At 67.8% G+C, this 57,489-nt stretch carries 47 protein-coding genes (1 of these 47 cut by a window edge); 27 read left to right on the top strand and 20 right to left on the bottom strand.

What is annotated here, in order from left to right; genetic code table 11:
• Positions 1–1,101, bottom strand: partial view of an elongation factor G gene (gene fusA / locus DBV14_RS06085; protein WP_124458295.1) — the 5' portion only. Its footprint begins 960 nt before the window's first position; the window shows 1,101 of its 2,061 coding nt (coding positions 1–1,101); it begins with the start codon at positions 1,099–1,101; its stop codon lies off the left edge, out of view.
• Positions 1,102–1,243: 142 nt separating this feature from the next.
• Positions 1,244–2,458, bottom strand: coding sequence for an L-dopachrome tautomerase-related protein (locus DBV14_RS06080; RefSeq protein WP_124458294.1), 1,215 nt, complete (start codon positions 2,456–2,458; stop codon positions 1,244–1,246).
• 141 nt (positions 2,459–2,599) lie between these two features.
• Here DBV14_RS06080 and DBV14_RS06075 point away from each other — a divergent pair, with 141 nt between their 5' ends.
• On the top strand, positions 2,600–3,508 hold the full coding sequence (locus tag DBV14_RS06075; protein WP_124458293.1) for a LysR family transcriptional regulator: 909 nt from the start codon (positions 2,600–2,602) through the stop codon (positions 3,506–3,508).
• A 25-nt stretch (positions 3,509–3,533) separates the two neighbouring features.
• Here DBV14_RS06075 and DBV14_RS06070 read toward each other — a convergent pair whose 3' ends face one another.
• From DBV14_RS06070 to DBV14_RS06045, 6 genes are all read right to left on the bottom strand, one after another.
• Positions 3,534–4,289 (bottom strand): Crp/Fnr family transcriptional regulator, encoded by a 756-nt coding sequence (locus DBV14_RS06070; RefSeq protein WP_124458292.1) that lies wholly within the window; start codon positions 4,287–4,289, stop codon positions 3,534–3,536.
• Between the two features lie 29 nt (positions 4,290–4,318).
• A complete protein-coding gene (locus tag DBV14_RS06065; protein ID WP_260396833.1) occupies positions 4,319–4,855 on the bottom strand; it encodes an outer membrane protein assembly factor BamE in 537 nt (178 codons plus the stop codon).
• Between the two features lie 56 nt (positions 4,856–4,911).
• Positions 4,912–12,492, bottom strand: a complete 7,581-nt coding sequence (locus tag DBV14_RS06060) for an ESPR-type extended signal peptide-containing protein (RefSeq protein ID WP_124458291.1) — start codon at positions 12,490–12,492, stop codon at positions 4,912–4,914.
• Between the two features lie 133 nt (positions 12,493–12,625).
• Entirely contained in the window at positions 12,626–13,426 is an 801-nt protein-coding gene (locus DBV14_RS06055; RefSeq protein ID WP_185545937.1) for a winged helix-turn-helix domain-containing protein, read from the bottom strand.
• A 435-nt stretch (positions 13,427–13,861) separates the two neighbouring features.
• Positions 13,862–14,581, bottom strand: a complete 720-nt coding sequence (locus DBV14_RS06050) for a Crp/Fnr family transcriptional regulator (protein ID WP_124458289.1) — start codon at positions 14,579–14,581, stop codon at positions 13,862–13,864.
• Positions 14,581–15,330 carry a Crp/Fnr family transcriptional regulator gene (locus DBV14_RS06045; RefSeq protein ID WP_124458288.1) on the bottom strand — a complete coding sequence of 250 codons (750 nt, stop codon included), beginning with the start codon at positions 15,328–15,330 and terminating at the stop codon, positions 14,581–14,583. The genes DBV14_RS06050 and DBV14_RS06045 overlap by 1 nt, the downstream gene beginning before the upstream one ends.
• 322 nt (positions 15,331–15,652) lie before the next feature.
• On the opposite strand from DBV14_RS06045, the gene DBV14_RS06040 reads away from it, so the two are divergent.
• From DBV14_RS06040 to DBV14_RS06010, 7 genes are read left to right on the top strand one after another with little or no spacing between them, the layout of a single operon-like run.
• Positions 15,653–16,864, top strand: coding sequence for a PLP-dependent aminotransferase family protein (locus tag DBV14_RS06040; RefSeq protein ID WP_124458287.1), 1,212 nt, complete (start codon positions 15,653–15,655; stop codon positions 16,862–16,864).
• Positions 16,861–17,832: a Bug family tripartite tricarboxylate transporter substrate binding protein gene (locus DBV14_RS06035; protein ID WP_185545936.1), complete on the top strand. Its 972-nt coding sequence runs from the start codon at positions 16,861–16,863 to the stop codon at positions 17,830–17,832. Before DBV14_RS06040 ends, DBV14_RS06035 begins: the two co-directional genes overlap by 4 nt.
• A 23-nt stretch (positions 17,833–17,855) precedes the next feature.
• On the top strand, positions 17,856–18,767 hold the full coding sequence (locus tag DBV14_RS06030) for an amidohydrolase (RefSeq protein WP_124458286.1): 912 nt from the start codon (positions 17,856–17,858) through the stop codon (positions 18,765–18,767).
• Positions 18,768–18,802: 35 nt separating this feature from the next.
• Positions 18,803–19,243, top strand: coding sequence for a nuclear transport factor 2 family protein (locus DBV14_RS06025; RefSeq protein WP_124458285.1), 441 nt, complete (start codon positions 18,803–18,805; stop codon positions 19,241–19,243).
• 31 nt (positions 19,244–19,274) lie between these two features.
• On the top strand, positions 19,275–19,904 hold the full coding sequence (locus tag DBV14_RS06020; RefSeq protein WP_124458284.1) for a flavin reductase family protein: 630 nt from the start codon (positions 19,275–19,277) through the stop codon (positions 19,902–19,904).
• 24 nt (positions 19,905–19,928) lie between these two features.
• A complete protein-coding gene (locus tag DBV14_RS06015; RefSeq protein WP_124458283.1) occupies positions 19,929–20,762 on the top strand; it encodes a hypothetical protein in 834 nt (277 codons plus the stop codon).
• A 48-nt stretch (positions 20,763–20,810) separates the two neighbouring features.
• Complete coding sequence (locus DBV14_RS06010) at positions 20,811–21,578, top strand: DNA-binding transcriptional regulator (RefSeq protein ID WP_124458282.1); 768 nt, start codon at positions 20,811–20,813, stop codon at positions 21,576–21,578.
• On the opposite strand, the gene DBV14_RS06005 is transcribed toward DBV14_RS06010, so the two are convergent.
• The 4 genes from DBV14_RS06005 to DBV14_RS05990 are packed head-to-tail and all read right to left on the bottom strand — an operon-like array spanning position 21,565 to position 24,900.
• Entirely contained in the window at positions 21,565–22,329 is a 765-nt protein-coding gene (locus tag DBV14_RS06005) for an HpcH/HpaI aldolase/citrate lyase family protein (protein ID WP_124458281.1), read from the bottom strand. The two genes, DBV14_RS06010 and DBV14_RS06005, sit on opposite strands and share 14 nt — an antisense overlap.
• A gap of 20 nt (positions 22,330–22,349) precedes the next feature.
• The gene (locus tag DBV14_RS06000) at positions 22,350–23,381 is read right to left on the bottom strand and encodes a tripartite tricarboxylate transporter substrate binding protein (protein WP_124458280.1); all 1,032 of its coding nucleotides are present in this window, start codon (positions 23,379–23,381) and stop codon (positions 22,350–22,352) included.
• Between the two features lie 22 nt (positions 23,382–23,403).
• On the bottom strand, positions 23,404–24,021 hold the full coding sequence (locus DBV14_RS05995; protein ID WP_124458279.1) for a fumarate hydratase C-terminal domain-containing protein: 618 nt from the start codon (positions 24,019–24,021) through the stop codon (positions 23,404–23,406).
• Positions 24,022–24,027: 6 nt separating this feature from the next.
• Positions 24,028–24,900, bottom strand: coding sequence for a fumarate hydratase (locus DBV14_RS05990; RefSeq protein ID WP_124458278.1), 873 nt, complete (start codon positions 24,898–24,900; stop codon positions 24,028–24,030).
• Positions 24,901–25,072: 172 nt separating this feature from the next.
• Between DBV14_RS05990 and DBV14_RS05985 the strand changes: the two genes are divergently transcribed.
• Together DBV14_RS05985 and DBV14_RS05980 are read left to right on the top strand one after the other, a co-directional pair.
• On the top strand, positions 25,073–26,308 hold the full coding sequence (locus DBV14_RS05985) for a porin (RefSeq protein ID WP_124458277.1): 1,236 nt from the start codon (positions 25,073–25,075) through the stop codon (positions 26,306–26,308).
• Positions 26,298–27,341, top strand: coding sequence for a ketopantoate reductase family protein (locus DBV14_RS05980; protein WP_124458276.1), 1,044 nt, complete (start codon positions 26,298–26,300; stop codon positions 27,339–27,341). Before DBV14_RS05985 ends, DBV14_RS05980 begins: the two co-directional genes overlap by 11 nt.
• A 197-nt stretch (positions 27,342–27,538) precedes the next feature.
• On the opposite strand, the gene DBV14_RS05975 is transcribed toward DBV14_RS05980, so the two are convergent.
• Positions 27,539–28,612 carry an AraC family transcriptional regulator gene (locus DBV14_RS05975; RefSeq protein ID WP_124458275.1) on the bottom strand — a complete coding sequence of 358 codons (1,074 nt, stop codon included), beginning with the start codon at positions 28,610–28,612 and terminating at the stop codon, positions 27,539–27,541.
• 213 nt (positions 28,613–28,825) lie between these two features.
• Between DBV14_RS05975 and DBV14_RS05970 the strand changes: the two genes are divergently transcribed.
• The 9 genes from DBV14_RS05970 (at position 28,826) to DBV14_RS05930 (ending at position 37,907) form a co-directional block, all read left to right on the top strand.
• Positions 28,826–29,674 (top strand): TauD/TfdA family dioxygenase, encoded by an 849-nt coding sequence (locus DBV14_RS05970; RefSeq protein WP_124458274.1) that lies wholly within the window; start codon positions 28,826–28,828, stop codon positions 29,672–29,674.
• A gap of 49 nt (positions 29,675–29,723) precedes the next feature.
• Entirely contained in the window at positions 29,724–30,782 is a 1,059-nt protein-coding gene (locus DBV14_RS05965) for a 3-keto-5-aminohexanoate cleavage protein (protein WP_124458273.1), read from the top strand.
• A gap of 82 nt (positions 30,783–30,864) precedes the next feature.
• On the top strand, positions 30,865–31,809 hold the full coding sequence (locus DBV14_RS05960) for a tripartite tricarboxylate transporter substrate binding protein (RefSeq protein ID WP_260396836.1): 945 nt from the start codon (positions 30,865–30,867) through the stop codon (positions 31,807–31,809).
• A gap of 27 nt (positions 31,810–31,836) precedes the next feature.
• A complete protein-coding gene (locus DBV14_RS05955) occupies positions 31,837–32,493 on the top strand; it encodes an alpha/beta hydrolase (RefSeq protein ID WP_124458271.1) in 657 nt (218 codons plus the stop codon).
• Positions 32,468–33,439, top strand: coding sequence for a quinone oxidoreductase (locus tag DBV14_RS05950; RefSeq protein WP_124458270.1), 972 nt, complete (start codon positions 32,468–32,470; stop codon positions 33,437–33,439). The genes DBV14_RS05955 and DBV14_RS05950 overlap by 26 nt, the downstream gene beginning before the upstream one ends.
• A 124-nt stretch (positions 33,440–33,563) precedes the next feature.
• On the top strand, positions 33,564–34,790 hold the full coding sequence (locus DBV14_RS05945) for a porin (RefSeq protein WP_185545935.1): 1,227 nt from the start codon (positions 33,564–33,566) through the stop codon (positions 34,788–34,790).
• Positions 34,791–34,938: 148 nt separating this feature from the next.
• On the top strand, positions 34,939–35,907 hold the full coding sequence (locus DBV14_RS05940; protein ID WP_124458268.1) for a tripartite tricarboxylate transporter substrate binding protein: 969 nt from the start codon (positions 34,939–34,941) through the stop codon (positions 35,905–35,907).
• Between the two features lie 34 nt (positions 35,908–35,941).
• Positions 35,942–36,784 carry a TauD/TfdA family dioxygenase gene (locus tag DBV14_RS05935; protein WP_124458267.1) on the top strand — a complete coding sequence of 281 codons (843 nt, stop codon included), beginning with the start codon at positions 35,942–35,944 and terminating at the stop codon, positions 36,782–36,784.
• Between the two features lie 64 nt (positions 36,785–36,848).
• Complete coding sequence (locus tag DBV14_RS05930) at positions 36,849–37,907, top strand: 3-keto-5-aminohexanoate cleavage protein (RefSeq protein ID WP_124458266.1); 1,059 nt, start codon at positions 36,849–36,851, stop codon at positions 37,905–37,907.
• 62 nt (positions 37,908–37,969) lie between these two features.
• Here the strand turns inward: DBV14_RS05930 and DBV14_RS05925 are convergent, their stop codons facing one another.
• Both DBV14_RS05925 and DBV14_RS05920 read right to left on the bottom strand, forming a co-directional pair.
• Positions 37,970–38,995, bottom strand: coding sequence for an AraC family transcriptional regulator (locus DBV14_RS05925; RefSeq protein ID WP_124458265.1), 1,026 nt, complete (start codon positions 38,993–38,995; stop codon positions 37,970–37,972).
• Between the two features lie 137 nt (positions 38,996–39,132).
• A complete protein-coding gene (locus DBV14_RS05920) occupies positions 39,133–39,891 on the bottom strand; it encodes a helix-turn-helix domain-containing protein (RefSeq protein ID WP_124458264.1) in 759 nt (252 codons plus the stop codon).
• Between the two features lie 52 nt (positions 39,892–39,943).
• On the opposite strand from DBV14_RS05920, the gene DBV14_RS05915 reads away from it, so the two are divergent.
• Positions 39,944–40,366, top strand: a complete 423-nt coding sequence (locus DBV14_RS05915) for a VOC family protein (RefSeq protein WP_124458263.1) — start codon at positions 39,944–39,946, stop codon at positions 40,364–40,366.
• A 125-nt stretch (positions 40,367–40,491) separates the two neighbouring features.
• Here DBV14_RS05915 and DBV14_RS05910 read toward each other — a convergent pair whose 3' ends face one another.
• Together DBV14_RS05910 and fadB are read right to left on the bottom strand one after the other, a co-directional pair.
• Entirely contained in the window at positions 40,492–41,274 is a 783-nt protein-coding gene (locus DBV14_RS05910; protein WP_124458262.1) for an SDR family NAD(P)-dependent oxidoreductase, read from the bottom strand.
• Positions 41,275–41,322: 48 nt separating this feature from the next.
• On the bottom strand, positions 41,323–43,491 hold the full coding sequence (gene fadB, locus DBV14_RS05905) for a fatty acid oxidation complex subunit alpha FadB (RefSeq protein ID WP_124458261.1): 2,169 nt from the start codon (positions 43,489–43,491) through the stop codon (positions 41,323–41,325).
• 180 nt (positions 43,492–43,671) lie between these two features.
• On the opposite strand from fadB, the gene DBV14_RS05900 reads away from it, so the two are divergent.
• Positions 43,672–46,371 carry a LuxR C-terminal-related transcriptional regulator gene (locus tag DBV14_RS05900; protein ID WP_124458260.1) on the top strand — a complete coding sequence of 900 codons (2,700 nt, stop codon included), beginning with the start codon at positions 43,672–43,674 and terminating at the stop codon, positions 46,369–46,371.
• Here the strand turns inward: DBV14_RS05900 and DBV14_RS05895 are convergent, their stop codons facing one another.
• Together DBV14_RS05895 and DBV14_RS05890 are read right to left on the bottom strand one after the other, a co-directional pair.
• Positions 46,372–47,205, bottom strand: a complete 834-nt coding sequence (locus DBV14_RS05895) for a crotonase/enoyl-CoA hydratase family protein (RefSeq protein ID WP_124458259.1) — start codon at positions 47,203–47,205, stop codon at positions 46,372–46,374.
• Positions 47,198–48,100 (bottom strand): SDR family oxidoreductase, encoded by a 903-nt coding sequence (locus tag DBV14_RS05890; RefSeq protein ID WP_124458258.1) that lies wholly within the window; start codon positions 48,098–48,100, stop codon positions 47,198–47,200. Before DBV14_RS05890 ends, DBV14_RS05895 begins: the two co-directional genes overlap by 8 nt.
• A gap of 316 nt (positions 48,101–48,416) precedes the next feature.
• Between DBV14_RS05890 and DBV14_RS05885 the strand changes: the two genes are divergently transcribed.
• Genes DBV14_RS05885 through DBV14_RS05865 form a run of 5 tightly spaced genes read left to right on the top strand, consistent with a single transcriptional unit; the run spans position 48,417 to position 54,840 of the window.
• Complete coding sequence (locus DBV14_RS05885; protein ID WP_124458257.1) at positions 48,417–49,631, top strand: acetyl-CoA C-acetyltransferase; 1,215 nt, start codon at positions 48,417–48,419, stop codon at positions 49,629–49,631.
• A 37-nt stretch (positions 49,632–49,668) separates the two neighbouring features.
• Positions 49,669–50,760, top strand: a complete 1,092-nt coding sequence (locus DBV14_RS05880) for a CaiB/BaiF CoA-transferase family protein (RefSeq protein WP_124458256.1) — start codon at positions 49,669–49,671, stop codon at positions 50,758–50,760.
• A 30-nt stretch (positions 50,761–50,790) separates the two neighbouring features.
• On the top strand, positions 50,791–51,939 hold the full coding sequence (locus tag DBV14_RS05875) for an acyl-CoA dehydrogenase family protein (protein WP_124458255.1): 1,149 nt from the start codon (positions 50,791–50,793) through the stop codon (positions 51,937–51,939).
• A 59-nt stretch (positions 51,940–51,998) separates the two neighbouring features.
• A complete protein-coding gene (locus DBV14_RS05870) occupies positions 51,999–53,558 on the top strand; it encodes a long-chain-fatty-acid--CoA ligase (protein ID WP_124458313.1) in 1,560 nt (519 codons plus the stop codon).
• 34 nt (positions 53,559–53,592) lie between these two features.
• Positions 53,593–54,840 carry a lipase family protein gene (locus DBV14_RS05865; protein ID WP_124458254.1) on the top strand — a complete coding sequence of 416 codons (1,248 nt, stop codon included), beginning with the start codon at positions 53,593–53,595 and terminating at the stop codon, positions 54,838–54,840.
• A 42-nt stretch (positions 54,841–54,882) separates the two neighbouring features.
• On the opposite strand, the gene glmS is transcribed toward DBV14_RS05865, so the two are convergent.
• A complete protein-coding gene (glmS, locus tag DBV14_RS05860; protein WP_124458253.1) occupies positions 54,883–56,763 on the bottom strand; it encodes a glutamine--fructose-6-phosphate transaminase (isomerizing) in 1,881 nt (626 codons plus the stop codon).
• Positions 56,764–56,900: 137 nt separating this feature from the next.
• Here glmS and DBV14_RS05855 point away from each other — a divergent pair, with 137 nt between their 5' ends.
• Entirely contained in the window at positions 56,901–57,383 is a 483-nt protein-coding gene (locus tag DBV14_RS05855; RefSeq protein ID WP_124458252.1) for an Lrp/AsnC family transcriptional regulator, read from the top strand.
• The last annotated feature ends 106 nt before the right edge of the window (positions 57,384–57,489 follow it).

Here is a 57,489-nt window from a genome sequence, read left to right as displayed (position 1 = left end):
GACCTTGGCCACCGCCACGATGTCGCCCGGCACGGCGCGCGACACCTCCACATGGTCCTTGCCCTGAAGCATGAACAGGTGGCCCACCTTGAAGGGCTTGCGGCCGTCGCCCACGAAGAGCTGGCTGTCGGGCACGACCGTGCCCTGGTGCACGCGGAAGATGCCGAGCTTTCCGACATAGGGGTCGCTCGTGACCTTGAACACATGCGCCAGCACATGCAGCGACGGGTCGGGCGTGGCCTTCATGGGCCTGGCCTGCGCGCCCTCGCCGACGATGAAGTCAGGCGGGTTGGCCTCGGTCGGGTCGGGCAGCAGCTTGACGATCACGTCCAGCAACTCGGCCACGCCCGCACCGCTGCGCGACGAAACAAAGCACACCGGGATCAGGTGGCCTTCGCGCAGCGCCTGCTCGAGCGGCGCGTGCAGCTCGGCCGCGTCCACGTCGCCCTCTTCGAGGTAGCGGTCGACGAAGGCCGCGTCGACCTCGACCACCTGCTCCACCAGCGCACGGTGCGCCGCTTCGACGGGGCCGAAGTCGGACTGCCCGAAGCGGTTGAAGAAGCAGTCCACCACCTGCCTGCCGACCCCGTCGGGCAAATTCAGCGGCAGGCATTCGCGGCCGAAGGTGGCCTGGATGTCGGCCAGCAGGCCCGCCAGCGAGACGCCCTGCGAGTCGATCTTGTTGACGATGATCATGCGGGCGAGGTGGCGCGAGGCCGCGTACTCCATCATGCGCACCGTCATCGGCTCGATGCCGGTGGCGGCGTTGATGACCACCGCCGCCGTCTCGACCGCCTCCAGCGCGGGCAGGCTCTGGCCCATGAAGTCGGCGCCGCCGGGCGTGTCGATCAGGTGGATGCGCGTGCCGTTGTGCGTGAGGTGCATCAGCGACACGTTGAGCGAGTGCTGCATGCGGCGCTCGAGCGGGTCGTGGTCGCTGACGGTGTTGCCGCGCTCGACGCTGCCGCGCGCTCCGATGGCGCCGGCCTTGTGCAACAGGGCCTCGGCAAGGGTGGTCTTGCCGCTGGCCGCGGCGCCGACGAGCGCCAGCGTTCGCACAGCTTCCATTTCGGCCGCGAGGCCGTTCGATCGGCTTGGCATGGCATGGGCTCCTTGACGCCCGCAAGGCCGGCCCCCGGCGGCCCGCAAGGGCTCGGGTGCTGCGCGCGGACGCCGGGCCAGCGTACGGGATTGACCGGCCCGATGCAAGCGCGCGCGCGTTTGCACCGGCCGCGCCGTGAAGTCAGCGGGCCTGTTGCCTTGCCCCGCCGATCGGCAGGCGCCACAGTTCGTAGCGCTCGTTCCCACGGCCGACCGAGCCCGCGAAGTGATCGTTCAAGGCACTCGACGTAAAGACCAGGTCGCCACCGGGAAGCATCGCGGGCGTATCGGGCCAGCGCACGCCTTCGTCGGACGTAAGCAGCGACATCGCCTTCGTGCGGGGGTCGTACTTCACGATGCCGTTGCGCGTGACGTCGGTGATGTACAGCCCGCCCTTCGCATCGGTCACGATGCCGTCGGTGTTGCCGCCCACGGCGCCGAGGTCGCGGATTGCCGCGGCAATCCGCGCGTCGCCCGCATCGGGCCGGCGCAGCATCGCCGTCGGGACCGAGCGGGCGCGCGTGCCCGTGGTCACCGTCCAGTACAGCGTGCCGCCGTCGGGCGACAGCGCAATGCCGTTGATGCCCAGCAGCAGCGGATTGCCGGGCCACACCTCGGCGCCGTGCGAGACGACCTTCACGCCGGCTTCGACCTGAAGCGCAGGGTGCCTGTCGAGCACACGGCGGGCCTTGCCCGACGCGAAATCGACAACGATCAGGCCCACCATGTTGTCGGGTGCGCTGCGCATGCCGCTGTCGGCGATGTACGCCACGCGGCGGCGCTCGTCCACGGCAATGTCGTTCAGGAAGCTGCCCTTGCGGTCGGCCACGCCGTCGAGCGCAATGCGCTTGACGGTCCGGCCCGTTGCCAGGTCGAGCACCAGCACCTTCTGCGCACCGGCCGGCGCTTCGGACTCGCCGGCCACGAAGCCCATGTCGAGCGCCCACAGCCAGCCGTTCTTGCGATCGACGTGAAAGCCGAGCACGTTGCGCAGGCCATGCCCGGGCGCGGCGTTCAGCGCGTTGCCTTGCACCGAAGGAAACGCCGTCAGCCGGGCCGGGCCGGTGCGGGCAGCTATGTCCAACCTGCTGAGGGTTGCCGGTGCATCGGCCGACACCAGCCGCGGCGTGCTCACGTAGGCCGCGCCCTTTGCATCGAAGTGCAACCCGGCGATGGGCGCGTTCACCGAGCCGGCGAACGGTGCGGGGTCCGCACCGTCGATGGACGGCTCCCAGCTCACGCCGGCATAGCTGCGCCAGCGTTCGAGCGGCAGGTTGTCCGCGGCACTGGCGGCGTGGGGGATGGCGATGAATGCCGCCAACGCAAGCGTGGCGATCTGAAGCGGGCGATGGATCATGGCGAGAGTTTTCGGCGCGTTGCAGTAGCAGTGGTTGGTGGTCTGGAAACGGGCTGGTTCGCCCGACGACTCGAATGTATTGACCGCTTCTCCGGCGATAAACTGGCCTCCAGGGAAAACATTTGTTCTTCAGGAGACAGGATGAGCCGGAGATTCGATCACCTGGGCGATGTGGAGACCTTCGTGACGGTGGTCGAAAAGGGCTCCCTGACGGCCGGCGCCGTGGCCCTGGCGACCACGCCCTCGGTGCTCAGCCGCGCCATCACGCGGCTGGAAACCCGGCTGGGCGTGCAACTGCTGCGCCGCACCACGCGGCGCCTGAGCCTGACCGAGCAGGGCCAGCTGTACCTGGCGCAGTCGCGCGCGGCCTTTGCGCTGATCGACGACGCCGAGCGCGCAATGCAAGGGCAGCAAGACGGCGAGCTCACGGGCAGCGTGCGCATGAGCGTGCCCACCACCTACGCGCACCACCGGCTGCCGGCGCTGCTGCAGCGGTTTGCCGCGCACTGCCCGCAGGTGCGTGTGGAGCTCAACATCACGAACCGCAACGTCGACCTGGTGGCCGAGGGCTACGACCTGGCGATCCGGCTGGGCCAATTGCCCGACAGCGGCCTCGTTGCTCGCAAGCTCGAAGATGCGCCGATGTGCCTGATCGCGGCGCCCGGCTACATCGCACGCGCGGGTGCGCCGGAGCGCATCGATGCGCTGGCACGGCACGCCTGCCTGCCCTTCGTGATGCCCAGCACCGGCCGCGTGTCGCCATGGATCCTGCGCGACGAAGGGCGCGATGTGGACTGGACGCCGCAAGGCTGCCTGCAGGTGTCGGACGACGTGCTGGGCGTGGTCTCGCTGGCCCTGAGCGGGCTCGGCATCTGCCAGACCTACGACTTCATTGCGCATGATCTCGTCGCGCAGGGGCGCGCGGTCGAGGTGCTGCCGCAAGCGCGCGGACGCTCTCGGCCGTTCTCGGTGATCTACGCGCCGCACCGGCGGCTGTCGTCGGCTTCGCGGGCGTTGATCGACTTCCTGACGGCCGGGGAACGAGCCTGAGCCTGTTGCGGCGGCGAAGCGCGCCTCAGGCGCCGACCTCGCTCATGCGTTGCCCCAGCTTGCGCAGCGCGGGCAGGTCGAGAACCATCACGCCGTTGTACTCGGCGCGGACCAGTGCCATGTCTTCGAGCGTTCGCATCTCCTTGTTGATGCTCCTGCGTGTCACCTGCAGCATCGCGGCCAGGTCGTCTTGCGAAAGCCGCAGGCGCAGCCGGCGCGTTCCGTCTTCCACGCCGTAGATCCGCGCGAGCCCCCCGATGGCGGCCGCGAGGCGCTGGCGTGTGTTGCCCGTGAGCTGGTCCAGCACCGTCGTGAAGATCTGGCGATGCTGCCTCGACAGCGCGCGGGCCATGTTCTTCCACAGCAGCACTTCGGAACCCAGCGTACGAAAGACGACGGGCGCCGGCAGGTGAATCACGACCGCATCGCCATGCGCGCGGTAGCTGTGCAACGGTTCGTCGTTCGGATTCAGTCCGCGCGAAATTCCGGCGACGAATCCGGGTCCGAGAATGGCGATGGGCGCATGCGAACCGCAGGGCTTGACGCGCTCCACCATGAGGTGGCCCGCCACCACGATCAGTATCTCGGGCTCGCTGCCGGCTTCGCTGTGGACCAGGTCGGCACGCACGTGGCGGCGCAGCCTCGACGCAGGCAGCAGGCGCTCCAGAAGCTCCTGCGGCCAGGATGAAAAGACTTCCGACAAGGCAAAGCCTTGCCGGATCAGCGCTGGTTCTCCGGGCTTGCTGTCCGGCGGATCCGGCAAGGCCTTCTCGTTGCCCATCAAGTCAGTTTTCCGCCAGACGCGAACGCCTATGACTCTCCCGCAACTTCAATCTCCAAGCGGCGATGGGGCTGCAGGTCTTGCGCCAATGCCGGCGGAGCCGCCACCGCGGGCGCATGCAGAAACGCGACGCAGCTTGCGGGCTTCCAGTGGAAGGTGCGCGCCTGGATGGCCTTGTCGAAGAGCACCTTGTACTGGCAAGTGGTCACGCCGGTGCTGCTGCTGGTGCCGGGGATGGCGCGGAACTGGAAGATGTAGTCCCACTCGCGCACCGCGCCAATGCCTTCCGCGAAATGCGGCGCGCCCAGCAGGTCGTACAGCTGGCTCTTCGTCACGCCGGCACCGACTTGCCGCAGGTTGTCGACATTGGGAAAGATGCCATCTTTCACCGACGCGCCCGATGACTCGGGAAAGACGATATCGGTTGCAGTCCCTTCGTCGGTGACGCCTCTGCTCACGGTCGAGGTTCCACAGCCTGCGAGCAGTGCCACCGCGCTGAATGCCACAACCACCACCGCCATCGCGGTCAGCGCCCCTCGCGCCGTGGCGCGATTCTTCTTGTTCATGTTCATCTCTGTACGGTTTCTGATTTCTTCATTGCGTCGTGCGTCGTGCATGCCGATCAATCCCAGACACCGCTGATGCCGGCGCGCACGCCGACGGTGCCGGCCGATGTCGCGGTCACCCCGCCGCTCACGCTCCATCGGCCGCTTTCAGCCGTCTTGCGCAGCGATGCGCCCACCGCCGTCTGCCCCTGGTAGTGGCCCATGCCGGCCGCGTACGAGACCTTGCCCGGTACATAGGGCGCGTTCTCGAGCGCCATCGCAGCCGCTGTGCCGGCATACGATTTCTTCTCGATGTCCCGCATCGCGTTGCCGAGCTGGTTGAAGCGTGCGTCCGTGTAGTTCATCGACGCGGCGGCGGCACTGTTGAGCTGGTTCAGGTTGACCGCATCGGTCCCCTGCACGCCCGGTGCCACGTTGGAAATGCGCGTGCCGTCCGGTGCCTGTCCGTTGCCCATCGTGATCTGTCCATGGTTGACGCTGCCGTCGGCGTGGGTGTCGTACTGCACGCTGCCGGCCTTGACCGCACTGGCCGAGGCCTTCAGTTGCGCCACGTTGGCTGCGTCGCTGTCGGCCGTGCCCGCGGCCACGCCGGTGACCTGGCGGAACTGGCCGTTGCCCGCATCGCCCACCGACACGGCACCCTGCGTACTCGTTGTTGCCCGCACGGCCGAAGCCTGCTGCGCGCCCGCGCCTTCCGGCACATGGCCGGCCACGCCCGCCGCGGTCGAGGCGACCGAGCCCGCGCCCAGTGCGACGCCGCCCGTCTGCTGCACCACCGCCTTGAAGCCGATGGCCGTGCCGCTGGCCGACGTGGCCTGCGCGCCCGAGCCCACGGCCACGGACGACGCACCGTTGGCCACCGCCTGCGGCCCCACGGCCACCGCGTCGGTGCCGCCCGCCGTTGCATCGGGCAGTGCCGAATTGGCGCGGAAGTACTTCATGCCGCCGCCGTTGATCGCGTTGTTCACCGTGGTGAGGTTGTCGTTCACCGAGCCCAGCGCGCCGCCCACGTTGTCGTAGGTGTTGCCCTGAACGTTGTAGCCCGGCGCCTTGCCTTCGTTCAGGTTCGCGCCGCCGCCCAGGTAGTTCGACACCGCCGTGTGGGTCGCATTGAGCTGCGCACCGTTGACGGCATCCGTCGACTTGTCGTTCACCGCGCCTTGCGCCACGTTGCCGAGCCGGGTGCCACCGGTCTTTCCGCCGTCCGTGGAGGTTGCGCCGCCCATCGTCACCGCGCCCTTGTCGGCACCGTCGTACTGCACCGAGTTGTTCGCCTTGCTCGCCACTTCCTGCAGTTGGCCGAAGTTGACGGCATCGCCGGCGCCCGTGCCGTTGGCCACGTTGGTCACGCGCTGCGCCGCGCCGGGGTTGGCGGCCGTTCCGTCCTTGCCCACCAGCACCAGCTCGTTGGCGTTGTCGGTGCGCTGAAGCGGACCGACCTTGCCGTCGTTCACGCTCGTGCTCAGGTTCTTCAGGTCGTTGCCCAGGTGGGTGACGTTCTGGTTGGTCGCGAACAGCTGGCCGCCGTTGACCGCGTCCTTCGAGCCTTCGGCCAGGTTGCCGTCCGCGACGTTGCCCAGCTTCACGGGGCCGGTCGATGGCGTCTTGCCGTCCGCGCCCATGCCGCCCAGCGTGATGCCGGCCTTTCCTGGCGCGCCGTCCGCGCCCTTGTCGTACTGCACAGAGTTGTCCGCCTTCGTGCCGACCGCCGCAACCGCTTCATTGACCGCGTGCAGCTGGCTGCCGTTGACCGCATCGGTCGACGTGCTGGACAGCTCGCCGTTCTTCACGTTGGTCAGCTGTTGCGCGGCGCCTGGGGCCGCGCCCGTGGCACCCGGTGCGACCAATGCAAGCTGGTCGTCCTTGCCGGTTCGCTGGACCGGACCGACCGCGCCGTTGGAGACCACGGTGCCGAGGTTGTCGAGCGCCCCCTGCACCGTCGTCGCGCTGCCGCCACCGACCGTGGTGAAGGCCGACGGGGTGTAGACGCCGCCGACATAGGTGCCGCCGAGCACGTTGGCGATGCCGGAGCCCAGCGTGTTCAGCTGGCCGCCGTTGATGGCGTCCTTCGAGCCGGCGGCCACGTTGCCGTCGGCCACGTTGGCCAGCTTGACGGGTGCCGTTGCCGGTGTGCCATCGGCATTGAGGCCGCCGAGCGTGATGCTCTCCTTGCTTGGTGCGCCGTCCTTCGCGTCGTACTGCACGGCGTTGTCGGCCTTGGCTTCAACTGCCTTGACCTGCGCCACGTTGGCGGCATCCGTGTCGTTCGTTCCTGCGCCCACGTTGGTGACCGGCTTGCCGCCTGCGTCGATGCCTGCCGTGGTCACGCTCGGGCCTGCCTTGCCATCTGCGCCGGTGGTCGTCAGGCCGTTGGCGCCCAGCGTTGCGCTGGCACCAGGATTGCCCGGTGCTCCATTGGTTGCAGTCACCGACTCGAAGGTCGGTGTCTTCGACACGTCTACCTTGATCTGGTTGCCAGTGCGAATGACCGTGGTGTTGCTGCCGTTGATGAAATCAACTGCACCACCCGGCGCAATGTTCAGGGGCGAGGATTCGCCATTCGCACTGAGGTTCCAGCCCTTGTTGGCCGTCGCACTCACCGTGTCGAGCTGGCCGCGGTTGACTGCGTCGTTCGGCGCCGTGCCATCCGCGACGTTGCTCAGTACTTGTGCATTGCCCGGCGCATCACCAGTCGCGCCCGGTGCCACCAGCGTCAATTGGTTGGTCTTGCCAGGGATTGCTTGCACCGGACCGATGGCGCCGTTGCGAATGCTGTCCCCCAGGTTGGTGACGTTCTGGTTCGTGGTGTTCAACTGGCCGCCGTTGACGGCGTCCTTCGAACCCGCAGCCACGTTGCCGTCGGCCACGTTGGCCAGCTTCACCGGCGCCGTTGCGGGCGTGCCGTCCGCGTTGAGGCCGCCCAGCGTGATGCTGTCCTTGCCCGGTGCGCCGTCCTTCGCGTCGTACTGCACGGCGTTGTCGGCCTTGGCTTCTACTGCCTTGACCTGCGCCACGTTGGCTGCATCGGTGTCGTTCGTTCCCGCACCCACGTTGCCGATCGGCTTGCCACCGGCATCGATGCCGGCCGTGGTCACGCTCGGGCCTGCCTTGCCGTCCGCACCGTTCGTCGTCAGGCCGTTGGCGCCCAGCGTTGCGCTAGCGCCAGGGTTGCCCGGCGTGCCGGTCGTTGCAGTCACCGACTCGAAGGTCGGTGTCTTCGACACGTCTACCTTGATCTGGTTGCCAGTGCGAATGACCGCGGTGTTGCTGCCGTTGATGAAGTCGACTGCACCGCCTGGGGCGATGTTCAGTGGCGAGGCCTCACCATTGGCACTCAAGTTCCAGCCCTTGTTGACCGTCGCACTCACCGTGTCGAGCTGGCCGCGATTGACCGCGTCGTTCGGTGCCGTGCCGTCCGCGACGTTGCTCAACACCTGTGCATTGCCCGGGGCATCACCGGTCGCGCCCGGTGCCACCAGGGTCAATTGGTTGGTCTTGCCAGGAACGGCTTGCACCGGACCGATAGAGCCGTTGCGAATGCTGTCCCCCAGGTTGGTGACGTTCTGGTTCGTGATGTTCAACTGGCCGCCGTTGACCGCGTCCTTCGAGCCCGCAGCCACGTTGCCGTCGGCCACATTGGCCAGCTTCACGGGGGCGGTTGCGGGTGTGCCGTCGGCATTCAGTCCACCGAGCGTGATGCTCTCCTTGCCCGGCGCGCCGTCCTTCGCGTCGTACTGCACCGCGTTACCGGCCTTGGCCTGCGCCGCCTTCACCTGCGCGACGTTAGCCGCGTCCGTGTCTTTCTCGCCCGGACCCACGTTGGTGATCGGCTTGCCGCCCGCATCGATGCCGGTCGTGGTCACGCTTGGACCTGCCTTGCCGTCCGCGCCGATGGTCGTCAGGCCGTTGGCGCCCAGCGTTGCGCTGGCACCAGGGTTGCCCGGTGTTCCGTTGGTTGCGGTCACCGACTCAAATGTCGGCGTCTTCGACACGTCCACCTTGATCTGGTTGCCAGCACGCGAGACTGTCGTGTTGCTGCCGTTGACGAAATCAACCGCACCGCCCGGCGCGATGTTCAGCGGCGACGCTTCACCGTTGGCGCTCAAGTTCCAGCCTTTGTTCGCCGTCGCACTCACCGTGTCGAGCTGGCCGCGATTGACCGCGTCATTCGGTGCCGTGCCGTTGGCCACGTTGCTCAGCACCTGTGCATTGCCAGGTGCGGCACTGGTCGCGCCCGGTGCTACTAGCGTCAATTGGTCGGTCTTGCCAGGAACAGCTTGCACCGGTCCGATGGCGCCGTTGCGAATGCTGTCGCCCAGGTTGGTGACGTTCTGGTTCGTGGTGTTCAACTGGCCGCCGTTGACTGCGTCCTTCGAACCCGCAGCCACGTTGCCGTCAGCCACATTGGCCAGCTTCACGGGTGCCGTTGCCGGTGTGCCGTCGGCATTGAGCCCGCCCAGCGTCACGCCGCTCTTGCCTGGCGTACCGTCCGCGTTCTTGTCGTACTGCACGGCGTTTCCGGCCTTGGCCTCCGCCGCCTTCACCTGCGCCACATTGGCGGCATCCGTATCGTTCGTTCCCGCACCTACATTGGTGATCGGCTTGCCACCGGCATCGATGCCGGCCGTGGTCACGCTCGGGCCTGCCTTGCCGTCCGCACCGGTCGTCGTCAGGCCGTTGGTTCCCAGCGTCGCGCTGGTGCTGCCAGGCGCGCCCGTCGTCGCGGTCACCGACTCGAAGGTCGGTGTCTTCGAAACATCTACCTTGATCTGGTTGCCAGTGCGAATGACTGTGGTGTTGCTGCCGTTGATGAAGTCAACCGCACCGCCCGGTGCGATGTTCAGCGGCGAGGCTTCACCGTTGGCGCTCAGGTTCCAGCCCTTGTTGGCTGTCTCGCTCACCGCGTTCAACTGGCCACCGTTGACAGCATCTTTGGAGCCAGCAGCCACATTACCGTCAGCGACGTTGCCCAGCTTCACGGGTGCTGTTGCAGGCGTGCCGTCGGCGTTCTTGCCGCCCAGCGTCACGCGGCTCTTGTCGGGCGTGCCGTCCGCGTTCTTGTCGTACTGCACGGCACTGCCGGCCAGTGCGTCGAGTTGGCCGACGTTGGCTGCATCGGTCGGTGCCTTTCCAGCGGCCACGTTGCCGAGTACCTGCGCATTGCCAGGCGCGGCACCGGTCGCGCCCGGTGCCACCAGCGTCAACTGGTCGGTCTTGCCAGGTACGGCTTGCACCGGACCGATCACGCCGTTGCGAATGCTGTCCCCCAGATTGGTGACGTTCTGGTTCGTGGTGTTCAGCTGGCCGCCGTTGACGGCGTCCTTCGAACCCGCTGCCACGTTGCCATCGGCCACATTGGCCAGCTTCACGGGTGCCGTTGCCGGTGTGCCGTCGGCATTGAGCCCGCCCAGCGTCACGCCGCTCTTGCCCGGCGTGCCATCGGCGTTCTTGTCGTACTGCACGGCGTTTCCGGCCTTGGCCTCCGCCGCCTTCACCTGCGCCACATTGGCGGCATCCGTATCGTTCGTTCCCGCACCTACATTGGTGATCGGCTTGCCACCGGCATCGATGCCGGCCGTGGTCACGCTCGGGCCGGCCTTGCCATCCGCACCGGTGGTCGTCAGGCCGTTCGCACCCAGCGTCGCGCTGGCACCAGGGTTTCCCGGCGTGCCATTGGTTGCAGTCACCGACTCGAATGTCGGTGTCTTCGACACGTCCACCTTGATCTGCTTGCCGGTGCGAGTGACCGTGGTGTTGCTGCCGTTGACGAAGTCGACGGTGTCGCCCGGGGCGATCTTCTGCGCGGCGGCGCCTTCGCCGTTGGCGCTGAGGTTCCAGCCCTTGTTGGCAATTTCGCTCACCGCACTCAGTTGGCCGCCGTTGACGGCGTCCTTCGAACCCGCAGCCACGTTGCCGTCGGCCACGTTGCCCAGCTTCACGGGTGCCGTGGCCGGCGTGCCGCCGAGGGTCACGCCGCCCTTGTTCAGGGTGCCGTCCGCGTTCTTGTCGTACTGCACCGCCGCAGTGGAGGCCGCCTGCAGTTGGCTGACGTTGACCGCATCGGTGCCGGCACCGCCAGCCGCCACGTTGGTGAGGCGGCGTTCGCTGCCGTCGGCGCCCACGGAAACCTCGCCGGCCGGCGTGGCGCCCGCAATGGTGGCGCCCTTGAAAGGCGTGTGGGCCGCGGTGGACTGCAGGGCGGCCAGCGTGGCCGAGGTCTTGCTCGACGAGCCCAGCGCGACGCTGTCGTCATAGAGCGCGCTGGCATCGGCACCCAGTGCCGTGGCATGGGTACCGGCGGCATTGGCCTGATGGCCCATCGCCATCGAATTGAGTCCCTTCGCCTTGCTGGCGTCGCCCACGGCAATGGCGTTCGCATCCGATGCAGCGGCGTTGGTGCCTATGCCGATGGCATTTTTTTCCGACGCTGTTGCGCCATCGCCCTGCGCGATGCCGAAGGCGCCTTTCGTCGTCGCTCCGCGGCCGAGGGCAATGCCCGAAGTGGCCGCTGAAGCAACGCTGGACTGGCCGCCGATGGCAATCGAACCGACCTCCAGCGCGGCAGCCCCCCCGTCGGCATTCGCGCCGATTGCGACCGCTCCGCTAGCGGCTGCGCTCGTTTTCCAGCCGTAAGCCACGGCACGGTCTCCCGCCGAGCTCGCTCCAGCGCCGATGGCAACGCCTCGATCTCCGCTGACGGCTGCAAGCACGCCCATTGCCACACCTCTGGTCCCGCCATCGACACCACTCTTCGCGTCGCCGCCGAAGGCGATGGAACCATAGGAAAGGGCCTGCGCGCCGACGCCGAACGCGGTGCCATAGTTCGTCGCTTTCGACTTGTTGCCGAATGCCGTCGAAGGCGCCAGGCTCGAGCTGTCGCCACTGGCATAGGCATTGGTGCCGAAAGCCATGTCGTTGCCGAAGACGGCGGTGGCGCCCGTGCCGAAGGCCAGGGCACTCTGCCCTGTCGCCTGGGACATTCCACCCACCGCGATGCTGTAGGGCCCCGTAGCCTTGGCGCCTGCATTTGCAACGTTCGCTGTCGCTGCTCCGCCGGCATCGGCGCCAATGGCGACAGAGCCGGAACCGCTCGCTATGGCGTCCGTGCCGATTGCCACCGCATTCACGGCGGTGGCATTCGAGTTGTGCCCCACGGCGACGGACCGATCGGCCGAAGCGACCGCTGCATTGTTGTTGTCGCTGTTGCCTGTGCCGTTGCCGCCACCGATGGCCACCGAAGACTCGCCGGTTGCCTTTGTTCCGCTGCCAAGCGCCGCCGCCCCGCTGCCGCCCCCCGAAACTCCAGCCGTGGCGTTGACACCCACGGCAACGCCCGAAACCGCGGGTGCGGTGGCGCTGGTGCCGACTGCAATGGCGTTGGTCCCGGTTGCACTCGCATTGGTCGACGATCCGGACGGGCTCACGGTGATCGCACCCGTACCCGGCGTTCCCACTGCTTCAAAGTCTCCCGCCGCAAAGGCTTCGCAGGAAAGCCCTGCTACGCCAGCCAGAACGACGAGTGCCGCAGCAACAGCGGCGCCCGAACGGCTGCGCTTGCCGCGCCCCTTGGTGACTTCAGAAGCGGCGACCCATGCGCCGAGCGATTCGTTCCAGATGGATTTGTAGGACGTGTTCATTGGATTGGCAGCCGTGCTGCGAAAAGAAGAAGAGGAAGAAGAAAAAAGGAAAGAGAAAAGCGAGCGAGCAGGCGCACAGCGGCCGCCCCCGTGGACACGGGGTGCCTGGTGCAGACGCGAGAACCTCGGGAGCTCAGTGCGGCGAAGCGCTCGCCTGGCCGAGGGCAGGGGAAGAGTTCGCCGCCCAACCGACGGGCATCCGGTCGGCGGTGACGAACCCGGGCACGGGCGCTTTCAGCGGCGCTACCGCCAGAAGCTGGTAGCCGCGCCCATAGACCGACTTCAGCGCGAAGCCGTTCTCAGGAAAGAGTTCGAGCTTCCTGCGGACATTGGCCACGCACACATCGAGCGTTCTCACGCCCTTCGAAGGAAACGGCGTGGTCCACAGCAAGGCCCAGAGCCGGTTGCGCTCCAGCACGCTGCCGGTGTTGCGAAACAACTCGAGTGCCAATTTGAATTGCCGGGGTTGCAAATTGATTTCACGCCCCCGATGAGAAACCACGCACAGGCCTTCGTGGAATTTGTAATTCCCGAATACCAATCCCTTTGCCTTGACCAATTGATCCTGGCACTGCGCACCGTGATGCAACAGCTTGAGAATTCGCTGCCGCAACTCGATTTCCGGGCAATTCAAGAACGTGAAATCGAACAATGGAGAAACGGGAAAATCGTGCGCCCATGTGTGGGCCTGCTTGAAGCCCGATTTACCGGCGAGCACAAGGGCCGGTATGCCGAACACGCCGCACACCGTCACCAGTTGGCGCCACGTCGAAGCGCCGTCTTCGACGATCAGCAAGAGATCGAACCTCCTGCCACTGCACAGCAAGGCCAGCAGCTCGGACGAATCTTCGAACAGCACGGGCGTGCAGCCAGCGTGCTCCAGCCGGCGGCGCAGTTGGACGCGCTGGGTGGCAAGCCCGTCGATCAGTGCCACATGGTGCGGCGCCCGTTTCCCGTTCATTTTCAGTCTCGAAAGCAGCCAGGACGATTCAGCTTGGCTTGTTGATCAATTACTCATCAAAGATGAATTCGTATCGCGAAAAAGCAGAGAACTACTTATTTCGCAAGCCAACTGTAAATATGACCTTGCTTGCCCAGAGACCGCTCACACCTTCAAAAGTAATGTTCTTCTCATTTCGACCGGCGGGCACTGGGGAAGCGCGACAAACGTCACATTCCCGATACAGGCAGAGCCGCTTTTCATGCGCTTTGAAAGTAATCTTTTTCTCATTTCAACGCTCGCCCACGCGAGCGCCGCCTGTCTTGGCTGGGCCAATACAAGCGCGCGGCACGAGGCCGCAGTCAATGGAAATGCGAGGGTCGCAATGGCCGAATCAGCTCATGCCGATTGCCTTGCAGGCTCTGCGCATCAGGAATCGGAGTGCAGGCTGCGCAGTGCCGGCAGGTCGAGCACGGTCACGGCGTTGTATTCCGAGCGCACCAGCCCCTTGGCTTCGAGCACGCGCATCTCGCCGTTGATGGACCGGCGGCTCACTTGCAGCATTGCAGCCAGGTCGTCCTGGGAAAGACGAAGGCGCACATTGCGGGTGTCGTCGTCCACGCCATAGATGCGCGCAAGCCTGGAGATCGTCGCGGCAAGCCGCCTGCGGGTGTTGCCGCTCTGAAAGTCCAGCAGCGTGCTGGCAATCGAGCGATGCTGTTTCACGACCACCTTGGCCATCGCCTTCCAGAGGAACGGCGTCGTATCGAGCCTGTCGAGCACCAGGCGTGCCGACAGATGCAACACCACCGCACTGTCGTGCGCCTCGTACGCATAGAACGCATGCTTCTCGTTGTCGAGCGGTGCCTGGATGCTGGCCACATAGCCGGGGTTGAAAATGAAAACCGGCACGCGGGAATCATCTGGATAAAGCCGGCTTGCCAGCATGTGCCCCGAAAGCACGAGCAGGACTTCAGGCTCGCCGACGTCTTCGCGCTTGACCATTTCTCCGCGCTCGTAGCGGCCCAGCCGCGCAGTGGGCAGCAGGCTCTCGATGGCCGAGGGCGACCAGCCCGCAAAACTCTCCGCGGCCAACAGTTCGCTTCTGATGAACGCGGTGTCCGCCGCTTGCGGATCGAACGGCTGCATCACGCCTGCTCCTCGTCCTGCCCAAGCTCCTCGACGGAGCCGGCCAGCTTGCGCAGCGAAGGCAGGTCGAGAACGATCAATGTCCCGTACTCGGCACGAATCAGGCCTTGCTCTTCGAACATGCGTATCTCCCTGTTGAGGGCACCGCGCGACACCTGCAGCATGGCGGCCAGGTCGTCCTGGGAAAGACGCAGCCGAAGACTCATCTGCCGGCTGTCGACGCCGTAGATCTGCGCGAGCCGGTCGATGGTGGCCGCGAGCCGCCTGCGCAGGTTGCCGGCGAGCTGGTCCACCACCGTGGTGAGCATCTGGCGGTGTTGCTTCAGGAGCATGTGCGCCATGGTTTTCCAGAGAAAGGCTTCGGAGTCGAGCGTCTGGAAGACGATGCGCGCGGGAACGTGGACGACCACCGCATCGTCGTTGGCGCGGTAGTCATACAGCGCCTCGTCGTCGGGATTCATTCCACGCGGTATGCCGATGACAAGGCCCGGCCCCAGAACGGAGATGGATGCGCGGGAGCCGTCGATGTTCACCCGGCTGACCATCAGGTGGCCGGACACCACCGTCAATATCTCCGGCTCCGCCTCTGCCTCGCTGTGCACCAGGGCGCCTCGCGGATGGCGCCCCAGGCGCGACATCGGCAGCAACCTGTCCAGGAGCGGGGCCGGCCAGGACGCAAAGGCCTCGGTCAAACCCAGCGCCTGCCGGATCAATGCCACATCGGCAGCGCTGCTTGCTGGCACGTTCATGAAGGCCTTGTGTGTGCGCGAACCAACTCCCCGACGACCGCTTCTTCTATTTCTGCCCGACGGCGAATGATTGCAGAAATCTCCGCGGCAGGTCTCGGGCGGCTGCATGAACCAGCTTCCCTGCCGGCCCGCGCCATGAACAGTCGATGCTCGAAGCCGGGCTCGAGGCCAACTTTTCTGCAGGTGAAAACTTCGAAATTTCCGATTGCGGCAGCCGGGGGCCGATGAAAAGATGCCGCCTCTCGTGGAAGTTGTCCCGGGCCCGGCCCGCCGTGCGACGACTCCGACGCTTCTTTTTTCGCCTGTCGCAACCCACCGCCGCATGAGTTCTTCGCTCCCCTTCCAACTGGCTCGACGCGCCCAGCGCATCCAGCCGTCGATCATTCGCGAGATCCTCAATCTCGCGGCCCGCCCGAACGTGATCTCGCTCGCGGGCGGCCTTCCGTCGCCGGACGCGTTCCCGCTGGAGAAGGTCCGCGAGGCGACGAACCACGTGCTGCGGCAGACGCCGCGCGAAGCATTGCAGTACGCATCGACCGAAGGCTTTGCGCCCTTGCGCGAATGGGTGGCGCAAGACCTGGCGGCACAGGGCCTGCGCATCGGCGCGGGCGACGTGCTGATCACCAGCGGATCGCAGCAGGGCCTGGACCTCGTCGGCAAGGTGCTGCTCGACCCGGGCAGCGTGGTGGCGGTCGAGTCGCCGACCTATGTAGGCGCACTGCAGGCCTTCAACCCGTACGAGGCCGACTACCTGAGCATCGCCAACGACGACGAAGGCCCGCTGCCCGATGCGCTGGCACAGGCCGGTGGCGCGCGCTTCCTGTACCTGGTGCCGAACTTCCAGAACCCCACCGGCCGCACCATCGGCGCGGCGCGGCGCGAGCAACTGACCGCGCAGGCACGCCGCATGGGCCTGCCGCTGGTGGAAGACAACCCCTACGGCGACCTGTGGTTCGACGCGCCCGCGCCGGCATCGCTGGCCTCGCACTGGCCCGAGGGCAGCGTGTACCTGGGCTCGTTCTCGAAGGTGCTGGCGCCGGGCCTTCGCCTGGGCTACGTGGTGGCGCCGCCTTCGCTGATGCCCAAGCTGGTCCAGGCCAAGCAGGCGGCCGACCTGCACACGCCGATCTTCAACCAGCAGGTGGTCTACCAGGTCGTGCGCGACGGGTTCCTGGCGGAGCACGTGCCGCTGGTTCGCGAGCGCTATCGCGGCCACCGCGACGCCATGCAGGCCGCGTTGCTGCGCCACATGCCGCAAGGCTGCCGCTGGAGCGTGCCGGCCGGCGGCATGTTCTTCTGGCTCGCGCTGCCCGAAGGCATCGATGCCATGGCCATGCTGGCGCACGCCGTTGAGCTTGGCGTGGCCTACGTGCCGGGCTTCGCGTTCTTCGCGGACCGCTCGCGCCACAACCTGTTGCGCCTGTCCTTCGTGACAGCGCCGCCCGCCCAGATCGACCGGGGCATCGAACTGCTGGCCCAGGCACTGGACACGGCGCCCGGCTGGCCGACCACAAGACAAGGAGCCCTTCAATGATCAAACGTCGCCACTTCTCGATGTCGCTCGCACTCGCGGCGGCAGCCTCGCCCATGCCGTCGGTGTGGGCGCAGGACACCACGCCCACGCGCATCCTGGTGGGCTTTCCGCCTGGCGGCGGCGTGGACGCGGTGGCCCGCCTGCTGGCGGACAAGCTGCGGGTTTCGCTGAACACCAACGTGCTGGTGGAGAACCGGCCCGGCGCGGCTGGGCGCATCGCGTTGAGCGAGCTGCGGCGCTCGCGGCCCGACGGGCGCACGCTGGCCATTGCCCCGGGCGGTGCGCTGACCATCCTGCCCTGGCTCTATCCCACCAGCCTGGGCTACGACCCGGTGAAAGACTTCACGCCGGTGTCGCGCCTGACCACGCTGGACCTGGCCGTGTCCGTCGGGCCGGCGGTGCCGCCGGGCGACGTGAAGGCGATGTTCGCGTGGATGAAGGCGCACCCCGCGCAGGCCACGTATGCGACGTCGGGCGCGGGCTCGGTGCCCCACTTCGCCGGCCTGGTGATCGCGCAGGCGACCGGCGTTCCGCTGCTCCATGTGCCGTACCGCGGCGGCGCACCCGCCATCCAGGACCTGATCGGCGGCCAGGTGCCGCTGATGATCGACAGCCCGGCCGAAGTGGTGGAGATGCACCGCAACGGCAAGCTGCGCGTGCTTGCCGTGACCGGTGCCCGCCGCACGCCCGCCCTGCCCGAAGTGCCGACGCTGCGCGAGTCCGGCATCGACGTGGTGGTCGACAATTTCTTCGGCCTCTACGGACCGGCCAACATGCCGGGCGCCGTGACGGACCGCATCGACAAGGCCGTGGCGCAGGCACTGGCCACACAGGACGTGCGCGACAAGCTCCTGAACCTGGCGATGGTGGCCGACCACGGCGGCTCGCAGCTCCTGGCGAGCACGCAGGCGTCCCAGTACAAGCGCTGGGAAGAGCCCATCAAGCGCTCCGGCTTCAAGGCCGAATGAACAGACAAGAGACGACACCAACCATGACAGACAGCACCCTCGGCACGCCCGCCCCCCTCAAGGTCAATCCCCCGCCGCACCCGAACCCCAGCCGGCCCACCTACCGGCTGCCGCCCGGCGCCTGCGACGCGCACTGCCACGTGTTCGGGCCGGGCGCGCGTTTTCCGTATTCGCCCAAGCGCACCTACGAACCGACGGACGCACCGGCGGCGCAATTGCGCGCGCTGCATGCGCTGCTCGGCATCGAGCGCGTGGTGCTGGTGCAGGCCAGCATCCACGGCCACGACAACAGCGCGATGCTGGACGCCATTGCGCAGTCGCCCGACACCTACCGCGGCGTTGCAATGGTCCCCGCGTCGATCGACGACGCCGGGCTGCGCGCGCTGCACGAAGGCGGCGTGCGCTCGCTGCGCTTCAACTTCGTGCGGCGGCTGGGCGGCGCGCCGGACCTGGACGCCATCCGCAGCCTGGCCCATCGCGTGAAGACGCTGGGCTGGCACCTGGTGCTGCACTTCGACCCGCAAGACCTGCCGGTGTACCGCCAGTTTCTGGACGAGCTGCCGCTGCCCTACGTGATCGACCACATGGGCCGCGTGCTGGCCGAAAGCGGCCCGCAGCAGGAGCCCTTCGACGCGCTGCTCGACCTCATGAAGGACGAGCGCTGCTGGGTCAAGGTGAGCGGCGCGGAGCGCACGTCGCATCTGCTGTCTTCCGGCCCTGGCCTGCCCTTCGAAGATGCCGTGCCCTTCGCGCGCCGGCTGGTCGAGGCCGCGCCCGACCGCGTGCTGTGGGGCACCGACTGGCCCCACCCCAGCGTGCGCGAGATGCCCGACGACGGCAAGCTGGTCGACCTGCTGCCGCTTTTTTCCGACGACCCCGCCGTGCTGCACAAGCTGCTGGTCGACAACCCCACGCGCCTCTACTGGCAAGACTGAACCGAACCGAACTGAACCGGCATGGAGCCGCACGCATGAACCACATCGAAAAACTCGCGCTTCGCCAGGCGCTCGAGGCACTGGCCGTCGACTACTGGTACGAGGTCGACTTCAACTGGGGGCAGGACGCCCACGCCTACTACACCGAGGACGCGGTGTTCACCACCAGCCAGAAGTCACGCACCGGCCGCGCCGCCATTGCCGACTTCTACAACGCACGGCAGGCGCGCGGCGCGCGCACCTCGCTGCACGTGGTGCAGAACTTTCGCGCGGTGCCGGTGTCGCCGGAGCGCGTGGACTGCAACTACGTGATGAGCCTCTACGCCGCCGACGGCGAAGGCGTGCTGCCATCGAGGCCCGCGATCATGATCGCCGACGTGCGCGAAACGGTGGTGCGCCAGCCCGACGGCAGCTGGCTCTACGCGCTGCGCACGCTGCGCCCGCTGTTCCGGGACGACACGCCCACCACGGGCTGAAGCCAGCGATCGCACGAAAGAAGAAGCCCTCATGCTGTTCATCGACCCCGAAAACACACCCGATTTCAAGCGCACGCTTTTCAATGCCATCGTGGCGCCACGGCCCATCGGCTGGATCAGCACGATGAGCCCCGAAGGCCGGGTCAACCTGGCGCCGTTCTCGCACTTCAACCTGGTTTCCACCGCGCCGCCGGTGGTCATCTTTTCCTGCAACGCGCCGGCCGACCGACACGAAAAAGACACCATCACCAACGTGCGCGCGACCGGCGAATTCGTCACCAACCTGGTGACCTGGGACTTGCGCGACGCCATGAACATCAGCTCGCTCGACGCGCCCTACGGCACCGACGAGTTCGAGCTTGCCGGCCTGCAGAAAGCGCCGAGCCAGAAGGTGCGGCCGCCGCGCGTGGCGCGTTCGCCGGCGAGCATGGAATGCAAGCTGCTGCGCATCGTCGAGATCGAGCCGCAGGGGCCGGGCGACACGTTCAGCAACGTGGTGTTCGGGCGCGTGGTCGGCATTCACCTCGACCCGGAATTCGTCGAGCCGAACGGGCGCTTCGACGTGGCGCGCACGCTGCCGCTCACGCGGCTGGGCGGCAACCAGTACGCATCGGTCGGCCCGCTGGTGGAGCTCTCGCGGCCGAGCCCGCGGCGCGACTGACGACAAGACAACGAAAGGAACACGATGACGAACACAACGATTGAAACCGGCGTGCGCAGCGCCGCCGTCCACGAGCTTCCACCGGGTTCGGTGGCGCGCGGACAGAACTTCTGGGTCCAGTGGATCGAGGGCGAGGCCCCGGTCGAGGCCACCAGCCCGCACGAGATGCTGCTGCTGCTGCCCGACGGCGGCGCCACCGTGCATGCCGGCGCCGAAGTGCGCGAGGTGCCGGGCCGCAGCGTCTGCGTGCTGCCGGCCGGCCCTGTGACGGTGCGCCTCGCGGGTTCGGAAAAAGGCACGGGCCGCGCCGCGCTGGTCGCCTCCTCGCGCCCCGACCTGGCGCCGGGCGTGGCGCGCAACCAGGCCGACTACGCCGTGCCCGACGCGCGCGTGCGCCCGGTCGGCGAGCACTACCAGCGCCGTACGCCGTCCGGCGCGATCCAGGTCATGGAGGTCGATGCGATCCAGCCCCCGGCCGACAAACCGCGGCTGAAGATGTTCCAGACCGACACCCTGAGCATCAACTGGGTCGAGTACCAGGGCCCGCGCGACCGCACGCAACTGAGCCCGCACAACCACGCCGACTTCGAGCAGGGCTCGCTGGCCATGGCGGGCGACTTCGTGCACCACCTGCGCGTCAACTGGGGCGGCAACGCCGACCAGTGGCGCGACGACGAACACCTGCATGCCCCCTCGCCTTCGATGATCACGGTGCCGGTGCTGCTGGTGCACACCACCGAAGGCGTGGGCCCGGGAAGCCACCTGCTGATCGACGTGTTCTCGCCACCGCGGCACGACTTCATCGACAAGGGCTGGGTCGCCAACGCGGGCGACTACGAACGCCGCACGGCCGGCTGACGGACACCGCGGTACATGACTGCAGGCGCGGCCTAAACTGCGCCCTCCATGGCATCCTTCACTCCCATCCGCGCCGTCGAGCGCGCCATCGACGTACTGGCCGCGCTCAACCGATCCCCCGTCTGCACGCTCGACACGCTGTACCGCCAGACGGGCATTCCCAAGCCCACGCTGGTCCGCCTTCTCGAAACGCTGGAGGGCAAGGGGCTGGTGACGCGGGCACCGCAGTACGGCGCCTACGGCCTGACCTCGGGCGTGCGGCAACTTTCGTCGGGCTACCACGGCGAGCCGCGCCTGGTCGAAGCCTCCAGGCGCCCCATGGACGAGCTGACGCGCAAGTTCAAGTGGCCCATCGCCCTGGCCGTGCCCGACTACGACGCGGTGGTGATCCGCTACAGCACCATTCCCAGCTCGCCGCTGTCGCTGCTGCACTCCAGCATCAACATGCGCCTGAGCCTCATGACGCGCGCACTCGGTCGTGTGTACCTCGCGGCCTGCACGGCGCAGGAGTGCCGCGCGCTGCTCGACATCCTCAAGGCCTCGGGCGACCCGGAAGACGCCGTGGCCGGGCAGCCGCGCGTCGTGCAGGCGATGCTGCGGCAGATCCGCCAGCAGGGCTATGCCTTGCGCGTGCCGGGCGTCAAGCCGGTCTCGAACACGCTGGCCGTGCCCATCTTCGAAGGGCGCAGGGCCGTGGCCAGCGCCGGGCTTACATGGATCGCCTCCGCGATCAGCGAAGAACAGGCGGTAAAGAAATTCCTGCCGCCGATGCAGGAGATGGCCCAGCGCATCGGGGAGCGGCTCAGCGCGCTCTAGCTGCCTTGGGCGGTCCGGCAAAGGCCTGCACGGCCTGCCGCAGCAGGGTCTGGTCGGAAGAAACGACGAACCAGTTGGCACCCTCGGCCATGAACTGCTCGCGCTCGGACGTACCGCCCACGTGCATGCCCGCCAGCTTGCCGGCCCGCGTGGCCGCCTGCAGCGCCACGCGCGTGGCCTGCAGAACCTCGGGCGCGCGCGGATCGTCCAGCCCCATCGACAGCGCCAGGTCGGCGCGGCCCACGAACAGGCCGGCCACGCCCGGCACGTCGGCAATCGCCTGCGCCTCATCGACCGCCTGCGCGCTCTCGATCTGGCAGACGATCTGCGCCTGGTCGCCAAGCTGCAGCGCCTGCGCCATGCCCATGCTCGCGTAGCCGGCAAAGCGCGGGCCGCCCGAGTAGCCGCGCCGCCCGCCCCGGTAGCGCGCCATGGCCACCACTTCGCGCGCCTGTTCGGCGGTGTCGACGTGCGGCACCAGCAGGCCGGCGGCGCCGATGTCGAGGCACGAAAGGATCACCGCGGGGTTGATCTCGGGGATGCGGATGAACATCGGAATGCGCGCGGCGCGGCCGGCCATCACCATCAGGTCGAGCAGGGAGCGGTCGAAGGGCGCGTGCTCGGCGTCGACCACGACGAAGTCGAGCCCCGTGGTGCCGAGCACCTCGACCGTCTGCGGCGAGCCGGTCTTGACGAAGGTGCCGAGCTGCGCGGCGGTGGTGGTGCTGGTGTTGCTGCTGTCGTTGCTCATGGGCGTGCGCCTGCCTTTCTTCAGTCGAGCTTGATCTGCGCGGTCTTGATCACGCGCTGCCACTTCTGGCCGTCGGCCTCGATGCGCTTGCGCAGCAGCTCGGGCGCTCCGCTCGCGACCACGCCGCCGTATTGCTGCAGCTTGCTCTTGCCTTGCGGCGATTCGAGCAGCCGGTTGATCTCGGCATTGAGCCGCTGCACCATCGGTGCCGGCATGCCGGCAGGGCCGACCACCGCGAACCACACGGTGGCCGTCTGGTCGATGCCCTGCTCCTTCGCGGTCGGCACGTCGGGCAGGCCGGGGAAGCGCGTGGCGGAAGTGACCGCCAGCCCGCGCAGCTTGCCCGCCTGGATGTTCGGGATGAAGGTGGAGACCGGTGCCGATATCGCCTGCACCACGCCACCCAGCAGATCGGTGAGCGCGGGCGTGTCGCCGCGGTACGGCACGTCCTGCAGGCGCACGCCGGCGGTCTGCGACAGGTCGGCCAGGGCCAGGTGGCCGATGGTGCCGTTGCCCGGCGTGGCGACCGAGAACGCGGAGGGCTTGGCTTTTGCCGCCTCGATGAACTCCTTGAGGTTGCGTACCTTCAGCTGCTCGGGGTTGCTGACGAAGACCATCGGGATCTCGCACACCAGCGCGATGGGTGCCAGGTCCTTGTCGCCGTCGAAGGGCATCGACTTGTAGAGGAACTTGTTGTTCACCAGCGGGCCCGAGGTAACCAGGCCGATGGTGTAGCCGTCGGGCGCTGCCTTGGCCACGGCGTCGGTGCCGATGTTGCCGGCCGCGCCGGCGCGGTTGTCGACGATGACGGGCGCGCCCAGGCGCTCGCCGAGGCCTTGCGCCAGGTAGCGCGCCACCATGTCGGTGCTGCCGCCCGCCGGGAAGGGAACCACCATGCGGATCGGCCGGTTCGGCCACGCGCCGTTGGCGGCCCATGCGGCCACCGGCGCAAGGCTCGCGGCCACACCCGCGCCAACCGCGCCAACCGCGCCAACCGCGCTCACTGCGCCGATGGCGCCCAGGCTCGCGCCGAGCCAATGTCTCCTGTTCATTCTTGAAGTCTCCTGAGGTTTTCTAAAGGGATGCCTTGCGGGCCGTTTCCAGGCGCTGCAGCAACTGCGGCATGCGCGCTTGCGCCTGGTCACGCAGCTGGTCGTAGAGGCTGTTGCCGTGCGCGTCGATGGCCACCGTGGCGGGGCCGAGCGACGCGACGTTCAACGTGAGCAGCCGGAACTGCGAGATGTATTCGTTCCAGTGGGAAGACACCACGCGGCGCAGTCCGCGCGACAGCAGCGGCGCGCCGCCGCCGAGGAACGACAGGTACACGCAGCCGGTGTCGCGCAGCGCCTGCACGCAGGCCGCGTCGAGCCCGCCCTTGCCGCCGGTCAGCCGCAGGTCGAGGCCGCGCACCAGCGACGGCATCCACGCGTTGTAGCGCGTGCTGGTGCTCGGGTTCATGTAGAGCGGCACGGGGCCGTCGGCGGTTTCTTTCACGAAGGTGCTCAGGTGAAAGAAGGCGCCGCCGCGCAGGTCGACCGGCAGCGCCTGGCCGTCGGCCACCGCCTGCGCCATGCGCTGGTGCGTGGGCAGGCCGATGCTGACGGTGATGTCGCCGTCCAGCGTGACCATGTCGCCGACCGCGAGTTCGCGCACCTTGTCGCGCGAGAGGGGAAGTTCGAGCTTGTGGAGCATCGCGGCCTACCAGTTCAGGTCTTCGACGCGGCCGTCGTTGTAGATGCGCGCGGCGGTGCGGCGATTGATCCAGCAGTTGAAGCACACCGCGACCGGCACGAAGCCGTGGCTCGCGGCGTAGTCGATGTGCACCGCCATCGCGCTGGCGTCGCCGCCGGTGCCCATGGGGCCGAAGCCCATGGCGTTGATGGCGTCCAGCAGGCGCTTTTCCATGGCCGCGAGGATCGGCTCGGGGTTGGTGCGGCCGAAGGGGCGCAGCACCGACTCCTTGGCCAGCCGGGCCGCGTAGTCGAAGGTGCCGCCGATGCCCACGCCCACCACGATGGGCAGGCAGGGTTGCGAGCCCGCGCGCAGCACGGTGTCGAGCACGAACTTCTCGATCTGCTCCAGCGTCGGGTACACGAAGGCATCGATGGCCTCCCACCGGCCGGTGCCCATGGCCTTGGGCGCGCAGACGATCTCCACGTAGTCGGCGTCGTCGATCACGTCGAAGCTCAGCAGCGGCATGTCCTTGCCCGCGTAGCTGCGCGCATGCGTGAGCGGGTTGGTCACCATCTTGAGGATCGGCGGGTCGATGTGCTGCACCAGGTCGGCAAAGCCGCGCGCAATGGCCTCGCGCACCGGGCCTTCGAACTGCACGCGCGTGCCGATCTTGATGCTGTAGGTGGGAATGCCGACGTCGGTGCACACCAGCTCATTGCCCTGCTGCGCGGCGTCCGCGCTCTGCAGCATGATCTTCAGCGTGTGCTTGCCGGTGGTGCCGGTCTCGGTGGCTTCCGCGCGCTGCAGAACGGCACGCGTGTCGTCGGGAATTTTTTTCAGGGAGCGCTCGTAGAGCTGCGCCGTCACTCGTTGGAGAGTGGCACTGTCGATGGCCATGTTTACGTGGGATCCGCTTGTCTCGATGGCCCGTACGATGCGCTGTCGCGGGCAAGTGTTCAAGCGCATTCTTTGAAGTTTTCACCAGTAGAAAAGTCTGAATCTTTCGTTTGCGGCGATGCCGTAGCTCCTCCAACAATGCGCTCCCCAACGTTCATGGAGGAGACAAGCAATGAGGATTTTCGCGATAGGCCTTGCAGCGACCGGTCTTGCCGGCGCGGCGTTCGCCCAATCTTCGGTCACGCTGTTCGGCGTGGTCGATGCCGGCATCAGCGGCTATTCGAACAAGTCGGCGGACCCGAAGTCGGCCACGCCGGCCAACCCGTTCTACCGCAACCAGGGCAGCCGCACCGTCAGCCAGCGGGCGTTGTCGGCTTCGGGCCTCGCGTCCAGCCGCGTCGGCTTTCGCGGCACCGAGGACCTGGGCGGCGGGCTTGCCGCGAGCTTCTGGCTCGAGTCGTCGATCACGAACGATTCGGGGCAGGAAGGCATTCAGGGTTTCGCGCGCCGCTCGACGGTCAGCCTGTCGGGCAGCTTCGGCGAGATCCGCCTGGGCCGGGACATCAACGCGACCTTCACGAACGACTTCGTGTTCGATCCGCTCGGCGTCAACGGCGTGGGCACCAACCTGATCTATCGCGCCGGCACGGCCATGAGCAAAATGGGCGTGCCGCAACCGGCGCAATTGCCCGGCCTGCCGCCCGTGTCCGCCGTGCTGACCAATGCCTATGCGCGCAGCAGCAACATGGTGTCGTACTTCCTGCCGGCCAACCTGGGCGGCTTCTACGGGCAGGTGCAGTACGCCTTCAATGAAAAGACCCGCACCTCGCCCGGTGCCCTGACGCCCGCGGCCACCGACACGCGCTCGGGCCGTTTCATCGGCGGACGATTCGGCTACGACCAGGGGTCGCTGAACGTGGCGCTGGCCGCCAGCCGCAACACGCTGCTGAGCGACTACCTCGCGGGCACCACGCTGCGGCAAGACACCATCAACCTCGGTGCCGCGTACGACCTGGGCGCGGCAAAGCTGTTCGGCGAGGTGTCGCGCATCAAGAACCGGACGATCGTCAGCGGCCTTGCCGCCAGCACCTCGTCCGACGTCGACCTCACGGGCCTGATGTTCGGCGTCAACGTGCCGGTAGGGCCCGGCGTGATCCGGGCGTCGTACGCGAAGGTGAAGTACGACTACAACCGTCCGTTCAGCACCACGCCGGACCCGAAGGCAAGCCAGCTCGCGTTGAGCTACGTGCACAACCTGTCGAAGCGCACCGCGCTGTATGCGAGCGTTGCGCGCATCGAGAACAAGAACGGCGCGGCGCTGTCCGTCGGTGGCCCGGGCTTCGTGACGGGCGCGTTTTCTCCGAAGCGCTCGAGCGGCTACGACCTGGGGCTTCGGCATGCCTTCTGAGTCCGTGCGTTCCCCCTCGAGCACGCAGCCCCTGCGGCGCATCGCGGTCATCGGCGCGGGGGCCATCGGCGGCCACTTCGCGGCGCGGCTCGCACAGGCCGGGCACTCGGTCACCGTGCTCGACCGCGGCGCCACGCTGGACGCGATTCAAAAGCATGGCCTGCGCTACACGAGCGGCCCGCAGCCGCAACAGAGCATTGCCGTTCGCGCCGCGGCATCGCCGCTCGACATGGAGCCGCCCGAACTCGTAGTGCTGGCGCTCAAGTCGCACGTGCTGCCGGGCGTGGTGCCCACGCTGTCGCCGCTGTTGCACGAGGGCGCCACCGTGCTGCCGATCGGCAACGGCTTGCCGTGGTGGTACTTCCTGGTGCCCGGCCAGCCGCTGTCGGGCCTGCGCCTGCGCAGCGTCGACCCTGAAGGCGCCATCGAAAAAACCATCGGCGTGCAACAGGTGCTCGGCGGCAGCGTGATGGCGTCCTGCCATTGCCCGGAGCCGGGCTCGGTGGTGCACAGCTCGGGCGGGCGCGTGGTGATCGGGGAGCCCGTCGGTGGGCCCAGCGCACGCGCGCAGCATTGGGCCGGCGTGCTGGCCGATGCCGGGCTTGGCGCGGTCGCGAGCGAGGACATCCGCAGCGAGCTCTGGCTCAAGCTGCTGGGCAACGCCTGCGCCAATCCGCTGAGCCTGCTGACCGGCGCGACGACCGACCGCATGCTGGACGATGGCCCGATGCGGCAGCTGTTCGAACGGATGATGAGCGAGTGCATCGCGCTCGGCCGAAGCCTGGGCCTGACGGTCCAGACCGACACCGCGCAGCGCATGGCGCAGACGCGCAAGCTCGGCGCGATCAAGACCTCGATGCTGCAGGACATGGAAGCCGGGCGCAGCGTGGAACTCGACGCGATTCTCGGTGCCGCGCTCGAAAGCGCGGCGGCGCTGCAGCAGCCGGTGCCTCAGCTGGAGAGCGCCTTCGCGCTGGCCTGCATGCGTGCGCAGCAGGCCGGGTTGTATGCAGCCAGAAGCGCGGGCCCCTGACCATCGATTGCGGCGCAGCCTGGTCGTCGCCGGGCTGCGATCAACGGACGACAAGCCCCGAACGACATGGGGCTTGAAGCGGGCAGCCGTTGCGAGCCGACTCGCCCTGGCGGAGTGCCTCCCGCAAAACCCGAGTAGTACGCTGCGCGACACGGGGTATTAGGGGCACAGCGCTGTTCCTCACGGCTTTCAGGCTTTCAGGTTTTCAGTCGCCTGTTTCTTGAAACCGATCCCTTTGCGTCTCTTCCAGCGCGTGGACGCACGCTGGGTGCAGCGCGCTCCAGCACCTGTTCGCGCCACGCTTCCGGTGAACAGCCGAACTGGGCGCCGAACCAGCGGGTGAACGCGCTGTGCGTGCTGTAGCCCAGCAGCGCGGCCACCTCGCCCAGGCTGTAGCGGCTGTTGGCCACGTAGCGGCGGGCAAGCTCCTGCCGGACGTCGTTGATCAGCTGCTTGAACGTCAGGTCGCGTGCACCGAGCTCGCGCTGCAGGGTGCGCATGCTCGTCCCCAGGCCCTGGGCCACGGCCTTGCAGGTGGCGCGCCCGGCCGGCAGCATGAGGTAGATGGCCTTGCGCACCTCCTGGTCGATCGAGCGTTGGCGATCGTCGGGGAGGGTCGCAATCAACTTGCGGGCGTAGGCGGCCAGCACGGGGTCGGCGCCCGGATTGGGCACGTCGAGATCCGCCGCCCGGCACACCAGGCCGTTGAAGGTGCCATTGAACTCGATGCGGCATTTGAAGAACCGGCGATGAAAGGCCTGGTTGGCGGGAGGCTCGTGGGCGAAGCTCACGCTGGCGGGCTGCCAGCGGTCCCCTAGAAGCGCCTCGCACATCCGGTAGAGCACGCCGATCGCCAGTTCGATGGACTGCCGTGCGGGTTCGGAGACCGCCAGCTCCTCGCGCAGAAGAACGAGGTTGTCGACGTCCTCCACCTGGATTGCCAGCCTCTCGTTGAGCAGGTGCAGATGATCGATCAGCGTGAGCAACACCTGCCGCAGCGTTGGCTGGTGCATGAGCAGCAGGCTGACCATTCCGAAGTTCGACAGCTGGCGCCGCGCGGCGATGCGCAGCCCGAAAGATTCGCAATCCGTCTTGCGCGCCGCTTCTTCGAGCAGGCGGGCCACGCGGTCGGCTTCGATCAGCTGGTCGGGCTCGCGCAGCAGTTGCGCGCGCAACCCGGCCCTGCGCAATGCGGCGCCCGGGTCGTAGCCGAGTTCCTGCGCGACTTCCGCGAAGTTGGTAAGTGCCGCCGCGCGCACCAGAGCCGTCATGCCGGGCCTTTCACAAGTGCTCGAGTGCTGGCGATTCTGGCATCAAATGCAAAGCGAATGGCACGAAATGCAAAGCACCGCGAGACTCGCGCTCCTACAGTTCGTCTCACGCCCTTGCCCAGGAGCAAGGGCAGGCAAGACAAAAAAAGCACGACGACAAGAGCTTCCGCGGACCCGGCCGCGGATTGCCGCCGGCCCACATGGAGACAAGACATGCGGATCGAACCTTTGACCTGTGTCATCGGCGCCCAGATCACCGGCGTCAGCCTGGCCGATGCGGCGCGCGACGACGGCCTGTTCGCGGAAATCAAGGCGCTGCTGCTGCGGCACAAGGTGCTGTTCCTGCGCGACCAGAACATCAGCCGGGCACAGCACGTGGCCTTCGCCCGGCGCTTCGGCGAACTGGAAGACCACCCGGTCGCAGGCAGCGACCCGGAGCACCCGGGCCTGGTGCGCATCTACAAGACGCCCGACGCGCCCAACGACCGCTACGAGAACAGCTGGCACACCGACGCCACCTGGCGCGAGGCGCCCCCGATGGGCTGCGTGCTGCGGTGCGTCGAATGCCCGCCCGTGGGCGGCGACACCATGTGGGCCAACATGGCGGTGGCCTACGAGCGGCTGCCCGAGCACGTGAAGGAACTGATCGCGCCGCTGCGCGCCCGGCACAGCATCGAATGCACCTTCGGCGCGGCGATGCCGATCGAGAAGCGCCTCGCGCTCAAGGCCCAGTACCCGGATGCGGAGCACCCCGTGGTGCGCACCCATCCCGAGACCGGCGAGCGGGTGCTGTTCGTCAACGGATTCACCACGCACTTCACGAACTTCCACACGCCCGCCAACGTGCGGTACGGCCAGGACTTCACGCAGGGTGCGTCTTCGCTGCTGCAGTACCTCATCAGCCAGGCGGCCATTCCCGAGTACCAGGTGCGCTGGCGCTGGCAGCCCGACAGCGTGGCAATCTGGGACAACCGCGCCACGCAGCACTACGCGGTGATGGACTACCCGCCGTGCCACCGAAAGATGGAGCGCGCCGGCATCGTCGGCACGCCGACCTTCTGACCCTTTCCACCTTCTTCCGCTTGTCTTCCGCATTTCCCTGGAGCTCCCGATGAACTTCCTCGACGGTCACCTGTTCCCCGAAAACCAGCAGCCGCTGATCATCACCGCCGCCCCCTACGCGCCCTCGTGGCTGCCTTCGGACTTCCCCGGCGAGATCGCCGTGACGATGGAAGAGCAGATCCAGAAGGCAGTGGACTGCTACAACGCCGGCGCCACCGTGCTGCACCTGCATGTGCGCGAACTCGACGGCAAGGGCAGCAAGCGGCTGTCGAAATTCAACGAGCTGATCGCCGGCGTGCGGGCGCGCGTGCCCGAGATGATCATCCAGGTGGGCGGCTCGATCAGCTTCGCGCCCGAAACCGACGGCGCCGCGGCCAAGTGGCTCTCGGACGACACGCGCCACATGCTGGCCGAGCTCGACCCCAAGCCCGACCAGGTGACGGTGACCATCAACACCTCGCAGATGAACATCCTGGAGCAGTTCGATGTGCGGGACATCCGCGGCACGTCGATGGAAGATCCCGCCGTCTTCAACGCCTACAAGGAGATGACGGTGCCCGCGCAACCCGGCTGGGCCGAGGAGCACATCCGCCGGCTCACGGCCGCGGGCATCCAGAGTGCCTTCCAGTGCTACAACATCAACAGCTTCGAGTCGGTCGAGCGGTTGATGCGCAGGGGCATCTACAAGGGGCCACTGGTCATGAACTGGGTGGCCATCGGAGGCGGCATGGACGCGCCGAACATCTACAACCTGGCCAACTTCGTGCGCGCGGTGCCCGACGGCGCAGTGCTCACGGTCGAAAGCTCGGTACTCAACGTGCTGCCCGTGAACATGATGGGCATCGCCATGGGCCTGCACGTGCGCTGCGGCACCGAGGACAACCTGTGGAACCAGTCGCGCACGGCCAAGATCGGCACGGCGGCGCAGATCGAGCAGCTGGTGCGCATCTCGCGCGAGTTCGGTCGTCCGATTGCAACCGCGCAGCAGGCGCGCGAGATCTCGAAGATCGGCGTGTTCTACGACACGGTGGAAGAAACGCTGCTGGCCAACGGCTTCGCGCCCAACCGCAACGGCGGCCAGCAGGGCTTCCTGCGCAAGGCGGCCTGATCCGCGCGACCCCGGTTCTTTCTCTCCCGCACCATCCTCTCGCATCGGAGCAGCCATGCCGCGTCTCTCTCGCCTTGCCACCATGCTGGTCGCCGCCGCGGCCGCGCTGGGTTCGCCGTGGGCATCCGCCTATACGGACAAGCCCGTGAAGATGATCGTCCCCGCGCCGCCGGGCGGGACCATCGACGTGCTCGCGCGCATCGTGAGCGACCAGCTCTCGCGCGACATCGGCCAGCCCGTGGTGGTCGAGAACAAGCCGGGCGCCGGCGGCGCGATCGCCGTCAAGTACCTGCTGTCGCAGCCCGCCGATGGCCAGACGCTGATGATGACCGCCAGCAACGTGCTCACCGAGGTGCCGCACGTGCTCAAGGGAGGCTTCGATCCGCTGAAGGACGTGAAGCCCGTTTCGCTGATCGCGCGCTCGTCGATGCTCCTGATTGCGTCCCCGCAGTTTCCCGCCAAGGATGCGAAGGAGGCCATCGCCTACGTGAAGGCCCACCCGGGCCAGGTTTCCTATGCCTCCTACAGCGCGGGCACGGCGTCGCAATATGCAGGCGCCATCCTGAACAAGGCGGCGGGACTGGACATGCAGCATGTCCCCTACCCGGGCTCGGCCCCCGCGCTGGCGCAGGTGATGGGCGGGCAGGTTCCGCTCATGTTCGACGGCTCGGTCACTTCCAAGCCGCTGATCGCCGCCGGCAAGGTGCGGCTGCTGGCGGTGGGCGCCAAGGCCCGCCTGCCGGAATTTCCCGGCGTGCCCACGCTCACGGAGCTGGGCTATCCGGCGGTGGACTTCAGCAACTGGACCGGCGTGATCGCCTCGTCGCAGATGCCCGCGCCCCTGGTCGAGAAGATTCACGCGGTGCTGCAGAAGGTCGCGGCCAACCCGGCGGTGCGCGCGAGCGTGTCCCACGCCGGCTTCGAGCCGATGGCGGAACGCACGCCCGCGCAGGCGCAAGGCGAGTTGCGGGAAGAGTTCACCCGCAATGCCGAGATCGTCAAGACCTACGACATCAAGCTGAACTGAGCGCGGCATCGCAGCGGGAACATCGACGTGAGCCACCAGCGGCATCCACCCACCGTGCTGATCGTGCCGGGGCTGCGCGACCATGTCGCCGCGCATTGGCAGACATTGCTGGCCGGACGCCTCGCGCGCGTGCGCAGCGTGCCGCCGATGGGCCGCGAAAATCTCGACTGCGCGGTGCGTGTCGAGGCGATCGAACGCGAGGCGCGTGCCATCGACGGGCCACTGGTGGTCGTGGCGCACAGCGGCGGTGTCGTCATGCTGGCGCACTGGGCGCAGCGCACGCGCCGGACGGTGCGCGGCGCGCTGCTGGCCACGCCGCCGGACTTCGATGCGCCGATGCCGGAGGGCTACCCGACCGTACAGGCGCTGCGCGACGGAGGCTGGCTGCCGGTGCCCATGCAGCCGCTGCCTTTTCCCAGCATCGTCGCCGCCAGCCGCAACGATCCGCTGGCCCGCTTCGAGCAGGTCGAGGCCATGGCGCGGCAATGGGGCAGCCGGCTGGTCGACCTTGGCGCCGTCGGCCACCTCAATCCCGCCTCGGGCTACGGCGAATGGCCGCGGGCCGAGGCTTTCATCACCGAACTGGCCACGGCCACGGACGAAGCCGGGACGCCCCCGGAACCCCGTGCCGGCCAACAGAAAACACAGGAGAAATCACATGGTCAAGGCCATCCGCTTCCATGAGACAGGCGGCCCCGAAGTACTGAAGCTCGAGGACGTCGAGGTCGCCGAGCCCGCCCCCGGCCAGGCCCGCGTGCGCCACAGCTTCATCGCGGTCAACTTCATCGACATCTACTTCCGCACCGGCCGCTATCCGCTGGCGCTGCCCAACGGACTGGGGTCCGACGCGGTCGGCGTGGTGGAAGCGGTCGGGCCGGGCGTGACGGACATCAGGCCCGGCGACCGCGTCGGCTATTTGCTCGGGCCGCAGGGCGCCTACGCGCAGGCCCGCGTGATGCCGGCCGACGTGCTGATCCCGCTGCCCGAGGGCATCTCCGACCGCACCGCCGCCACGCTGATGATGAAGGGCATGACGGCGCAGTACCTGTTCCGCCAGGTCTATCCGCTGAAGGGCGGAGAGACCATCCTGTACCACGCGGCCGCCGGCGGCGTGGGGCTGATCGCCTGCCAGTGGGCGCGCGCGCTGGGCGTGACGATGATCGGCACCGTGAGCAGCGACGAGAAGGCGGCACTCGCGCGCGCCAACGGCTGCGCGCACACCATCGTGACTTCGCGCGAGAACATCGCCCAGCGCGTGCGCGAGATCACCGAAGGCCGGGGCGTGCCGGTGGTCTACGACTCGGTGGGCAAGGACACGCTGATGGATTCGCTCGACAGCCTGCAGCCGCGCGGCACGCTGGTCAGCAACGGCACCTCGTCGGGCTCCGTGGTGGTGGACTCGCAGCTGCTCGCGGCCAAGGGCTCCCTCTGGATGACGCGGCCGGCGATGGTGCACTACATCCATCCGCGCGCCCACATGCTCGAGATGGCGCGGGAGCTGTTCGACCACGTGCTGGCCGGACGCATCGTCAGCGAGCCGCAGCAGAGCTTCGCGCTCGCCGATGCGGCGCAGGCGCACCACGCGCTCGAGTCCCGCAAGACGACCGGATCGACCGTCCTGATTCCCTGATCCGCTCAAGCCCCCGATCCCCGAAGTCCCCCGAAGTCCCCCGATGCCCCGGTGCCCTCGATGCACCGGGGCGCTTTACCGCGCCCGTCGCGATCCACCTGGTCCACGTGAGGAGAACATGTCCATGAAAAGAACAATGCTGGCGTTGTCCGTGCTCGCCGCTTCCGGCGGTGCCGCCGCGCAATCGTCGCTCACCGTATTCGGCGTCATCGACGCCGGCATCAGCCACTACAGCACCAAGAGCCGGTCGTGGGGCCCCACGCTGCCCCGGCAGGTGACGCAGAGCCAGACGGTGCTGTCGCCATCGGGCTATGCATCGAGCCGGCTGGGCTTTCGCGGAACGGAAGACCTGGGCGGCGGACTGTCGGCAGGCTTCTGGCTGGAAGCGCCGCTGTCCAACGACACGGGTGGCGGCATCGTGAATTTCGGCCGCCGCTCCACGCTCAGCCTCTCGGGGCCTTTCGGCGAGCTGCGCCTCGGCCGCGACTACACCGCATCGTTCTGGAACGACGCCGTGTTCGACCCCTTCTCCGTCAACGGCGTGGGCACCAACCTGGTCGCGGTGGTCAACAGCAACATCGCCGCTTCGCGGGCGCTGGCCACCGGGGGCCTGCTCAACGGCGGGCTCTCCGCGGGCACCGACAGCTACCTGCGCACCAGCAATGCGGTCAGCTACTTTTTGCCGCCGGGGCTCGGCGGCTTCTACGGCCAGGTGCAGTACGCCTTCCACGAGAACGTGAAGACGAGCGGCACGGCCGACAGCCCGTCCGGGCGCGGCCGCTATGCCGGCGCGCGCGTGGGATGGGCCAGTGGCCCGGCCGACGTGGCACTGGCCTACGGCGAGAGCACGCTCGTCAGCGCCGCGCCCGCCGGCGAGAAGATCAAGAGCCTGAACCTCGGCGGCTCCTACGACTTCGGCACGGTGAAGGTCTTCGGCGAGTGGTCGAGCGTGCGCGACGCACGCGACAACGCCGGGCTGTTCGGCACGCGCGTGACCGACCGCTACGACGGCTTCGTCGCCGGCGTGAACATGCCGGTGGGGCCGGGCGTGATTCGCGCGTCGTTCGCGCGCGTGAACTTCAGGAACGGCAACGGCCTGCCGGACGGCGACGCCTCGGTCGACAAGCTGGCGCTGGGCTACGTGCACAACCTGTCCAGGCGCACCGCGCTGTACGCGACGGTGGCACGCATCGGCATCCGCAACGGCCACAACAACCCGACGGTGATGGGCGTCACGCCGCTGGTGCTGAGCCTGCCGGCGATCTTTCCGCAGGCCGCCTACGTCACCAACGGCGGCATGGAGCCGCGCCGCGCGATGGGCTACGACGTGGGCATCCGCCACGCCTTCTGATTGCCTCGGCGAGACAGGCAGGAGTGCGTTGCGGCGATGTCCCGTACAGGCAAATCGATGTCCCGGATAAGCAAGTAACGAAGGCGCGATGCGCCGGATACTGGCTCCGTCGGCCCTCGGGCCGCGTCACAAGAACCGGAGACAAAAGATGAAACTGCAGCAACTCTTGCGCGCCCTGGTGGCGCTGATCGGATGGTCGATGGCGTTCAGCGTCTGGGCGCTGGGCGAGCGGCCCGTGAGGCTCGTCGTGCCTGCGCCCGCGGGCGGAACCATGGACATCGTCGCGCGCGTCCTCGGGCAGCAGATGGCCATCGACATCGGCCGGCCCGTGATCGTCGAGAACCGGCCCGGCGCCGGCGGCGCGATCGGGCTGCAGGCCATGCTGCAGGCGCCCGCCGACGGCAACACCCTCGTGATGGCGGCGAGCAACGTGCTGGCGGAAACGCCGCAGGTAATGAAGATGCCGTTCGATCCGCTCAAGGACCTGGTGCCCATCGCGTCGGTGGCGCGCTCGGGCGTGGTGCTGGTCACCGCCGCCAGCTATCCGGCCAAGGACTTCCAGGGCCTGATCGCCGAGCTGAAGGCGCGCAAGGGCAAGACCAGCTTCGCCAGCTACAGCCCCGGCACGGTGTCGCAGTACGCCGGGCTGATCCTCAGCGACCGCGCCGGGCTGGACATGCAGCACGTCGGCTATCCCGGCTCGCCGCCCGCGCTGCAGGACCTGCTCGGCGGCCAGGTCGACGTCATGTTCGACGGCATGCTGACCTCTATGCCGCTGATCAAGGCCGGCAAGCTGCGCCCGTATGCCTTCAGCGGCAAGGCCCGCTCGCGCTACCTGCCCGACGTGCCGACGACGACCGAGCTCGGCTACCCGGACCTGCAGTTCCGGGGCTGGGTCGGCTTCATCGGCTCGAGCAAGCTGCCGCCCGACGTGCTGGCCAGGCTGCACGCCGCGATCGAAAAGGCCGCGCAGGTGCCCGCGGTGCAGCAGAAGCTGATGGACGTGGGCCTGGAGCCCGAGCTCAGCATCGACAGCGCCGCGCTGCTCGGCGAGACCCGGGCGATGTCCGAGCGCAACGCCGCCATCGTCAGGAAGTTCCACATCCAGGCGAACTGACTCGCGCTGCCTTATTTCCACCGGAGACACGCTCATGAACATCAGACCCCTCACGCCCTCCCTGGGGGCGGAAGTCTCGGACGTCCACCTCGGCGAGGCCTCGCGCGACGCCGGTTGCTTTACGCAGATCCGCGCCGCGCTGCTGAAGCACAAGGTGCTTTTCTTTCGCGGGCAGGACATCACGCGTGCCGAGCACGTGGCGTTCGCGTGCTGCTTCGGCACGCTCGAGGACCATCCCGTCGTCGGCAGCGATCCCGAGCATCCGGGGCTGGTGCGCATCTATCGCAGCGACAGCAGGCACAGCTACGAGAACACCTTCCATTGCGACGGGCTGTGGCGGCAGAGCCCCGCGATGGGCGCGGTGCTGCGTTGCATCGAGTGCCCGGACATCGGCGGCGACACCATCTGGGTGAACATGGTGCAGGCGCACGACGAGCTGCCCGACGAGATCAAGCAGAAGATCGGCGGCCTGCGCGCCAAGGCCAGCATCGAGCACTCGTTCGGCGCCGTCATGACGCCCGAGGCGCGCCGCAAGCTGGGCCAGGACCATCCGCCGGTGGAACACCCCGTGGTGCGCACGCACCCGGAGACCGGGGAGAAGGTGCTCTACGTCGGCGCCTTCACCACGCACCTCGCGAACTACAGCACGCCGGAGAACGTGCGGCACGGCATCGACAAGACGCCGGGCGCGGCGCTGCTGCTGAACTACCTCGTCAGCAGGGCCACCATCCCCGAGTACCAGGTGCGCTGGTCCTGGCGGCCCGGCGACGTGGTCGTCTGGGACAACCGCAGCACGCAGCACTACGCACTGAACGACTACTGGCCCGCGCCGCGCAAGATGGAACGCGCCGGCATCGTCGGCGACGTGCCGTACTGAGCCCCGGCGCCGAACCCGACCCCACACCGCACCGCACCGCATCGCAATCCGGAGACGCAACGACATGAACTTCCTCGATGGCCACCTGTTCCCCGAGAACCAGCAGCCGCTGATCATCACCGCCGCGCCCTATGCGCCGGGCTGGCTTCCCTCGGACTTCCCGGAAGAGATTCCGGTCACCATGGAAGCGCAGATCCAGAAGGCGGTGGACTGCTACAACGCCGGCGCCACCGTGCTGCACCTGCATGTGCGCGAACTCGACGGCAAGGGCAGCAAGCGGCTGTCGAAATTCAACGAGCTGATCGCCGGCGTGCGGGCGCGCGTGCCCGAGATGATCATCCAGGTGGGCGGCTCGATCAGCTTCGCGCCCGAGACCGAGGGCGCGGCCGCCAAGTGGCTCTCGGACGACACGCGCCACATGCTCGCCGAGCTCGAGCCCAGGCCCGACCAGGTGACGGTGACCGTCAACACCTCGCAGATGAATGTCACGGAGCACGCCGAGCTGGCGGACTTCAAGGGCACATCGCGCGAGATCCCGGCCATCTTCGAGGCCTACAAGGAAATGACGGTGCCCGCGCAACCCGGCTGGGTCGAGGAGCACATCCGCCGCCTCACCAAGGCCGGCATCCAGAGTGCTTTCCAGTGCTACAACATCAACAGCTTCGAGTCGGTCGAGCGGCTGATGCGCAGGGGCGTCTACAAGGGGCCGCTGGTCATGAACTGGGTGGCCATCAGCGGCGGCATGGACGCACCCAACATCTACAACCTGGCCAACTTCGTGCGCGCCGTGCCCGACGGCGCGGTGCTCACCGTGGAAAGCTCGGTGCGCAACGTGCTGCCCGTGAACATGATGGGCATCGCCATGGGCCTGCACGTGCGCTGCGGCACCGAAGACGTGCTGTGGAACCAGACGCGCAGCGCCAAGATCGGTACCGTGGCGCAGATCGAGCAGCTGGTGCGCATCTCGCGCGAATTCGGCCGCCCGATTGCAACCGCGCAGCAGGCGCGCGAGATCTCGAAGATCGGCGTGTTCTATGACTCGGCGGAAGAATCGCTGCAGGCCAACGGCTTTGCGCCCAACCGCCACGGCGCCAACCAGGGCTTCCTGCGCAAGGCCGCCTGACTCCTCGTGGAGGGCATGGCGCATGCCCTGCGCTTCGAGCACGGCCAGCGAGGCGTCTTGCCTCAGCCCTGAGCCGCCGTGCCGGCGGCCTGCCGGCTCCATTGGGAGGCGCTGCACCCGAAGTGGTTGCTGAACCAGTGGCTGAAGCTGCTGGGGCCTGAGAAGCCCAGCAGCTCGGCCACTTCGCCCAGCGGCAGGTCGCTGTCGCGCAGATGGCGCCTGACCAGATCCGCGCGCACCTCATCGAGCAGGTCGCTGAACGTGAGCCCTTCCGCCTGCAGCCGGCGGTGCAGGGTGCGGCGGTCGACACGCAGATGCCGCGCCACCGTCTGCACCGTGCAGTCGCCCGTTGGCAGCAAGGCCAGGATCAGTTCGCGGCACGCGTCGCGCCCGCTCTCGCCGCGGTCCTTGAGGGCCGCCTCCAGGTACTCGCGCGCGAAACGCGCTTCCGCCTGATCGCCGGGTGCGCGCGGCTTGAGAAGATCGGCCGCCAGGCACACCAAGCCGTTGAAATCCTGGTTGAACTTGATGCTGCGGCCGAAGAAGGCCCGGTGCGCCGAGGCATCCGCCGGCGGACGGTGCGTAAAGCAGACCTGCTGCGGCCGCCATTGCGGACCGATCAGCTCGCCCAGGATGCGGTACACGATGCCAACGGCAAGTTCTATCGACTGGCGCATCGGCAGGCCGGGACTCGGCAACAGGTCTTCGTGGACCACGACCGTGTCGCCCGCGTCTTCGAGGCGAAAGATCAGCGAGGCGTTCACCAGCTTGAGATAGCGGCTCAGCGTGTCCAGCGCGGCCCGCGGCGTAGGTTCTTCCTTGAGCACGAGGCTGATCGGGCCCAGCGCCGAGAGCCTGCGCTGCGCCGCCAACCGGAGCGCGAAGTCCTCGGTCCGGGTGGCACGCGCGGTGATCTCGAGCAACTCGCGCACGGCATCCCCGGGGATCAGCGTCTCCGGATGCTCCAGCTGGTTTGCTTGAAGCCCCACGCTGCGCATGAACGCATGGGGGTCACGGCCGAGCGACCGCACCAGCTCGACGTAGCCGCTCAGGCTGGCGCTGCGCATCAATCTGCCGAGGTGTTTCATGGAGGGGCTCATGCGGTCTGCAGCTTGCCAAGGAACGAAGGTGCGCTTTGGTTTCTCGATGATTTTCCGATTGTGCGGCGTTGCAGCAGCTTTGCCTGCGAGAACGTCAGGCCGTCAGGCGATGGCCGCGCGCCGAGTCAATCGCGTGGCAGCGTGGAGGGCGGGCGTCCCGCAAGGCGGCGGCTTTCGCGGGACAGGTGCGGCTGATCGGCGTAGCCCGCTTCGGCGGCCAGGTGGGCCAACGGCGTCGATGGCTCCGCGCGCGCCAACTGCCGGAAGCGCTGGTAGCGCAGCAGGCGTGCCAGCGTTTGCGGGCCATAGCCGAAGTGCTGCACGAAACGGCGGCGCAGCGTGCGCTCGGGCTGCTGCAGGCGCTCGGAGAGCCAGCGCAGCGGCGAATCCGCGGGGGCCATGCCGGACTGCAGCAGGCAGAAGGCTTCGGCCATTGCGGCATCGGGCGTGAGGTTCGCGGTTGGCCGCGCGGCCACCCTGTCCACGAATTCGGCGGACGAATCGGCGGCCAGGCATGCCGCGCGCGGCCCCCACAGATCGTCCAGCGCAACGCGGCAATCCGTCAGCGCACTCATGTCGATGCCCAGCCACACGGCCGCCGCACCGGGACGAAAGCGCAGGCCCAGCACCTGCGCGCCAGGCCGTAGCGCTTCGGCATGCGGTTGCCGGTCGGGGCCGGCCACGCGCGCCACGCCATCGATCCACTGCAGGTCGATCGAGCCGTCGGGCACCACCAGCAGCGGCGTGCAGTCTGCATCAGCAGGCAGCACATGCAGCCACTGACAGGCAAAGATGCCGCGCAAGGGAGGCGGCACCGGGACTTCGGTGTAGCGACCCACTTCCTGCGCGAGCGGTGTGGCCGTTTTGTTCAAGTCGGCGGACATGGCGTGATGCAAGCTGGAGGCTTCGATTGGACAGCAAAGCAGGAGCCCCCACATGAAAGCCCGTATCTCCGTTCTCACCCTCTGCGTGGACGACCTTGAGCGCGCGCTGCGCTTCTACCGCGACGGCCTGGGCCTGGCGACGCCAGGCATCATCGGCCAGGAATTCGAACACGGCGCGGTTGCCTTCTTCGACCTGCAGCCCGGCCTGAAGCTGGCGCTGTGGCCGCGCGACAGCCTGGCGCACGACAGCGGCATCGCGCGCCGCGGCAGCGCCTCGCCCGACTTCACCATCGGCCACAACCTGCGCAGCGAAGCCGAGGTGCAGGCCACGATGGCGCAGGCCGAGGCCGCCGGCGCAACCATCGTGAAGCCGGCGCAGAAGACTTTCTGGGGCGGCTTCGCAGGCTACTTCCAGGACCCGGACGGGCATCTGTGGGAGGTGGTCTACAACCCGGCGTTCCTGCCGGAGGACTGAAGCGGATATCCGACAGCAGAGGGGGCGCGATTCGCAGCAAGGCCGCCGCCCTCCAGGGGCAACCCCGATGCCTTGCCGAACACATGGACTTCAAGGTACGGCTGGCAGTTTCAGCAGGGCTTCAATCAGCGCGGCGCCATGCGCAAGCTGCCGTCCAGGCGAACACATTCGCCGTTGAAGTAGCCGTTGACCACCATGGTCTCCACCAGCTGGGCGAACTCGTCCGGCTCGCCCAGGCGCTTGGGAAAGGGCACGGACGCCGCCAGCGCCGCCTTCACGTTGTCGGGTGCCGCCGCCAGCAGCGGCGTGTTGAACAGCCCCGGCATGATGGTGTTGACGCGAATGCCCTCATCCATGAGGTCGCGGGCGATGGGCAGCGTCATCCCGACAATGCCGGCCTTGCTGGCCGAGTAGCTGACCTGGCCCATCTGTCCGTCCTGCGCCGCCACCGATGCGGTGTTGACGATCGCGCCACGCTCGCCGCTTTCGAGTGGCTCCAGCGTGAGCATGCCCGCCGCCGACTTGGCGATGCAGCGGAAGGTGCCCACCAGGTTGATCTGGATGATGCGGTCGAAGTTGGCCAGCGGGTAGTGGCGGATCTCGCCGGTCTTCTTGTCGCGGCTGGCGGTCTTGACGGCGTTGCCGGTGCCCGCGCAGTTGACCAGGATGCGCTCCTGCCCGTGCGCGGCGCGCGCCTTGGCGAAGCCAGCGTCCGCCTGCTCTTCACTGGTCACGTCCACCGGGCAGAAAACGCCGCCAAGCTCCTTGGCCAGGGCTTCGCCCAGTTCGGCATTGAGGTCGAACAACGCGACCTTGACGCCCTGCGCCGCCAGACGGCGCGCAGTGGCCGCGCCCAGGCCCGATGCGCCACCAGTGATGACGGCGGCAATGCTTGAATTCAGTTTCACGGGAAAAGTCTCCGAAAGAGGAATAGAGAGGTATGCGTTTGCTGCTGCTCAGGTGCCATGAAAGCGCGCGCCACGGGCGGCCATCTCCCGCATGCGGGCCGTGGGCTGCACCGCCGTGCCCAGCGTGGGCACCAGCCGGTCGCAACGCGCCACCACCTCGGCCAGGCCCAGCCAGTCGGCGAACTGCAGCGGGCCGCCCGCATAGGCCGGAAAGCCCAAACCGAGCTGCAGGGCCGTGTCCAGTTCGGCCGGGCTGCCGACCACGCCTTCTTCGAGCGCATGCGCGGCCTCCACGATCATCGGCAGCATCATGCGATCGGTGATCTCGGCATCGGTGAAGAGGCGAGGCCCCTGGGGTTGCAGGCGTGACAGCAATGCATGGGTGTCGTGCGCGGGCGAGCGCTGCGGCTTGCCCCTGGCGTCGGCCTCGTAGCGGTAGAAGCCCACGCCGTTCTTTTGTCCGTAGCGCTTTTCGCTGGCCATCAGGCGCAGCGCATCGCGTTCGATGGGTGGCATGCGTTCCGGGTAGCCGGCCGAGATCACGTCGTTGACGTGGCTGCTGGTGTCCATGCCGACCACGTCTTGCAGGTAGGCCGGCCCCATGGGCCAGCCGAAGGCTTCCATCACCCGGTCCACCTGCACGAAGTCGGCGCCGTCGGCCACCAGGTTCAGGAAGCCGCGCATGTAGGCCGTGAAGATGCGGTTGACCAGGAAGCCCGGGCAGTCGGCCACCACGATGGGCGTCTTGCCCATGGCCTGCGCATGGCGCACGGCGGTGGAGACGGCCGTCTCGCTGGTGCGGCTGCCGCGAATCACTTCCACCAGCGGCATCATGTGCACCGGGTTGAAGAAGTGCATGCCCACGAAGTTCTCGGGGCGCTTGAGCGGCTGTGCGATGTCGTCGATGCGCAGGCTCGATGTGTTGGATGCGATCACCGTGTTCGCGCCCAGGTGGCCTTCGAGCTCGGCCAGCACCTTTTGCTTGACGCCCAGGTTCTCGACGATGGCCTCGATCACGCAGTCCACTTCGCCCAGCCCAGTGTTGTCCAGTTGCGGCGTGATGGACGCGAGCACGGCGTCGGCGCGCGCCTGGTCGAGCTTGCCGTTCTTGACGAGGCGAGCCAACTGCTTGGTCGCCTCATTCATGCCCAGGTCGAGTGCGGGCTGGGCGATGTCCTTCATGCGCGTGGGCACGCCGCGCAGGGCGCTGGTGTAGGCAATGCCCCCGCCCATGATGCCGGCGCCCAGCACGGCGGCGCTCCTGACCGGCGTGCCGGCCTTGGCGTGGCGCTTGAACAGCTTCTTCAGCGCCTGGTCGTTCAGGAAGGCCTGCACCAGGGAACTCGCCGCCTGGGTGCGGGTGACGATGCCGAAGGTTCTGGATTCCGCCGCCAGCGCGCCGGCGCGGTCCAGGCCGGCGGCATCGGCCATCATCTGCAAGGTCATCATGGCGGCCGGTTGCTGGCGCGCAGCCAGCGCGGCCGCCTTGGCCAGCGCGGCTTCGAAGATGGGCGCGCGCTCGGCGGCGCTCATCGCCACGGGTACCAGCTTTGGGTGGCGCCTGGCCATCCAGTCCACCTCGCCAGCCATCGCGCGCCGCAGCATCGAAGTGGCCGCATCGCGCAGGGCTTCGGGTGCTACCACTTCGTGAATCACGCCGGCCGCCAACGCGGCGCTGGCGGGCTGCGGACGGCCGCCGCCCACCCAGTCGCAAGCCACCGCCGGGCCCGCCAGACGAGACAGGCGCGCGGTGCCGCCCAAGCCGGGCAGCACGCCCAGCTTGACTTCGGGCAGGCCCACCTGCGCACTGCTGGACATCACGCGCAGGTCGCCGCCCATGGCCAGCTCCAGGCCACCGCCCAGCGCGAAGCCGTTGATGGCCATCACGGTGGGCACCGGCAGGTCTTCGAAGGCAACCAGGAAGCGGTTGGAGCGGGTCACGCCCGCCGTGATTTCTTCGGAGGTCTGCTGGAACATCGGACCCAGCTCGCCGATGTCGGCGCCGACGATGAACACCTCCTTGGCGCTGGTGACCAGCACGCCCTTCAGGTCGGCCTGACCGGCCAGCCACTGCACGGCTTCACCGAATTCGTCGACGGTGCGCGCATCCAGCTTGTTGATGGCCTCACCCTGGCGATCGAAACACATTTCGAACACACCGGACGCCACACCCGGCAACGACAACGCACGAACCCAGACACTTTGACCTTGAAACACGGATCACCTCTTGCAATCCCGGCACCGCGCCAGGCATGAACTCAGTCTAGGTAGGGGGGCTTCGCTCCCGCTTCGTCCGAAGCGACGAAAACCCGGGCGATGGCGCAAAATCCCCGCGGCGATCAACGGCAGGGCGCGCGCATTCGGCGCCGCACTTGTCCGCCCACCCCCGCGATGCCCATGCCCTCCTCCGCCACGACCGCCCCCTCCGATCGCCAACGCCTGGCCCAGGCTGCCACGACGCTGGAGAACAAGTTCCACGCGCCCGTTCCCGTGGCCGCCCAGGTGACGCGCGAAGCCTTGTGCCAGGCGATCTGCCAAGGCGAAGGCCAGCTGGTGCTGGTGCGCGCGCCCGCCGGCTTCGGCAAGACCACCGCGATGATCCAGGCGCGTGAACGCCTGCAGGCACAGGGCGTGGCCACGGTGTGGCTCACGCTGGACAACGCCGACAACGACGCCTCGCGTTTCATGAGCGCCCTGACCCAGGCCGTGACGCGGCTGGGCCTGCTCGACGCGCAGGACAGCTTTGGCAGCGATGCCGTGCAGGCGCTGAGGCACGCCGACGAACCCTTTGCTCTTTTTCTCGATGAGTTCGAGACCGTGCACGAGACAGCCGCGATGGGACTGGTGCGCGAGATCGCTGAACACCTGCCGCGCCGCGGCCGCCTGGTGATTGCCACGCGCAGCCTGCCGTCGCTGGGCCTGGCGCGGCTTCGCGTGCGCGGCCGCCTCACCGAGATCGATGCCGACCAGCTGCGCTTCTCGCTGGAAGACACCAACGCCTTTTTCGGCCTGCGCCAGACGTATGCGCTCAGCGCCGATCAACTGTTCCGCCTGCACAAGAAAACCGAAGGCTGGATTGCCGCCTTGTGGCTGGCCTCCATGGCACTTCACCGTCACGGCGACACCGCCGATTTCATCAGCCGCTTTTCAGGTTCGGACCGTTCGGTGGCCGACTACCTGGCCGAAGAGGTGCTGGCACGCCAGCCCGAAGCGACACGCCAGTTCCTGCTGCGCACCAGCCTTCTGCGCCACCTCGAGCCGTCTGTGTGTGCCGCGCTCATTCCGCGTACCGACTGCGCCTTGCTGCTGGAACAACTCGACGCGGACCATCTGTTCCTGACCCCCGTGGCGGGCGAGCAGCGCACCTGGCGCTACCACAGCCTGTTTGCCGACTACCTGCGCGCGCAACTGGAGCGCGAGCACCCCGACGACGTGGCGCGCCTGCACCTGGCGGCCTCGGGCTGGTACGAATCGCAAGGCCGGCCGGTACCGGCGATCGATCACGCGATCGAGGGCGGCGACCATCCGCACGCCATGGAACTGCTGGATGCCAATGTCGAGCACTTCCTCAGCCAGGGCCGCATGCGGTTGCTGGCGCGCTGGTTTGCCGCACTGCCGCCCGAACCCTTGAAGGAATACCCGCGCCTGCAGATGAGCGCGGTGTGGGCCGCCAGCTTCACGAACGGGCCCGACGCCGCGATGGAACTGCTCGAGCGTTGCGGGGCCAGCCGCAGCGACGACGCACAGCTGCGCGCCAACGCGGCCGGCGTGCGGCCCATTCTGCTGGCCATGCAGGACCGCGGCGAGGATGCGCTGGCCGCCGGGCGGGAAGCCCTGCGCCTGCTGCCCAGCGGCAACCATTTCGCCGATGGCACGCTGCTCAATGCCATGGCACAGATCACCGCGGAAGCCGGCCAGTCGCGCGAAGCCCAGCAGTTGCTCGACGCGGCGCGGCGCGAGCAGGGCGACGGCTGGTTCAACCGCATGTACAGCGAGTCCATCGAAGGCCTGCTGGACCTGCAGCAGGGCCGGCTGCGCCAGGCGACGGCACGCTTTCGGCTTGCGGTGGATTCCACCCATGCGGGCAGCTACCAGCACACCCACGGCAACGGCTGGCCGGGCGTGCTCTACACCAGCGTGGTGTACGAAGCCAACGACCTGGACCAGGCCGACCACCTGCTCAACGTCTACCTGCCCATGGCGCGCGACGTGGGCCTGCCGGACCACATGATCATGAGCTATGCGATGCGGTCGCGCATCGCGTTCGTCAACGGCGATGTGGATGCCGCCTCGCTGGCGCTGACCGAACTGGAATACCTGGGCAACCAGCGCAAGCTGCCGCGCGTGGTGGCCGCGGCCAAGATGGAACGCGCGCGCTTGCTGCAGTTGCAGGGGCATGGCACCGCGGCGCACGACGAACTGGTGCGCGCCGACGACCCCGCCCTGTGGGAGCGCGAGCAACGCCTGCGCCTGCTGGCGCACGAGGTGGAATACATGGCCCTGGCGCGCCTGCGCTGGGAACTCGCATTCGGCGGCGCGACCGATGCGCTGGCCCGCATCGATGCCCAGGTGCGACACGCCACGGCGATGCAACGCCACCGCCGTCTGCTCGCCTTGCGGCTTCTGCGCGCACGGGCCCTGCAACGCGCGGGCGATCTGACGGCCGCGGTGACCCAGGTGGGCGGCGCCTTGCAGTTCGCCTGCCAGGAAGGCTACATGCGGCTGGTGCTGGACGAAGGACCGGCGGTGGGCCAGTTGGTGCGGCGCTATCAGACGCTGCACGAGAGCAGCCGGACGCGCGACCCGCTGATGAGCGACTACCTGCAGCGCCTGTTGCGCGCCTTCGGTCCCCTGCCCCCGGAAGCGGAGCCGGCGCCCGACCTGCCGAGCGGCTCGCTGGAGCCGCTCACGCGCAAGGAACTGCGCGTGCTCGCGCTTCTGGTGGAGGGTTATTCGAACAACGCCATGGCTGAGAAGCTCTATGTGTCGGACAGCACGGTGCGCACGCACCTGCGCAACATCAACATCAAGCTGGGCGCGCAAAGCCGCACGCAGGCGGTGGCGATTGCGCGTCGGCTGAGACTGGTGTCGTCGTGATCAGTTCGGCGCCGGCTGAAACACGGGCTGGCGCTTGCCCATGCCGGCACGGATCGCTTCGAGCTGGTTGGGGCTGCCGATGAGCGCCTGCTGCTCGAGCGACTCCGCCAGCAGCATCACTTCCGCACCTTCGTCGCGCGACTGGTTCAGCAGGCGCTTGGCGGCGCGCACGGCGTCGGGGTTGCGCCGCGCCACCGCATGGGCAAACTCGCGCGCCCGAGCCAGCGGGTCGTCATGCACCGCCGTGGCCAGGCCCAATCGGCAGGCCTCGTCGCCGCCCAGCACGCGCGCGCTGTAGATCAGCTCGCGCGCCACATCGTCGCGCAGCAGATTGCGCAGCAGCGCCATGCCGGCCATGTCGGGCACCAGCCCCCATTGCATCTCCAGCACCGACAGGCGCGCGTCGGGCGCCGTGTAGCGGATGTCGGCGCCCAACGCGAGCTGCAGTCCGCCGCCGAAGGCCACGCCATGCACGGCAGCCACCACCGGCACCGCCAGCGTGTGCCACTGCCACGCCACCTGCTGTGCGCGGTTGGCCGCGCCGTGGGTGCGCGACACCAGATCGGTCAGGCCTTCGCCCGCGCCCTGCCCCTGTGCCATGGCATCGAGGCTGCCCATGTCCAGTCCGGCGCAGAAGGCCCGGCCCTCGCCGTGCAGCACCACCGCGCGCAGGTCCGGCAGGCGGGACAGATGCTTGCCGGCCAGCAGCAGGCCATCGAACATCGCGGTATCCAGCGCGTTCATCTTGTCGGCCCGGCACAGCCGCACCTCGGCCACGCCATGGGCCGCGTCGTGGTTGACCGCCACGCGGTCGGCGAAGCGCTGTTCAGCCATTGCGCTTCTCGCGGTCGGTGGCGTTGACGCGCTGAATGTTCTCGCGCGCGCGCCGCCAGTCTTCGTCGGTCCAGCTGGCCAGGCCCGCAAAGTTGCCGCCCGTGGCCTGGTAGTGCGCGCCATCGATGGCGATGGTCTGGCCCGTGAGGTACTCGGCGCCCGGCCCCATCAGGAACACCGCCAGGTTGGCCAGCTCGGGCATGCGGCCGTCGCGGCCCATGGGGTTGCCGCCCAGGATGCGTTCACCGCCCTGCGGGTTCAGGCGCGCGCTCATGCCTTCCGTGGGAAACACGCCAGGCGCGATGGCGTTGAAACGGATGCCGCGGCCACCCCATTCCACGGCCAGCGATTGCGTCATGGCATGCAGGCCGGACTTGGCCATGGCCGAGGGCACGCAGAACGGCGTGCCGTTCCAGACCCAGGTGGTGAGGATGGACGCGACCGAGGCCTTGCGGCCCTCGGCCAGCCAGCGCTTGCCGCATTCCAGCGTGAGGTAGAAGGTGCCGCGCAGCACGATATTGGTCACGGCGTCGAAGCCGCGCGCCGACAGGTCTTCGGTGCGGCTGATGAAGTTGCCGGCCGCGTTGTTGATCAACCCGGTGAGCGCGCCGCCGTCGGCCCAGATGGCGTCGAGCATGACCTGGATGTTGGCGTCGTCGCGGATGTCGCACACCAGCGGCACCACGCGGCCGCCGCCGTTGTCCGCATGGGCCGCCGTGAGCTCGGCGGCCGTCTGCGCCAGCACCGGTTCGCGCCGCCCGCAGATGTAGACCGTGGCGCCCAGCATGCACAGCGCTTCGGTCATGACGCGGCCCAGGCCGCTGCCCCCGCCGGTCACGAGAATGCGGGCGTCGTGCAGCAGGCCGGGCTTGTAGATCAGGTCGTCCAGGGTCATCGTGTTGTCTCCGTGTGTTCGGGTTTCAGGTGTTCGGGCCGTGGGCTGGGCGGTGGCGCATGACGCTCACAACACCGTGCGGCTCTTCCATGCGCGATGGGGCGGTGTCCTTGCATGGAGGGGCCAGCCTATGCCGGCCGAGGTCGGCTTGCCTTCGTCGAAACGGACGAACTTGCGCCCTCTGCGCGCATCGCTCTTTCGCGTTGCCGTCGCGCCGCGCGGCGCCTTCCCGATTCGTCGCTTTCGACGAAACGGAACGCTTCCGGCGGCGTCCAGAATTCTTCTTCCATTCCCCCTCTATTCAGGAGTCGCCGTCATGGCAGAAGCATTCATCGTCGCCGCCACCCGCACCGCATCGGGTCGGCGCAACGGCCGTCTCTCGGGCTGGCACCCGGTCGACCTGGCCGCTCAAGTGATCGACGAGGTGCTGGCGCGCACCGGCGCCGATCCGGCCCTGGTGGACGACGTCATCCTGGGCTGCGTCGGCCAGGCTGGCGAGCAGTCGAACAACACCGCCCGCATGGCCGTGCTGAGTTCGCGCCTGCCCGTCACGGTGCCTGGCACCACGGTGGACCGCCAGTGCGGCTCGTCGCAGCAGGCGGTGAGCTTTGCAGCCCAGGCCGTCATGTCCGGCAGCATGGATTGCGTGATTGCCGGCGGCATCGAAAGCATGAGCCGCGTGCCCATGATGATGCCCAGCGACCTGCCTCGAAAGAACGGCCTGGGCTTCTACATGGGCCAGACGCTGCAGGAGCGCTACCCCGGCGTGGAGCTGAGCCAGTTCACCGCCACCGAGCTGATGGTCCGGAAGTACGGATTCGCGCGCGAGCAACTCGACGCCTTTGCGCTGCGCAGCCACCAGCGCGCCATCGCCGCCACGCGCGAGGGCCATTTCGCCAGGGAAATCATGGCCGTGCCCGCGCGTCGCGTCGCCGAGGAAGCGCCGGGTAAGGCGCCGGGTAAAGCGCCGAGTGAAGCGCCGGGTGAAGCGCACACGGTGGACGAAGGCATACGCTTCGATGCCTCGATCGAGAGCATCGCCGGCGTGAAGACCATGGCCCCGGGCGGCACCATCACCGCCGCCAACGCCAGCCAGATCGCCGACGGCGCCAGCGCCGTGATGATCGTCAACGAGCGCGGCCTCAAGGCCCTGGGTGTGCAGCCGCTGGCCCGCATCCACCACATGTCCGTGCTCGGCAGCGACCCGGTTCACATGATGGAGACGCCCGTGCCGGCCACCCTGCACGCGCTCAGCAAGGCCGGCATGAAGATCGAGGACATCGACCTGTACGAAGTCAACGAGGCCTTCGCCTGTGTGCCGCTGGCCTGGTTGCAGGTGCTGGGCGCCGATCCGGAGCGCCTGAACGTGTGGGGCGGCTCCATCGCCCTGGGTCACCCGCTGGGCGCCTCGGGCACCCGGCTGATGTCCACGCTGGTCCACGCGATGCACCAGCGCGGCGCCCGCTACGGCCTGCAGACCATGTGCGAGTTTGCCGGCACCGCCAACGTGACCATCCTCGAGCGCCTGTGAGCGCGAGATGAACGCGGCACCGATCAAGAAGCCCGGCATGGCCGGTCCTCTGCATGGATTGAAAGTGGTCGAGATGGCCGGCATCGGCCCGGCGCCTTTTTGCGCCATGCTGCTGGCCGACCTGGGCGCCGAGGTGGTGCGCATCACACGGCCCGGCACGGCATTGGACGGCAACGACATCACCACCCGCGGCCGCCCTTCGATCGCGCTGGACCTGCGCCAACCCGAGCCTGTGGCCGATCTTCTGCACCTCATCGATCGCGCCGATGTTCTCATCGAGGGCTTTCGACCCGGCGTGATGGAGCGCCTGGGCCTGGGCCCCGAGGTCTGCATCGCGCGCAACCCGCGCCTGGTCTATGGCCGCATGACGGGCTGGGGACAGCACGGGCCGCTGTCGCATGCAGCAGGGCACGACATCAACTACATCGCCATCAGCGGCGCGCTGCACGCCATCGGCCGCTCGGGCGAAGCTCCTGTGGTGCCGCTCAACTACGTGGGCGACTTCGGCGGAGGCGCCATGCTGCTGGCCGTGGGCATTCTGGCGGCGCTGCGCGAAGCGGCGAACTCCGGCCGCGGCCAGGTGGTGGATGCCGCCATGAGCGACGGCGCGGCCCTGCTGTCGGCCTTCATGTACGGCTTCAAGGCCGCCGGCAACTGGAGCAACGATCGTGGCGAAAACATGCTCGACGGCGGCGCCCACTTCTACGACACCTACGCCTGTGCCGACGGCAAGTACGTGGCCATCGGAGCCATCGAACCCCAGTTCTACGCGGAGTTGCGCGAGCGCTGCGGCATCAACGCGCCGCTGTTCGACGGACAGATGGACGCCACGCGCTGGCCGCTGCTCAAGCTCAAACTCGCCGAAATCTTCCGCACCCGCACGCGCGACGAATGGTGCGCCCTGCTGGAAGGCACCGATGCCTGCTTCGCCCCTGTGCTGAACTGGGACGAAGCGCCCGAACACGCGCACAACCGCGCCCGCAACACCTTCTTCACGCAAGACGGCATCACGCAGCCCGCGCCCGCGCCACGCTTTTCGCGCACGCCCTCGGCCCGGCCCACGCCCCCCACGGCCGGCACGCTGGAACAGGCGCTGCGGGACTGGGGCGCCATGCAACCGGCCTGCTGATTCACTTCCCATCATCCATACGGAGACCCCATGCCCCTGCAATTCAAGCGCTCGTGGAGCGATGCCGACCTGGAGAGCTACCGCGACTCCGTGGCGCGCTTTGTCGAAGCCGAAATGGCGCCCCACGACGAAGAGGCCCGCAAGCGCGGCAACGTCGGCCGCGAGCTCTGGCGTCGCGCGGGCGAACTCGGCTTTCTCTGCTCCGACATTCCCGAGGAATACGGTGGCGGCGGTGGCGACTTTCGCCACGAAACAGTGTTCAACGAAGAGATGGCGCGTCGGGGCCTCACCGGCATGGCCGCTTCGGTGCATTCCATCGTCGCGCACTACTTCCTCAACCACGGCACGCAAGAGCAGAAGCAGCGCTACCTGCCGCGCATGGCGCGCGGCGAGACGATCGGCGCCATTGCCATGACCGAGCCGGGTACCGGCTCCGACCTGCAGGGCGTTCGCACGCGCGCCGACCGTGTGGGCGACCACTATGTGATCAACGGCAGCAAGACCTTCATCAGCAACGGCCTGCTGGCCGGCTTCGTGCTGGTGGTCTGCAAGACCGACACCAGCAAGGGTGCCAGCGGCGTTTCCATCCTGATCGTCGACACCGGGAACACCGAGGGCTTCCGTGTCGGCCGCGTGCTCGACAAGATCGGCCTGAAGGCGCAAGACACCTCGGAGCTTTTCTTCGACAACGTGAAGGTGCCCGCCGCCAACCTGCTGGGCGGCGTGGAAGGCAAGGGCTTCTTCCAGTTGATGAGCGACCTGCCCTACGAGCGCCTGGTCATCGGCACCATGGCCGTGGCCTGCATGGAAGGCGCCTACGAAGCCACGCTCGAGTACGTGCGCGACCGCAAGGCCTTCGGCCAAACGGTGGCCGACTTCCAGAACACCCGATTCAAGCTGGCGGATGCGGCCACGCAGATCACCGTCGGGCGTGCCTTCGTGGACCGCTGCGTCGAACAGATCGTGGCCGGCACGCTGGACACCGCCACCGCGTCCATGTGCAAGCTCTGGTGCTCGGAAACCCAGGGTCGCGTCATCGACGAGCTGCTGCAGCTGCATGGCGGCTACGGCTTCATGACCGAGTACCTGATTGCCCGCATGTACACCGATGCCCGCGTGCAACGGATCTACGGCGGTGCCAACGACATCATGCGCGAAGTGATCTCTCGCGCCATGTAAGCCCCTCAGTCGCAACGACCACACGCCACACAAAAAAATCCAGGAGACATCTCATGACCATGCACTACACGCAAGCGCTGCATCGCGCGACCCAGCTCTTTCCCCATAAGGCCGCGGTGAAGTGCGGTGATCGCTCGTTCACCTTCCGCGAGTTCGGGGACCGCGTGGCACGCCTGGCCGGCGCGCTCCAGGCACAGGGCCTGCAGGACGGCGACTCGGTGGCCATCCTGTCGCTCAACTCCGACCGCTTCCTCGAATACACCATGGCCGTGCCTTGGGCCGGCGGCGTGCTCAATCCCTGCAACATCCGCTGGTCTGGTCCCGAGATCGTCTACTCGCTGAATGACGCCGAGTCGAAATTCCTGCTGGTGGACGACACGTTCCTGCCGTTGGCGCAAAAGATCCGCGCCGATGCCAGGACCGTCAAGACCTGGATCTACTGCGGCGACAAGGCGGCACCGCCTGACATGCTCGACTACGAGACCCTGGTCAAGCAGGCCCGACCCGTGCCCGATGCCATGCGCCAGGGCGACGACCTGATGGGTGTGTTCTACACCGGCGGCACCACCGGTTTTCCCAAGGGCGTGATGGTCAGCCACGCCGGCGTGGGCGCCGGCGCCCTGGGCCTGCTGGGTGAACGTGCGGCGGCGCCCGACGGCGTGTACCTGCACTCCGCGCCGATGTTCCACGGCGCCGACCTGACGGTCGGCGGTGCGCACTGGCTGCTGGGCAATACGCAGGCCATCATCCCGGCGTTCAACCCCGAAGCCGTGGTCGATGCCATCGAACGCCACCGCGTCACGCACGGGGTTCTGGTGCCCACCATGATCCAGATGCTGGTCGACCACCCGGTGATGAAACAGGGCCGCGACCTGTCCAGCCTCCAGATGGTCATCTACGGTGGCTCGCCCATCTCCGAGGCCGTGCTCGATCGCGCGATGGCCGCGCTGCCTGGCGTGCAATTCCTGCAGGCCTACGGCATGACCGAGCTGTTCCCGCTGGCCACCTGCCTCCCCCCGGAGTACCACACGCCCGAGGGGCGCAAGCTCGGCAAGCTGCGCTCGGCCGGCCGCGCCAGTTGCATCACCGAAGTTCGCGTCGTCGACCCCGAGGGCATCGAGGTGCCACGGGGCACCGTGGGCGAGATCATTGTGCACGGCCCCAACGTCATGAAGGGCTACTGGCGCAAGCCCGAGCAGACCGCCGAAGCCGTGCGCGATGGCTGGATGCACACCGGCGACGGCGCCTACATGGACGAGGACGGCTTCATCTTCGTGGTGGACCGCATCAAGGACATGATCGTGACCGGTGGCGAGAACGTCTACTCGGCCGAGGTCGAGCAGGCTGTGGCCCAGCACCCGGCCGTGGCGGCCAGCGCCGTGATCGGCATCCCCAGCGAGCAGTGGGGTGAATCGGTGCACGCGTGCGTCGTCCTCAGGCCGGGCCAGGCGGCAACGGAAGAAGAGCTGGTCGCCCACTGCAAGAACCTGATAGCCAACTACAAGTGCCCGCGCAGCATCTCCTTCGTCGAGGCCCTGCCGCTCTCGGGCGCTGGCAAGGTGCTCAAGACCAAGCTGCGCGAGCCGTACTGGCAAGGCCAATCGCGGCGGGTCGGCTGAATCGGTACAGAAGAACCCACAGGAGACAAACGACATGATCTATTCACTCGCACGCGGCGCGGACCTTGCAGCGACCCTGAGGGCCTGCTGGCTCCGGCTGACGTGGGCTCTTGCAGCGCTGGCGCTTCTCGGCATCTGGTCGCCGCCCGTGATGGCGGGGCCGTTGGACGATCCGCGCAACGATGCCTTCTACACGCCGCCCGCCCAACTGCCGCCCGGACCGCATGGAACCCTGATTCGCTCGCGCCCCTTCGTGCCCGTCGGCTTGCTCGTGTCGGGCTGGCAGATCATGTACAAGTCCACCGATGCCAGCGGCAATGCCGTGGCCATTACCGGCACCGTGCTGGTCCCCTGGACACCCTGGTTCGGCGGCAACCGCCCGCTCATTGCCTGGGCGACCGGCACGCAGGGGATGGCGGACAACTGCGCGCCTTCGCATCAATATGCCGTCGGCACCGAGTACGAAGTGCTGCTGGGCGCCCCCGCTTCGACGCTGGCTCGCGGCTGGGCCATCGCGATGACCGACTACCAGGGCATGGGCACGCCGGGCGACCAACCTTACCTGGTCGGCAGATCCGAGGGGCAGGCCGTGCTCGATGCCGCGCTGGCGGCACAGCAACTGCCCGCGGCCAACCTCTCGGCCAATGCGCCGGTGGGAATCATGGGCTACTCCCAGGGCGGACATGCCTCGGCCTGGGCCGCCGAACTGCAGCCCAGCTACGCGCCGACGCTGAAGGTCAAGGGCGTGGCGGCCGGCGCCGGACCAGCCCGCATCGACGGAACCTTCTACAGCCAGAACAACGGCAGCCTCTTCGGCGGCGCGATGATCTACATACTGATGGGCATGAACGCGGCCTACCCGGAGCTCGACCTGCCATCCATCCTGACCTCGTATGGGCAGCATCTCGTGGCGGATGCGCGCGACAAGAAGTGCTTCATCGAGATGGAGGCCAGCTACCCCGGCACGAGCGATGCCGTGCTCGTCAACCCACCGGGCATCCTGGATCGCCCGGACTGGAAGGCGCGCCTGGCGCAGAACCGCACCGGGTCGGTGGCGCCCGCAGTTCCCGCGCTCGTGTATGCGGGGCTGCTCGATGAGGTAGTGCCCTACCCCGTCGCCAAGCAACTCTTCACCGACTGGTGCGCTGCCGGCGCCAAGGTGAGCTTTCGCACCATCGGCATCACGGAACATATCTCCGGCATGGCCCTGGGCTGGCCGCTCGCGCTGGGGTGGATGTCGGACCGGTTCGCCGGAGAGAGCGCACCGTCCGACTGCCCCTGAATTTCGGCCGCTCAGTCCATCACGAGGGGCTGGCGGCCGGCCTTATTCCACCGTCACGCTCTTCGCGAGGTTGCGCGGCTTGTCCACGTCGGTCCCGCGCGCACACGCCGTGTGATACGCCAGCAGCTGCAGCGGCACCACGTGCAGGATGGGCGACAGCGCACCGTAGTGCTCGGGCATGCGGATCACGTGCAGGCCTTCGCTGCGGTTGATCTTCGTGTCGCCGTCGGCCAGCACGTACAGCACGCCGCCGCGCGCGCGCACTTCCTGCAGGTTGCTCTTGAGCTTTTCGAGCAGCGCGTCGTTGGGCGCAACGGCCACCACAGGCATCTCGCTGGTGACCAGCGCGAGCGGGCCGTGCTTGAGTTCGCCGGCGGCGTAGGCCTCGGCGTGGATGTAGGTCACTTCCTTGAGCTTGAGCGCGCCTTCGAGCGCGATCGGGTAGTGCAGGCCACGGCCCAGGAACAGCGCGTTGTCCTTGCGCGCGAAGTCTTCGGCCCAGCCGATGATCTGCGGCTCGAGCGCGAGCACCGATTGCAGCGCGACGGGCAGGTGGCGCATTTCCTTCAGGTAGCGCGCCTCGTCGGCATCGCTCAGGCGGCCCTTGGCCTGCGCGATGGCGAGCGTGAGTAAAAACAGCCCGGCCAGTTGCGTGGTGAAGGCCTTGGTCGATGCCACGCCGATCTCGACACCGGCACGCGTGATGTACGCCAGCTTGCACTCGCGCACCATGGCGCTGGTGGCGACGTTGCAGATGGTCAGCGTCTGTTCCATGCCGAGCGAGCGTGCGTGCTTCAGCGCGGCCAGCGTGTCGGCGGTTTCGCCCGACTGGCTGATGGTGACGACCAGCGTCTTGGGGTCGGGCACGGAGTCGCGGTAGCGGTATTCGCTGGCAATCTCCACTTGCGTCGAGATTTTCGCGATGCCTTCGAGCCAGTACTTGGCAGTGCAGCCGCTGTAGTAGCTGGTGCCGCACGCAAGGATGAGGATCTTGTCGATGTCCTGGAACACGCGGTGCGCGCTGGCGCCCGTGGCGCCGTCTTGCCCGATGCCGTCGAACAGCTCGGGCACGATGCCTTCCACGCCTTCGAGCGTGTCACCGATGGCGCGCGGCTGCTCGAAGATTTCTTTCTGCATGTAGTGGCGGTAGGGGCCGAGTTCGGCCGCGCCGCTGTGGGCGAGCACGGTGCGCACCTGGCGGGTGACGGGCTTGTGGTTCTTGTCGACGATCCAGTACTTGCCGGGCTGCACGTCGACCACGTCGCCTTCTTCGAGATAGATGATCTGGTCGGTCACGCCCGCCAGTGCCATCGCGTCGCTGGCCAGGAAGTTCTCGCCGCCCTCCTTGCCCGCGCCCAGGATCAGCGGCGAGCCAGCGCGCGCGCCGACCACGCGCTGCGGTTCGTCGCGGCAGATCACCGCGATGGCGTAGGCGCCGTGCAGTTGCAGCACCGCGGCCTTCACGGCCTCGAACAGGTCGCCGTCGTAGAGGCTGTCGACCAGGTGGGCGATGACCTCGGTGTCGGTCTGGCTCTCGAACACGTAGCCCTTGGCCTCGAGCGCGGCGCGCAGCGTTTCGTGGTTTTCGATGATGCCGTTGTGCACCAGCGCGATGCGGCCGGCGCGCGTGCCCTGCGCATCGGCGCCGGGGCCATGGCTGAAGTGCGGATGCGCGTTGTGCACGGCAGGCGCGCCATGCGTGGCCCAGCGCGTGTGGGCGATGCCGGTCAGGCCTTCGACCTTGTCGTCGCGCACCTGCGCCACGAGGTCGGCCACGCGGGAGGTGGTGCGCGCGCGGGTCAGCCCGCCCGCATGCACCGCGACGCCGCACGAGTCATAGCCGCGGTACTCGAGCCGCTGAAGGCCCTGGACCAGGACCGGAACGATGTTGCGATGGGACGCTGCCCCGACGATGCCGCACATGGTGAGCTGCCTTTGAATGAAGAAGGTCTCGATGGTAGGAAGGCATCAAAGAAATATGTATTCATAATTTCTTTGATTTCGGACTTTTATTCCTCCGATTTGTTGATTTGGATTTTTATTCCATAATTTCAAACAATATGGAATCGATATCCCTGGATTCAACAGACCTGCGGCTGCTGGATGCGCTCCAGCGCGATGCCTCGCAAACCAACCAGCGCCTCGCCGCCGAGGTGGGCATTTCCCCACCCACGTGCCTGCGCCGGGTGCAGCGCCTGCGCGAAGAAGGGCTGATCGAGCGCCAGGTCGCGTTGCTGTCGCCCGACCGGTTGGCAACGGTGCTGGGCCATGGCCTGCAGGCGGTGGTCGAAATTTCACTGGACCGCCAGGACGCCCAATCGCTCGACGCCTTCGAGGCGCGCGTGATCGCCGACGACGCGGTGCAGCAGTGCTGGCGTGTGTCGCCGGGGCCGGATTTCGTGTTGGTGGTGGCGGCGCGCGACATGCCGGACTACGCCGCACTGACGCAGCGCCTGTTCACGGCCGACGCCAATGTTCGCAACGTCAAGGCGTTCTTCAGCCTCAAGCGCGCGAAGTTCGAGCCTCAGGTGCCGTTGGGATGAGGCGCTGCTGTCTAGTTTCGTTCAGGGCGACGCTCACGCCGACGGTGTGCTCTGCTCCGCGAATGTCCCCCGCTTCGCTCCTCCTTTATTTCGCTGCGCAGAGCAC

Origin of the sequence: Variovorax sp. KBW07 (genome assembly GCF_003852515.1) — a bacterium.
In the GTDB taxonomy this organism is placed as follows: Bacteria; Pseudomonadota; Gammaproteobacteria; order Burkholderiales; family Burkholderiaceae_C; genus Variovorax.
The sequence above is the reverse complement of the archived record's forward strand: the minus strand, read 5'-3'. Positions and strand labels throughout refer to the sequence as shown.

Excerpts from the sequence above, each read along its gene's own strand:
- DBV14_RS05935 (WP_124458267.1), top strand. The coding sequence starts at position 35,942 with ATGAACATCAGACCCCTCACGCCCTCCCTGGGGGCGGAAGTCTCGGAC.
- DBV14_RS05965 (WP_124458273.1), top strand. The coding sequence starts at position 29,724 with ATGAACTTCCTCGACGGTCACCTGTTCCCCGAAAACCAGCAGCCGCTG.
- DBV14_RS05950 (WP_124458270.1), top strand. The coding sequence starts at position 32,468 with ATGGTCAAGGCCATCCGCTTCCATGAGACAGGCGGCCCCGAAGTACTG.
- DBV14_RS05940 (WP_124458268.1), top strand. The coding sequence starts at position 34,939 with ATGAAACTGCAGCAACTCTTGCGCGCCCTGGTGGCGCTGATCGGATGG.
- DBV14_RS06040 (WP_124458287.1), top strand. The coding sequence starts at position 15,653 with ATGAGTTCTTCGCTCCCCTTCCAACTGGCTCGACGCGCCCAGCGCATC.
- DBV14_RS06035 (WP_185545936.1), top strand. The coding sequence starts at position 16,861 with ATGATCAAACGTCGCCACTTCTCGATGTCGCTCGCACTCGCGGCGGCA.
- DBV14_RS05985 (WP_124458277.1), top strand. The coding sequence starts at position 25,073 with ATGAGGATTTTCGCGATAGGCCTTGCAGCGACCGGTCTTGCCGGCGCG.
- DBV14_RS06020 (WP_124458284.1), top strand. The coding sequence starts at position 19,275 with ATGCTGTTCATCGACCCCGAAAACACACCCGATTTCAAGCGCACGCTT.
- DBV14_RS06030 (WP_124458286.1), top strand. The coding sequence starts at position 17,856 with ATGACAGACAGCACCCTCGGCACGCCCGCCCCCCTCAAGGTCAATCCC.
- DBV14_RS05975 (WP_124458275.1), bottom strand. The coding sequence starts at position 28,612 with ATGACGGCTCTGGTGCGCGCGGCGGCACTTACCAACTTCGCGGAAGTC.
- DBV14_RS05960 (WP_260396836.1), top strand. The coding sequence starts at position 30,865 with ATGCTGGTCGCCGCCGCGGCCGCGCTGGGTTCGCCGTGGGCATCCGCC.
- DBV14_RS05915 (WP_124458263.1), top strand. The coding sequence starts at position 39,944 with ATGAAAGCCCGTATCTCCGTTCTCACCCTCTGCGTGGACGACCTTGAG.
- DBV14_RS06070 (WP_124458292.1), bottom strand. The coding sequence starts at position 4,289 with ATGGGCAACGAGAAGGCCTTGCCGGATCCGCCGGACAGCAAGCCCGGA.
- DBV14_RS06010 (WP_124458282.1), top strand. The coding sequence starts at position 20,811 with ATGGCATCCTTCACTCCCATCCGCGCCGTCGAGCGCGCCATCGACGTA.
- DBV14_RS06060 (WP_124458291.1), bottom strand. The coding sequence starts at position 12,492 with ATGAACACGTCCTACAAATCCATCTGGAACGAATCGCTCGGCGCATGG.
- DBV14_RS05880 (WP_124458256.1), top strand. The coding sequence starts at position 49,669 with ATGGCCGGTCCTCTGCATGGATTGAAAGTGGTCGAGATGGCCGGCATC.
- DBV14_RS05980 (WP_124458276.1), top strand. The coding sequence starts at position 26,298 with ATGCCTTCTGAGTCCGTGCGTTCCCCCTCGAGCACGCAGCCCCTGCGG.
- DBV14_RS05895 (WP_124458259.1), bottom strand. The coding sequence starts at position 47,205 with ATGGCTGAACAGCGCTTCGCCGACCGCGTGGCGGTCAACCACGACGCG.
- DBV14_RS05945 (WP_185545935.1), top strand. The coding sequence starts at position 33,564 with ATGAAAAGAACAATGCTGGCGTTGTCCGTGCTCGCCGCTTCCGGCGGT.
- DBV14_RS06025 (WP_124458285.1), top strand. The coding sequence starts at position 18,803 with ATGAACCACATCGAAAAACTCGCGCTTCGCCAGGCGCTCGAGGCACTG.
- DBV14_RS05885 (WP_124458257.1), top strand. The coding sequence starts at position 48,417 with ATGGCAGAAGCATTCATCGTCGCCGCCACCCGCACCGCATCGGGTCGG.
- DBV14_RS05875 (WP_124458255.1), top strand. The coding sequence starts at position 50,791 with ATGCCCCTGCAATTCAAGCGCTCGTGGAGCGATGCCGACCTGGAGAGC.
- DBV14_RS05970 (WP_124458274.1), top strand. The coding sequence starts at position 28,826 with ATGCGGATCGAACCTTTGACCTGTGTCATCGGCGCCCAGATCACCGGC.
- DBV14_RS06065 (WP_260396833.1), bottom strand. The coding sequence starts at position 4,855 with ATGAACAAGAAGAATCGCGCCACGGCGCGAGGGGCGCTGACCGCGATG.
- DBV14_RS06080 (WP_124458294.1), bottom strand. The coding sequence starts at position 2,458 with ATGATCCATCGCCCGCTTCAGATCGCCACGCTTGCGTTGGCGGCATTC.
- glmS (WP_124458253.1), bottom strand. The coding sequence starts at position 56,763 with ATGTGCGGCATCGTCGGGGCAGCGTCCCATCGCAACATCGTTCCGGTC.
- DBV14_RS05990 (WP_124458278.1), bottom strand. The coding sequence starts at position 24,900 with ATGGCCATCGACAGTGCCACTCTCCAACGAGTGACGGCGCAGCTCTAC.
- DBV14_RS05920 (WP_124458264.1), bottom strand. The coding sequence starts at position 39,891 with ATGTCCGCCGACTTGAACAAAACGGCCACACCGCTCGCGCAGGAAGTG.
- DBV14_RS05865 (WP_124458254.1), top strand. The coding sequence starts at position 53,593 with ATGATCTATTCACTCGCACGCGGCGCGGACCTTGCAGCGACCCTGAGG.
- DBV14_RS06050 (WP_124458289.1), bottom strand. The coding sequence starts at position 14,581 with ATGCAGCCGTTCGATCCGCAAGCGGCGGACACCGCGTTCATCAGAAGC.
- DBV14_RS05900 (WP_124458260.1), top strand. The coding sequence starts at position 43,672 with ATGCCCTCCTCCGCCACGACCGCCCCCTCCGATCGCCAACGCCTGGCC.
- DBV14_RS06015 (WP_124458283.1), top strand. The coding sequence starts at position 19,929 with ATGACGAACACAACGATTGAAACCGGCGTGCGCAGCGCCGCCGTCCAC.
- DBV14_RS06045 (WP_124458288.1), bottom strand. The coding sequence starts at position 15,330 with ATGAACGTGCCAGCAAGCAGCGCTGCCGATGTGGCATTGATCCGGCAG.
- DBV14_RS06005 (WP_124458281.1), bottom strand. The coding sequence starts at position 22,329 with ATGAGCAACGACAGCAGCAACACCAGCACCACCACCGCCGCGCAGCTC.
- DBV14_RS05930 (WP_124458266.1), top strand. The coding sequence starts at position 36,849 with ATGAACTTCCTCGATGGCCACCTGTTCCCCGAGAACCAGCAGCCGCTG.
- DBV14_RS05995 (WP_124458279.1), bottom strand. The coding sequence starts at position 24,021 with ATGCTCCACAAGCTCGAACTTCCCCTCTCGCGCGACAAGGTGCGCGAA.
- DBV14_RS06075 (WP_124458293.1), top strand. The coding sequence starts at position 2,600 with ATGAGCCGGAGATTCGATCACCTGGGCGATGTGGAGACCTTCGTGACG.
- DBV14_RS05870 (WP_124458313.1), top strand. The coding sequence starts at position 51,999 with ATGCACTACACGCAAGCGCTGCATCGCGCGACCCAGCTCTTTCCCCAT.
- DBV14_RS05890 (WP_124458258.1), bottom strand. The coding sequence starts at position 48,100 with ATGACCCTGGACGACCTGATCTACAAGCCCGGCCTGCTGCACGACGCC.
- DBV14_RS05925 (WP_124458265.1), bottom strand. The coding sequence starts at position 38,995 with ATGAAACACCTCGGCAGATTGATGCGCAGCGCCAGCCTGAGCGGCTAC.
- DBV14_RS05855 (WP_124458252.1), top strand. The coding sequence starts at position 56,901 with ATGGAATCGATATCCCTGGATTCAACAGACCTGCGGCTGCTGGATGCG.
- DBV14_RS06000 (WP_124458280.1), bottom strand. The coding sequence starts at position 23,381 with ATGAACAGGAGACATTGGCTCGGCGCGAGCCTGGGCGCCATCGGCGCA.